The organism is Limosilactobacillus sp. WILCCON 0051 (assembly GCF_039955095.1).
In the GTDB taxonomy this organism is placed as follows: Bacteria; Bacillota; Bacilli; order Lactobacillales; family Lactobacillaceae; genus Limosilactobacillus; species Limosilactobacillus allomucosae.
Genome location: NZ_CP154878.1, coordinates 576715 through 632184, shown reverse-complemented (window position 1 = coordinate 632184; position 55470 = coordinate 576715). Strand labels below are relative to the sequence as shown.

The following is a 55470-nucleotide window of genomic DNA, read 5'->3' as shown; positions in this document are numbered from 1 at the left end:
AATTACTATGGTGGCCGTTTGGCTGATGCTGATCGCAATGCTGGGCTCCCTAATTTTAGGGGCCGTCGCTTCACTCGGCTTCTAGCTGATCGGTATAAATATAAAGAGGTTTTGGCCAAACAGCCAAAGCCTCTTTTTTGCTGGATTAAATTTTAAGCAGCTTAGCCCTATTGCGCCGGCAAGTCTGGTTTCTTATAGACTTCACGCGGTTTGGACCCATTAGCTGGACCGATATAGCCACGCTGCTCCATATCATCAATGATCCGCGCTGCTCGATTATAGCCAATGCGGAAACGACGCTGAATCAGTGAGGTTGAGGCCTTTTGCTCTTGGGCAACAAACTGCAGCGCTTCGCCGAACAGCTCATCTTCATCTTCTTTTTGTTCTTCTTGCTGAATCTCGGCATCGCTAACCATCATCTGATCATCATACTCTGCTGGCCGCTCATTTTTGATGAAATCAACGACTGCCTCAACGTCATGATCAGAAATAAAGGCGCCTTGAATTCGAATCGGCTTGTTTTGATCGATTGGCTCAAACAGCATGTCGCCACGGCCAAGCAGCTTTTCAGCTCCATTGGTGTCAATAATCGTTCGCGAATCGACCCCACTGGAGACCGCAAATGCAATTCGTGAAGGAACGTTGGCCTTGATCAAACCGGTAATGACATCAACGCTGGGCCGCTGGGTTGCCAAAATCATGTGAATGCCGGCGGCCCGCCCCATTTGCGCAATTCGCACGATGGCATCCTCAACGTCTTTAGAAACGGTCATCATCAAATCAGCCAATTCATCAACGATTACCAGAATCAATGGCATTGTCGGCTGCTGTTCATTCGGATCGTCATGACTTTGATTTTCTTTTTCAACCATTCGATTATAGCCATCCAGGTTGCGTACGCCTAAAGCAGCAAACAATTCATAGCGCCGTTCCATTTCACCGACTACCTTGCCCAATGCCCGGGCCGCTTTTTTCGGTTCGGAAACCACTGGGCTGAGCAGATGCGGAATCCCATTATACACGCTTAGCTCTACTTTCTTGGGATCGATCATCAGCATTTTGACCTGACTGGGCTTAGCCTTTAACAGGATGCTGGTGATGATCACGTTAATGGCAACCGACTTGCCGCTCCCGGTTGCACCGGCAATCAACAGGTGCGGCATCTTAGTCAGATCAGCCGTCATTACCTGACCAGTAACCGTGCGACCAAGCGGCACGTCGAGCGGTCGATCATCATGGGGAGCAGCTTCGATCATATCACGAAAGCCTACCGTGGCAATCTGTTGATTAGGCACCTCAATCCCGATCAATGACTTGCCAGGAATCGGTGCTTCAATCCGAATATCTTTGGCAGCCAATGCCAAGGCCAGATCATCAGCTAGATTCGTAATCCGACTGACCTTAACCCCTACTGCTGGACGCAGCTCATATTTAGTTACGGAAGGGCCAAGGTTCACGTTTTCAACCGTGGCATCGACACCAAACGATTTTAACGTATCCTGCAGTTTTTGCGTATTGGACTTAATCGAATCGAGATCAGCGCTTTGATCCGTTGGCTTCACTTTGGTCAAAAGATCCAGCGGCGGGAATTGATAGTCCTGATCCTCTTTGGCTTCAACCCGATTCAAGGACAGTTCAACATCGGCCTGATCCTTGGCATTCAATGATGCTGGCCGCTCATTCTCACTGGCTACGGTAATGCGGGGCTCACGGCTTTGCTGATCAGGTGCAGCGGTTTTACCAGACAGTGATTGACCGATTTCAAACTCTGGCAGCTCTTTTGATTGCTGCTCACGTTTCCGTTCAGCATGCGGCGTTGGCAGATCCTTTTCAGCACTCGGCACTGCCATTGACTCTTTTGGCTGACGTTGCCGACGCTCTGCTTGCCGAGCCCGCCGCTCAGCATTTAATTGATGGAAGCGTTCTTTAAGCTGCTTTAGCATTTGTGCAATCGCCAAACGCAGCTTTTGCACTGGCAGATCAAAAAAGACCACCACGCCGATAATCATCAGTAAAACAGCCGCTGCCTTGGTTCCAGTACTGCCAAGCAGATAACCGCTGCCAGAATATAACGCTGCCCCAAGCATGCCGCCGCCAATCGGCATACTGGAATCATCATTTAAGACTGCCGCAGTTACGCTGCTCCAGGTCTGATTCCAAAAATCGCTGTGGCGGCCTAATTGATCAAACATCCGTGCATGCAGCATCAATAAGAGTCCCAGATAAAAAATCAGCATTCCCCAGACCCAGCGTTTTCTAAAGCGCGGCCATTGAGCATAGATCGTCAGTCCCAGACTGTACAGGATTACGATTGCCATTAACAATGGATAGCTTTGACCAACCAAAACCTTAAAAATATCCTGCACGCCGGCACCTAAGATTCCCAGTTTAAACAGACCGGTCAGCGTTAAAAGAATGATGGCCAGGCCGCTTAAGCTGCGAATAGCTCGCTCGTCACGCGCTGGTTTTCTTGATCGCCGCTTGGCAGCCGTTTTATTGGAACGGCGTCGGGTCGTAGTTTTTTTTCGGGCCATGCAATTCCTCCTTTACCTTACCGATTATTTCAGCTTATCGTCTGAATAGCGATGCACACGGGCTAATTTAGGAAATCCTTGTTGACGAAGCGCTTCATAAATAACAATCGCCGCGCTGTTGGAAAGATTAAGCGCGCGAATGTTGTTGTCGTCTTGCGGAATCCGAATACAGCTTTGCGGATAGCGCCGCATAAACGGTTCCGGCAAGCCAGTCGTTTCCTTGCCAAACAAAAAGTAGTGATCGCCAGGCAAACGGTAGTCAACTTCAGTATAGTCGCGTTCGGCAAACTTTGAAACCAGATACAGCTGATCAAGATTAGGAACCGTTGCCATAAAATCAAGCAGATCCTCATGATAGACAACCTTAACCTTGTCCCAATAATCCAGACCGGCACGCTTCATATGCTTGTCATCCGTGGAAAAACCAAGGGGCTTGATCAAATGCAAAACAGTGTCGGTTCCGGCGCAGGTTCTGGCAATATTGCCGGTATTAGCCGGAAACAAGGGTTCAAACAGCACAATATGATTAGTCATAGTCAGTCTTCTCTCTCCTAAAAAAGGCAATAAAAAAAGCAGGGTCTCGGTGTGGGCACGGCGAAACGCTGCTTTAATGAAGTACTCTTTGACCAATGCCAACGATTAAATCGATGTCCTCAGTCAAACGATTTCTATAAGATAATATACTACCATCACTTAAAAAAAACAATTAATTAATCAAATTTTTTTACCGATTAACAAGCTGACGTCAACGGTAACTTGTTTTAATGATGATAAATCGCTTTCATCAAGCTGTTTCGCATTGCGGCCCCAATGCAGCGGCGACATCTCTACCAAATCTTTAGCCAGCCCCAGCGGAATCTCAAACTGATATTGAAGCGGTACGATCCTGGCCTGCTGGTAATGCTGCATAAAGCGCTCAACTACTGGTGTATTGTCGTAGGCTGCATGCTGATCGTTCTGATCGTATAAAAGGTGACGCAATTCGATTAGATAGTTGGCGTTGGGAATGATTTTTAAAAGCTGACCGCCTGGCTTGAGGATCCGATCAAATTCTTGATAATCAGATGGTGAAAAAAGCTCCATCACCTGATCAAACGACGCGTCCGCAAACGGCAGCCGGCGCAGATCTGCTACGCAAAAAAACAGCTTGCCTGGCAGCTGAGTAGCTAACTGCACGCCGGCCTTTGAAATGTCAAAACCAATAGCAGCATCTTTTTGATTCCGCAAATTCTCTAATTGAAAAAGCGGCGTTCCCTCACCCGTACCAACGTCCAGGATCGTCTGTGGCTGGTCTGGCATCGCGGCATTGATCTGCTTAAGCATTGGCAGGAACAGTCCTGCGCTCAGCATGCGGCGTCTGGCTTCAAACATCGTCCGATCATAGTCGGTACCATTGCCATTATTCAAAAAATAAAGATAGCCATGCTTGTTAAAATCAATGGCATGCCCTTGCTTACAGACCAGACTGTTTTCAAAAACGCCCTTGATTGGTGCCTGACAGACTGAACAGCGAAATAGCTGCCGATGCTCATTGACCCATTGTTTCTTAATTGCGATTTTTTTCATTGATGATCCTTTCAATTTGCTCATAATTTCTCAATTCTAAGCGAACAGTTTCTGCTATTATATAGGTGTACATTTTTAAAGGAGGGCTTCGTTTTGACTGAAGACTTTTTAATTGGAACCTACACCAGTAAATCCAGCCGTGGCATTTACGGCGTAACCTTAGACACTGAAAAAGAAGAATTAACCAACGTTCGCCTGGTAGCTGCTTCCGGCAAGCCAGCCTACCTGCAGTACGGTGAACAAAAGCGGCTGTATGCCTTGAAACAGGATGGCGAGCGTGGCGGCGTAGCTTCATACGATCTATCCGGCGACAAGGCCGAACTGATCGATGCCAAATTGGAAAAGGGACCTACTCCTGCCTACATTGGCGTTGATGACCAGCGTCACTTGTTGTTCTCTGCCAATTACCATACCGGTGAGCTGAAGGTCTTTAAGATTGCAGCTGATGGTAAGCTGACCCAAACTGATTCCGTCGTTCATCAAGGAGCAACCGGTCCCCAACCAGAACAGGATGCGCCACACGTTCACTATATCGATTTAACGCCGGACAATCGTCTTATCGTCTGCGACCTGGGAATGGATCTGGTCGTGGTCTATAACGTATCCGATGAAGGCAAGCTTACGGCTGCATCCCGCTACCAGTTCGAACCCGGCTTTGGTACGCGTCACCTGGTCTTCCATCCAAATGGCAAGATCGTCTATGTGCTGGGCGAACTAAGCAGCAAGCTGGCCGTAATGCGCTACAACGCTGCTGACGCCTCCTTGACTCACCTGCAGACCATCAAGACCATTCCGGCTGACTGGACCGCTCATAACGGCGCCGCAGCCATTCATATTTCTGCTGATGGCCGCTTTGTCTACACTTCCAACCGTGGTGAAAATACCATTGCAGTTTTTGCCGTACAGCCAGACTTTACGGTTGCCCACGTTCAATCAATCAGTACGGAAGGTGATTTTCCACGCGACTTTGAATTGAGCCATGACGACGCCTACCTGGTAGGTTCAAATCAAAACAGCGATAACCTGACGCTTTACAAACGGGATGCGCAATCCGGCCGGCTGACGCTGCTGCAAAAAGACGTGGCCTGTCCAGAACCAGTCTGTGTCAAGCGCTGGCCTAAATAGCTGCTGACAATTCAATAAATAAACGGGGTGCTTAATCAGCGTCCCGTTTTTTATTGCGTCACTTTTTCAATTACGGCAATCATGTCGCTTGGAATTGGTGCTTTTAGCTCAATCTGCCGGTTTAAAAATGGGCTGTAGAAACTCAGCCACTGACAGTGCAGTGCCTGCCGTGACATTACGTCTGGTCCGCCATACATGGCATCACCCAACAATGGATGGCCAAGATAGCTGAAGTGAACGCGAATCTGGTGTGTCCGCCCGGTATGCAGCCGAATCTTGACGATTGAGGCATTCACCCCCGCATATTTCAGCCAATACTCGGTAACGGCCGCTTTACCATCCGGACCGACTTGACGCTGAACAAATGATTCTGGATCACGCTGGATAGGTGCATCGATATAGCCGTGCCCGGTCGCTACCTGACCACTGACCAAGGCAACGTATTCCTTTTTTACCAAATGCCGCTTGAGCTGATTATCCAAGACGGCATGAGCAAAACGGTGCTTAGGAAAGATCACCAGGCCGCTGGTATCTTTATCCAGGCGCGTGGCGACATGAGTTACCTGATTTTCATAGCCTTGTTTTTGATAATAGTATTTAACGCGATTGACCAGGCTGTCTTGTTCGGCAACGTTATGCGCCGGTACTGTTGCCACGCCGGCAGCTTTGTTGATCACCAAAAAATCCCGATCTTCATAAACGATATCAAATGGTTTGGAACAGATCGGAACATGATCATTAGGTACTTCTGGCGGCAGCTCAATGGCAAAGCAGTCCCCCGGCTCAACCAGATCGACAGCCCATTTTACCTCATGATTGATCGTCATCTGACCACCATGAAAGATTGCTGCTTTGATCAATGAACTGGTAACGCCCCGCTGTTTGAGTGCAGAACGCAGCTTGATCGGCTTTTCTCCGGTATAGACCCAGGAAAATTCCATTATTGGATGCCTCCAATAAACGAATCCTTAACGCGGTCCCAGAAGTTGGTATGCCGGTACTTGGCAAAACGAATCACCTTGTCGGATACGCGATAGGACACGTCGACCAACCGATGCGACTGCGAGTCCATCATAATCTGATCGCGATCGCAGCTTAGCACCGTACCGGAATCATCAGGCAGCCGCAGCGTCAATTTGGTATCTGAGCCAAAAACGACCGGCGAGCCCAGCGTTCGAAAAACCCGATTGTTTAACGAGGCCATCTCGCCCAGCTGGAAGCCGATAATGCGCGGATCCAAAATTGCACCGCCAACTGATTTATTATAGGCCGTTGATCCAGTCGGTGTTGAAATGACCAGCCCATCGCCGCGAAAACGCTCAAACAGCTGATTATTGATGTATACGTCGCAAACCATGGTCTTGACGATATTGCGCAGCGTTGATTCATTCAGTGCCACGCGTCGTTCAATCTCACCGTCATCATAAGTAGCACTCATTTCCAGCAATGGGTAGCTGACGGATTGACCACTGTCGTTTTGCAGACTTTCGACCAGATCCTCAACTTCAAAATTGCGCCAATCGGTATAAAAGCCCAGGTGTCCAGTATGAATACCAACAAAACGAATCGTCGACAAGCGATCCTCATAGTGATGAAATGCCGAAATCAGCGTGCCATCGCCACCAATCGTGATAACGACATCTGGCTGCTGCTCATCATAGGTAATTGCGGTTTCCTCTTCCAGACGATTCAGCAGCAGTTTTCGTACTCGCAATGACTCCGGCGATTCATAGTTAAAAATGGCTACCCGCATTGATTAATCCGCTCCTTTTTTATCTTCCAGCGATGAGTTCAGCAGTTCATCAGGTGCTTGCTTACGACCAAACAGCGTCTGTGCCTCTTGAATTTCTTCTCTGATCTCAGACATTTCCTCATCCAGCTTAAAAGCAGCCTCTGCCGCCCGCTGCAGACGATCAGAAAGTTCTTTAGGAAACGCGCCTTGATATTTGTAGTTTAATGAATGCTCAATCGTCGCCCAGAAATTCATCGCCAGCGTTCGCACCTGGATCTCGGCCAAAACCTTTTTTTCGCCAGTAACCAGCTGAACGGGATACTCGATCACGATATGATAAGATCGATAACCGCTTGGCTTAACGTTGGTTACATAATCGCGCTCTTCTAGAATCGTCATATCATTGCGCTGACGCAGCAGATCAACGACTTGATAGATATCCTCGACAAACTGACACATGATTCGCAAACCAGCAATATCTTGCATGTCTTGCTCCAGGCGTTCTTCTAGGACATGCCGCCGCACCATTTTTTCTTTAATACTGTCGACCGGCTTAACACGGCCAGTAACGAATTCAATCGGTGAATGCTGATCTTGATCTTGGAATTGTTTACGCATCCCCCGCAGCTTGACTTTTAATTCATTGACTGCTTGTTGATAAGGTAATAAAAAATGCTGCCAATCTTCAATCATTGCAATCCCACTTCCTTGACAATCTCTGTTTATTTTATCATAGTTTCGCAATGACTTAACTAAAGACTGCCTGGTTCAATTGGAAAACAAGCCCAGGATTTTCATAGATATCATAACTGATCTGCTAAATGATTGCTTCAAATTATTTTATGTAAATTCAACCAAAACAGATCGCTTTACATCGTGCCTATTCTTTGTAAAAATAGCATTGTTCAATAACCGATTATTCTGCAACGAACAGGAGGAGCGGCTGTGCTCGAAATTCATCTTTTTGTTAATCCATTAGGCATGCGCTGTTTTCGCTGCGAACAGGATGTTTTGCGCATTGACCAGCAATTGCGCACCAAAGTCAACTATCAATTTATTCCGCTGTTTAACATGGACACGATTCAGCAGACCATGAAACTTTATCATCTCAACGATCATGACCTCAATGTTCGGCAGCAGACTTCCGCTACGCTTTACCAGATTATCTTGGATTATAAAGCAGCACTGTTTCAAGGACGCAAGCGTGGCCGACACTATCTGCTGCGGCTGCAATCGGCACTGATCAATGAGGGAGCCGATTATTCAGAAACCCTTGCCAAAAAGATTGCTCAACAGGCGCAGCTCGATTTGGACATGTTCTGGGAAGATCGTAAATCAGAACTGGCAATCAAAGCATTCAAAAAGGATCAGTACATGGCTGATGAAATGGGCGTTACCCAAACCGCCACTGCAGTCGTTTTTGATTCCGAACAGCCTGTCTATGGATATATGATCAACAACTTTGACTATGAGTCGCTGATCGAATCATACCGTAATCATCAGTTTTGCCTGCAGCAGACTCCCGAAGAATTTGCGCAAAGCTTTAATGATAAGCATCATCAATCAACACTGCGGATTCTTTAGCTGGCTGCTAGTTTCTCCAGATAGGCCAGCTTGCGTTCATAGCTGCTGAACCATCGCGGCGGCTGAATCAATTCAACGACCTGCTGATGGTAGCGGATCACGCCAGCCAGATTCAGCTCTTGGGTATAGCAGGCCAAGATTCGATGACGAACCTGCGTGACTTGAACATCACTCAGACATGGCAAGGGGAGCCAATTAGCAGTTTGATTTAAAAAGTCATACCAGGCTGGCCAATTCCAACATTGATGCGCAGCACACTGCTCAAGTCTTAAGATAACTGATATGCGCCATTCCAATGGTGTCTCATTCATCAAGCTCCATTGAAAATGCGTGTCATGAGCAACCAAGGGACAGGTACTGATTGCCCCGTGGCCCATTAAATAGGTCTGATTGGCTAATTCGCAAAGCCGCGGCGTTGCCAAGCGAATTTGCCGCTGCAGCTGCTGAGTCTGCCAAATTAAAACCTGCCAGACATCTTGACGACTTTTTCCCGATTTTGGGCCAAAAAGCCGTCTTTTTTGATAGTCAGGCTGCTGTCGTTTTAAATTCCAAAATGGTAAGATCAGCTGCTGATGATGCCATTGTAAAAACTGAGCTGCTTTTCCCGGCTGCAGCCGATGTGCATAGGTTGGGCCCAAAAACCAGCGATAGGCAATTCCCAGCCGCTCATATCCTTGATTGCGTTCAATCAGCCGCGTCAAGCCAAGCGGACTGCACTGAAACTCAATGGCTGCCCACTGATCATTAATCTTGGTCAATATGTCTGGTCGCTGCTTGATTGTCGGCAAATAAACCTCAGAATAGCTCGGCCAGCCTTGCTGATTCAGCCACCTGCCAATCTGCTGCTTGCCTAACTGATGAATGGCAGTTTCATTGGCATCACATCTGCTTTTGGCATAATGTGCAAAATAGGGACGATGATCGGTTCCCTGACATAAATGAACTTTTTGACCACAGTCCGGACACCAATATGTTCGCTGCGCTTTTTTGGCTTCAGTTTGGGCCCAGACCAGTTGACCATTCCACAAAGCGGTCTGCATAATTACACCTCCACTTTGCTATATGCCAAAAACAGGCAATTGTCATTAAAAAAACTGAGTCATTGGACATTTCAATGACTCAGCTTTTCAATTAATCAATCAAAATACGTTCGCACCAGTTCTAGGGCAGCCTGTTTCATTAATGGCTTACCATGTTCTAAAATGACATCGGGCGTCAGATTGGTTTTTTGACCATACTCATATGCCAAAGCCAGCTGATCCTTCAACTGACTCGATGACAGCGAGCCATCGTCGATAAACGTCAAGAGCAGGTAGTCATTATTCTGATAACGATAAAGATCGGATACCGCATTGATGTTGTCGCGTGCTGATTTGGCCAGGGCTACCAGATCCTCAAAATCATCAATTCTTAAGACACAAACGTTTTTTTCAATGTCTGGATTATCGATGGCAGCTTCTGGCTCATCGCCTGCGGACACATTGTTTTCTTGATCATGATCTGGATGCGATTCCTGACGATCTCTGCCAACCAGCTCTTTTTTTATCAGGTTGGTAATCTGGTCTTGATCCAATGGCGGCTGACCAGCGGGAGTGCCCTTTTTTAGGCTGGCAGGATCCGTTTTGGTAATGTAAAGCTCTAAACCATCTTGTTGGGGACGAACTTGGAACGTAACCAGATCATTATCCTGAAATTGATGATCAGCATCGACTTCTTCTAAAATACTGTAAAAAAAGTCTTCAATCTGTTGATTATGATTCAGCAAATCAAGTACGGTAATACCGCGCTCATTTAGATCCTCATTATTGAGCAGCACGCGAATCGTATTTTCGTTAATGCGTTTCATTTCCATATGCATCGCGCCCCCTTTGATTCGCTAATTTTTCATACGGTCGCTCCGGCTTCGATTTAAGCTTAAAAAGCCGAACGATATTAAACGTCTAGTTTTCATTATAGCATTCTTTTTCCGATAACAGTTCGATAAAAAAATAAAGGCGACGAAAAATCGCCACCCCTTTAGTTCAAGTTTGCTTTTCGACGCGCTTCAGCCAGCTCCAATGCCCGGACTTCACGTGGCAGGAACCGACGAATCTCATCTTCGTTATATCCAATCTGCAATCTTTTGTCATCCATAATGATTGGTCGTCTTAACAGGCCTGGATTTTTACGAATCAAATCATAAAGCTCGGTCATTGACATCTCATCAAGATTAATGTTTAAACTTTGATAAGCTTTCGAACGTTTTGAAATGATGTCTTCAGTACCGTTTTCAGTCATTCGTAAAATATTTTTTACCTCATCCATACTCAGAGGTTCAGAAAAAATGTTGCGCTCGGTGAAAGGAATACCACGCTCCTTCAACCAGGCCCGCGCCTTACGGCAAGATGTGCAACTTGGAGACGTATATAGTGTAACCATTTGTTGGGCCTCCTTTAAATCAAAAACATGTTTAACCTTGATCACTCCATAAATAATTATAACTTATTTTAGAATGATTTTGAACCACTGTCAGTAATTTTCTTGACTTTTTGTAAGTGAATTAAAAATAACTCCCGATTCGCTTGCCAACAATTATCAAACTACCATCGTGAACGATACATTTATTGATATAATGGGCATCATTGATTAATTAGTTGCGCTTTCCAACTCGTTATTCCCAATTAATGTTAATGAGCGGTATAATTAAGACAATTAAGATAAGGAGGAGACAATCATGCTATCACAAATTAGTTTTACTTTTGGCTCAATGCCAGTTCTGCTTGAAATCGTTAAAAAGCACCCAGACCGTGACTTCCGGCTGCTGCAGGCAACTGGTGACAACAGCAAGCTGGCTTTATTTGACCTATCAGGTAAGCCAACCATCTTTAACAGTCCAATTACCTTAGAGACTTTATACAGTGTTGGAAATGATAAGTTCAAAGGAATTCTTCATTTTGAATCATTTGAGCTTGGTACTGAAGATAAGAACCTGCTGCGCAAACAGGCGAAAATAGCTCTTGATAGTGCCGATCATTCTAAGATGACGACTGGCTATATGTTCTCACGTCCTGATCAAACCAATGCAACCATTTTGATAACGACTTGGACAAATGCGGCTGCTATTGATGACTGGAACAGCAGTGCCGACTTTGCACCGCTCGCCGGATACATGGATCACAGTCCGCGCAGCGTTTATTACTATGAGGATTATCGTCCAGCTGAATAACAAAAGTGCAATGCATTGAACTGCATTGCACTTTTGTTTTACCTAGCCATTTTTGCCTATGAGAACACCAAAACCGCGATGGATCAAGCCTTCACTCCGCCCATTATATCGCCAACAGTGCCAAATACGACTACTCCAACGGGTCACTGGAAGGCATCAATCGAAAGATCAAAAACTTAAAACGCAGCTGTTGTGGCTTCCGTAATTTTGAAAATCTATTGCGGCGCATTGATTGTATCCGCGCCTAAAAAAATCCCCACTTCATTTTTGAAGCAGGGAATTGATCTTCACCAATACGATTTGATAAAGATCCAAAAAAACATGTTGCCGAAACAGCAACATGTTTAATCATACGGTCCGTACGAGACTCGAACTCGTGATCTCATCCGTGACAGGGATGCGTCCTAACCAAAACTAGACCAACGGACCAAAATTGCGGGGGCTGGATTTGAACCAACGACCTCCGGGTTATGAGCCCGACGAGCTACCAGGCTGCTCTACCCCGCGATAATAAATTAAGTGACCCATGCGGGATTCGAACCCACGATACCAGCGTGAAAGGCTGGTGTCTTAACCGCTTGACTAATGGGTCATGATAAGTGACCCGTGCGGGATTCGAACCCACGATACCAGCGTGAAAGGCTGGTGTCTTAACCACTTGACTAACGGGTCATAACGGAGAATGAGAGATTCGAACTCTCGCGCCGCTTTCGCGACCTACACCCTTAGCAGGGGCGCCTCTTCAGCCACTTGAGTAATTCTCCAATGGGTCTAAGTGGACTCGAACCACCGACCTCACGCTTATCAGGCGTGCGCTCTAACCAGCTGAGCTATAGACCCATATATTATTAAAGCGGGTAACGAGAATCGAACTCGCGACAACAGCTTGGAAGGCTGTGGTTTTACCACTAAACTATACCCGCATTAAGCAGAAGCTTAATTATTTTAATGGCGCGGGACGGAATCGAACCGCCGACACACGGAGCTTCAATCCGTTGCTCTACCAACTGAGCTACCGAGCCATATAAACGGTCCGTACGAGACTCGAACTCGTGATCTCATCCGTGACAGGGATGCGTCCTAACCAAAACTAGACCAACGGACCAAAATTGCGGGGGCTGGATTTGAACCAACGACCTCCGGGTTATGAGCCCGACGAGCTACCAGGCTGCTCTACCCCGCGATAATGAAAAGGAGGATAAGAGATTCGAACTCTTGCGCCGCTCTCACGACCTAGCGGTTTTCAAGACCGCCCCCTTCAGCCACTTGGGTAATCCTCCATAAATGAAAAGCTGTCGAGTGTTATGAGGCCCAATGGACCTTGTAGGACTCGAACCTACGACCGGGCGGTTATGAGCCGCTTGCTCTAACCAACTGAGCTAAAGGTCCCTAACAGCCAGTCAATCGCGGCGGGGGGGATCGAACCCTCGACCTCCCGGGTATGAACCGGACGCTCTAGCCAGCTGAGCTACACCGCGATAACAATTTTCATTGTTAATCGGGAAAACAGGATTCGAACCTGCGACCCCCTGGTCCCAAACCAGGTGCTCTACCAAGCTGAGCTATTTCCCGAAAAATGCACCCAGAAGGAGTCGAACCTTCAACCTTCTGATTCGTAGTCAGACACTCTATCCAATTGCGCTATGGGTGCAAAAGATGCCGAGGACCGGGATCGAACCGGTACGGTTATCACTAACCGCAGGATTTTAAGTCCTGTGCGTCTGCCAATTCCGCCACCCCGGCATTATGGAATTGACAAAGCGGAAGACGGGATTCGAACCCGCGACCCCCACCATGGCAAGGTGATGTTCTACCACTGAACTACTTCCGCATAATATTCAAGATGCCGACTAGAGGGCTCGAACCTCCGACCCCCTGTTTACAAGACAGGTGCTCTGCCAACTGAGCTAAGTCGGCGCAAAATTACGGTATTCCGCATCTCAAAGCCTCTCTATGGCAATGAGCCGTGACGGGTTCGAACCGTCGACCCTCTGATTAAAAGTCAGATGCTCTACCGACTGAGCTAACGGCTCATGAGCATAATGCTCAATGGAGGATACAGGGCTCGAACCTGTGACCCTCTGCTTGTAAGGCAGATGCTCTCCCAACTGAGCTAATCCTCCATAATGCATGGCAATGCCCTATCCTCGCAGGGAGCGATCCCCCAACTACTTTCGGCGCGTTGAAGCTTAACTTCTGTGTTCGGCATGGGAACAGGTGTATCCTTCAAGCCATCATCACCACACTAATCCTTTTCAGGACTGAGAGCTTGCACTCTCAAAACTAAACAATATCTATTCTTCTCACGTTCAATCGAAACACCCTAAACTTGGTTAAGTCCTCGACCGATTAGTAATGGTCCGCTCCATGCCTCGCGGCACTTCCACTTCCATCCTATCTACCTCATCATCTCTGAGGGGTCTTACTTCCATAAGGAATGGGAAATCTCATCTTGAGGCGAGTTTCACGCTTAGATGCTTTCAGCGTTTATCTCATCCATACATAGCTACCCAGCGATGCTCCTGGCGGAACAACTGGTACACCAGCGGTATGTCCATCCCGGTCCTCTCGTACTAAGGACAGGTCCTCTCAAATTTCCTACGCCCGCGACGGATAGGGACCGAACTGTCTCACGACGTTCTGAACCCAGCTCGCGTACCGCTTTAATGGGCGAACAGCCCAACCCTTGGGACCGACTACAGCCCCAGGATGCGATGAGCCGACATCGAGGTGCCAAACCTCCCCGTCGATGTGGACTCTTGGGGGAGATAAGCCTGTTATCCCCAGGGTAGCTTTTATCCGTTGAGCGATGGCCCTTCCATGCGGAACCACCGGATCACTAAGCCCGACTTTCGTCCCTGCTCGACCTGTCTGTCTCGCAGTCAAGCTCGCTTGTGCCTTTACACTCTGCGAATGATTTCCAACCATTCTGAGCGAACCTTTGGGCGCCTCCGTTATCTTTTGGGAGGCGACCGCCCCAGTCAAACTGCCCACCTGACACTGTCTCCCACCACGATCAGTGGTGCGGGTTAGAGTGATCATAATGCAAGGGTAGTATCCCACCAGCGCCTCTGCCAAAACTAGCGTCCTGGCTTCTATGGCTCCTACCTATCCTGTACAAGCAGTACAAGCACTCAATATCAAGCTACAGTAAAGCTCCATGGGGTCTTTCCGTCCTGTCGCGGGTAGCCTGCATCTTCACAGGCAATTCAATTTCACCGAGTCTCTCGTTGAGACAGTGCCCAGATCGTTACGCCTTTCGTGCGGGTCGGAACTTACCCGACAAGGAATTTCGCTACCTTAGGACCGTTATAGTTACGGCCGCCGTTTACTGGGGCTTCAATTCAGGGCTTCGCCGAAGCTAACTCTTCCTTTTAACCTTCCAGCACCGGGCAGGCGTCAGCCCCTATACTTCATCTTACGATTTTGCAGAAACCTGTGTTTTTGATAAACAGTCGCCTGGGCCTTTTCACTGCGGCTGATCTTGCGATCAGCACCCCTTCTCCCGAAGTTACGGGGTCATTTTGCCGAGTTCCTTAACGAGAGTTCGCTCGCTCACCTTAGGATACTCTCCTCGACTACCTGTGTCGGTTTGCGGTACGGGCAGTTGATTATTCGCTAGAAGCTTTTCTCGGCAGCGTGACATCAACGACTTCGCTACTATAATTTCGCTCCCCGTCACAGCTTGTCAACCTGCTGATAAGCATTTGACTCATCAACTGACTTGCTGCTTGGCCGGACACTTCCAATCGTCCGGATCGCTTAGCCTTCTGCGTCACTCCATCACTCAAGCACAATCAACTGGTACAGGAATATCAACCTGTTGTCCATCGTCTACGCCTCTCGGCCTCGACTTAGGTCCCGACTAACCCTGGGAGGACGAGCCTTCCCCAGGAAACCTTAGTCATTCGGTGGACAGGATTCTCACCTGTCTTTCGCTACTCATACCGGCATTCTCACTTCCAAGCGCTCCACCAGTCCTTACGGTCTGACTTCATCGCCCTTGGAACGCTCTCCTACCACGCATCCTGATGGATGCATCCATAGCTTCGGTAATATGCTTAGCCCCGGTACATTTTCGGCGCAGAGTCACTCGACTAGTGAGCTATTACGCACTCTTTAAATGATGGCTGCTTCTGAGCCAACATCCTAGTTGTCTGTGCAATTCCACATCCTTTTCCACTTAGCATATATTTAGGGACCTTAGCTGATGATCTGGGCTGTTCCCCTTTCCACGATGGATCTTATCACTCACCGTGTGACTCCCGAGTAAAAATCAATGGCATTCGGAGTTTATCTGAAGTCAGTAACCCATGACGGGCCCCTAGTCCAAACAGTGCTCTACCTCCATGATTCTAAACCTCGAGGCTCCCCCTAAAGAGATTTCGGAGAGAACCAGCTATCTCCAAGTTCGTTTGGAATTTCACCGCTACCCACACCTCATCCCAACCATTTTCAACTGATACGGGTTCGGTCCTCCAGTGCGTTTTACCGCACCTTCAACCTGGACATGGGTAGGTCACCTGGTTTCGGGTACATAACTGCGTACTTCGTACGCCCATTTCAGACTCGCTTTCGCTGCGGCTCCGGTTTTTCCACCTTAACCTTGCACGCAATCATGACTCGCCGGTTCATTCTGCAAGAGGCACGCCGTCACACGTAAATGTGCTCCGACAGCTTGTAGGCACATGGTTTCAGGAACTGTTTCACTCCCCTCCCGGGGTGCTTTTCACCTTTCCCTCACGGTACTGGTTCACTATCGGTCACTAGGGAGTATTTAGCCTTGCGAGATGGTCCTCGCGGATTCCGACGGGGTTTCACGTGTCCCGCCGTACTCAGGATCCTGAACTGAGAGTGTGACGTTTCGTTTACTGGGCTATCACCATCTTTGGCGTCGCTTCCCAACGACTTCAACTACGTCGCACTTTGGTAACTCAAATGTTCAGTCCTACAACCCCAACAAGCAAGCTCGTTGGTTTGGGCTCTTCCCGTTTCGCTCGCCGCTACTCAGGGAATCGAATTTTCTTTCTCTTCCTGCAGCTACTTAGATGTTTCAGTTCACTGCGTCTACCGCCTGACAGCTATGTATTCACTGCTCAGGCAATCATCGACTAAGATGATTGGGTTTCCCCATTCGGAAATCTCCGGATCAAAGCGTACTTACCGCTCCCCGAAGCATATCGGTGTTAGTCCCGTCCTTCATCGGCTCCTAGTACCAAGGCATTCACCATGCGCCCTTCATAACTTAACCTTGATGATCTTACGATCACCTCAGTTATTGAGTATGCGATTAATTTCGTTAATAAAACTCAAATAACGCGGTGTTCTCGGTTTAATTGTGAATAAAGAAATAAATATTATTTAGTTTTCAAAGTACAAGCACCAGTCAAACGACTGGCAATGGAGAATAACGGGATCGAACCGATGACCTCCTGCTTGCAAAGCAGGTGCTCTCCCAGCTGAGCTAATTCCCCATATATGGGTCTAAGTGGACTCGAACCACCGACCTCACGCTTATCAGGCGTGCGCTCTAACCAACTGAGCTATAGACCCAACAAGCGAACGATTATTGAGATGAGGTGGTAAACCCCTCAAAACTGAACGCAGTTTCAACGAATGTGCAGGTTTCCGATTAATTCCTTAGAAAGGAGGTGATCCAGCCGCAGGTTCTCCTACGGCTACCTTGTTACGACTTCACCCTAATCATCTGCCCCACCTTAGGCGGCTAGCTCCCCGAAGGGTTACCCCACCGACTTTGGGTGTTGCAAACTCTCATGGTGTGACGGGCGGTGTGTACAAGGCCCGGGAACGTATTCACCGCGGCATGCTGATCCGCGATTACTAGCGATTCCGACTTCGTGCAGGCGAGTTGCAGCCTGCAGTCCGAACTGAGAACGGTTTTAAGAGATTAGCTTGCCCTCGCGAGTTCGCGACTCGTTGTACCGTCCATTGTAGCACGTGTGTAGCCCAGGTCATAAGGGGCATGATGATCTGACGTCGTCCCCACCTTCCTCCGGTTTGTCACCGGCAGTCTCACTAGAGTGCCCAACTGAATGCTGGCAACTAGTAACAAGGGTTGCGCTCGTTGCGGGACTTAACCCAACATCTCACGACACGAGCTGACGACGACCATGCACCACCTGTCATTGCGTTCCCGAAGGAAACGCCCTATCTCTAGGGTTGGCGCAAGATGTCAAGACCTGGTAAGGTTCTTCGCGTAGCTTCGAATTAAACCACATGCTCCACCGCTTGTGCGGGCCCCCGTCAATTCCTTTGAGTTTCAACCTTGCGGTCGTACTCCCCAGGCGGAGTGCTTAATGCGTTAGCTGCGGCACTGAAGGGCGGAAACCCTCCAACACCTAGCACTCATCGTTTACGGCATGGACTACCAGGGTATCTAATCCTGTTCGCTACCCATGCTTTCGAGCCTCAGCGTCAGTTGCAGACCAGACAGCCGCCTTCGCCACTGGTGTTCTTCCATATATCTACGCATTCCACCGCTACACATGGAGTTCCACTGTCCTCTTCTGCACTCAAGTCTGACAGTTTCCGATGCACTTCTTTGGTTAAGCCAAAGGCTTTCACATCAGACTTATCAAACCGCCTGCGCTCGCTTTACGCCCAATAAATCCGGATAACGCTTGCCACCTACGTATTACCGCGGCTGCTGGCACGTAGTTAGCCGTGACTTTCTGGTTAGATACCGTCACTGCGTGAACAGTTGCTCTCACGCACGTTCTTCTCTAACAACAGAGCTTTACGAGCCGAAACCCTTCTTCACTCACGCGGTGTTGCTCCATCAGGCTTGCGCCCATTGTGGAAGATTCCCTACTGCTGCCTCCCGTAGGAGTATGGACCGTGTCTCAGTTCCATTGTGGCCGATCAGTCTCTCAACTCGGCTACGCATCACAGCCTTGGTAGGCCGTTACCCTACCAACAAGCTAATGCGCCGCAGGTCCATCCCAAAGTGATAGCCGAAACCATCTTTTAAGTTTGAATCATGCGATTCAAACTGTTATGCGGTATTAGCATCTGTTTCCAAATGTTATCCCCCGCTTTGGGGCAGGTTACCTACGTGTTACTCACCCGTCCGCCACTCGCTGGTAAACCAACGTCAAGTCCGTGCAAGCACGTTCAATCAGTTGGGCCAACGCGTTCGACTTGCATGTATTAGGCACACCGCCGGCGTTCATCCTGAGCCAGGATCAAACTCTCATATAAAATATAAGAACTTGAAAAGCTCAAATTTAAATTAAGCGAATTGACTTCGCAAATGTTTTGCATCAATCGTAATAATTGATGACCCCGCACATTTGTGTTCGTCGAAACTGTATTCAGTTTTCAAAGGTCTACCATGTAACCGATTCAATTGATCAGTTACAACATTTATTATTTTAACACTTGTTAATCATTTGTCAAGAACTTTTTTAATTCTTTTTTTCAAACGTTTTAAACAAGCGACTAGAATAATATATCATGAAGTCGCGCAGCTGTCAACAACATTTTTTTAAATCGTTAATAACTGCTAGAAGCAAATCTGACTGTCATCAGCGTCTGCCTCATCGACAACGATAACTACTATACCGATATTCTGAGTTTTCGTCAATGCTATTTCTATATTTTTTAAACGTTTTTTCAAAACACAAACTTTAAAACTCCACAACTATAAAACGGCCCTCAAATCACGATCAATATAATTCGAAGTCAGCATTATTGTCTATGTTATAAAAAGTGAATTTACTGAATGATTTAAAATAGTTTACGTTTTTGTTTAATTTAATGATTATTCTTCAAAAAAAACCTAATTGCTGTTAAAATCTTAGCGATAATTGAATATAAGAAAAATAAAAGGAGTTTTATATGTCGACTTTAATCGATTTTATCCTTCACATTGACACCCATCTGATTCAGATCGTTAATCAGTTTGGCGATGCCAGCTACCTAATCCTGTTTCTGATCATTTTTATCGAAACCGGCGCGGTAATTTTACCATTCCTGCCTGGTGACTCACTGCTATTTGCAGCCAGTGCACTAGCTGCAAATGCAAGCTACCACTTAAATATCTGGATTTTTGCATTTGGATTCTTAATGTCATGTCTTTTAGGTGATTCAATTAACTTCCTGATCGGTCAAAGAATCGGTAAGAGCCTGTCAAATCACTCATGGTTCGGAAAACTGATCGATAAACAGAGCCTTGAAAAAGCAGAGGCATTCTTTGAAAAACATGGTGCTCCTGCGATCATCCTGGCTCGGTATATGCCAATCATTCGTACTTTTGCTCCTTTTGCTGCAGCTGGATCCGGTTTCCCATATCGGCGCTTTATCCGCTACAGCATCGTCGGATGTGTAAGCTGGGTTGCAATCTGTTGTTCGTGCGGCTATTTCTTTGGCAATCTTCCTTTTGTCCAGGCTCACTTCTCGGCAATCATTCTGGCAATCATTGTGGTTACCCTGATGCCTGCCGTAATCAGCTTTATTAAATCAAAGCTCTCAAATAAGTCTGCTCAAGTAACGGTTGATTCGCCATTGAATCAAACTCAAGAGCAGGATGGTGAATAGCCACCAGATTCCAAACAGCATCGCGAAAAAATCATCGGGAAACAAATTAATAATTGGATTGCTGGTCGGTGAAAACACCCAATTCATATTGGAAAAAGCAAGATAATGGAATTTGATAAAAAAGTCATCAAAATCTATGATAATCATCATCCCGACGACTATCAACAATGCTAATAGATTCTTCAATAGACCTGACAGTTTCCAAAGCTGCCAGGTCTTTTTTTCATACTGCATGATTCCACATGCGCCAAATAATGCCAATCCAGTTATAGCTAATGCCGTTATGATCAAATGTCTGACATCGCTAAAATGCTCAACGGCACTTTCAGTCATTGGAATCCCAGCTAGATGCAAAGGCGGCTGTGGCCAAGGCTGAACAAGATACATTAATAAATGACGATAATCTTTTAAAACCACTGCATTTGAAAGATTCAAAAAGTGCGACGGAATCCTTAAAAGCAACGGCGAGATCAGCAAGGTTAAAAAAAGGGCAAGCCCAGCCGCTGCGATAGTTATCAGCAGCAACGCAAGGATTGTCCCGATGGCTTCAACTATTTGTTTTCTAAACGTTCCATTCATCAAGCGTCTTCACCGTATAAGTTGGTTTAGTCTCCACATGTTCAATATCAGCTGGCTTTGAAAGACCGGTATAGACAAGAAGCGTATCAACTCCAGTATTAATACCTGCTTTTACATCGGTCTGATAGTTATCGCCGACCATCAATACCTCTGATTTTTTCAGTCCGCTAGCCTTTAAAGCCATTTCAACAATGGTTTTTTGTGGCTTGCCGATCATGATTGGTTCTTGCTGTGTGGCATAGCGAACCAGTTCAACCAAAGCACCAGCACTCGGAATCATCCCTTCTTCGCTTGGCAGATTGGTATCCCCATTCGTACCGATAAAAACAGCACCAGCTCGAATACAAAGCGTTGCAATCTTAAACTGCTCATAAGTCACGTTACGATCCAAGCCAACAACGACATAGTCAGGATCTTGATCAGTCAATTGCATTCCCTTATTTAACAAAGCATCTTTTAGTCCTCGTTCCCCGATTACGTATACTCGGCGCTTTTGGCCAGCATGCTGTACCAAATAATCAGCGGTTGCCATTGCTGAGGTATATACATTAGCCGCCGTCACGTTAATATCATGATTTGCTCTTAGATTGGCAGCAACTTCTTTGGGACTGCGGGTACTATTGTTGGTAACAAACAGAATCTCTCGCTGATGCTCCTGCAAGCGCTTGATAAAACGTGCAGCGGCTGGGATTCTTTCCTTACCGCGATAGACCGTACCATCTAAATCGATAAAATAGCCTTGATATTGTTTCATGCTTTCTCTCGCTTATTATTCTTATTTTTCACTATCAGTTTTTGACGATGCTTACCGGTTTTTACGCGACGTACTTCTTGGTTTTTACGTTCTTTTAAAGGCGGCTGCTTGAGTGATTGTCGAACCTCTTTGACAGCTGCGCCCGACTGATGTTTTTTACTGTTCCCAGAAGCTTTGTGCCGATTTGAAAAACGTCTGCCAGACCGCCGATTCTTTCTTGGCAGCTGCACCTCTTGATTATGGATGATGAAATAGGCACAGCCAAAGTTGCAGTCTTCATACAGATAGTCTTGAATCGTCTGCATCCCCTGTTCAGGATTATACTGTGGATTATCAGGACCATAGAAGCCACGCAATCGCAGCTGTCCATATCCCCAATCACCGACTATATAGTCATATTTACCCAGAATGGAACTAAAACGATCAGCAAGTGCCTCGGAATTAAAAGCGTTTTTGTAGTCAGCAACCAGCGTGTAAGGATGATTGTTGATCAAAAAATGCTGCTGATCTTGCTGTAGAACCCGAAAAACGCCTTGCCGCTGCATCTGGCGACGTTCAATGTATTCTTCAACTTTACTGCGATTGATATCAGCCACTCCTTTCTCGTTTTAATAAATATCCAAACTATTATACTCACTGCTATGATCTAATGTCGAGTCAGCTTTTCTGCCTTGATCCGGGCAATCGTCTCAACCTCTGCCAGTGTCAAGGGCTCGCCAAATGCCGGCCGTTTTTTCAGATATTCCAGTTCCGGGGAATCAATCCCGACATTAACGTTTTCTTTTACTGGAACGGCATAGTGATGAATATGACCATGCAGATTTATAATCCGTGGCGCAATCCCCAGCATCATTGGATAATGCGTTAGATAGCACTGACAATGATTATACTTGATTAAAGCCCCAACATCATGAAAGCTGAATTTAGGCTGACCATTTAAGTCATAATTATGAGCAGCCAGATATTTAAACAGTTCTCTTCGATCATGATTGCCTTTGATCAGTACCAGGTGACCATGCAGCGCATTTAAAATCTCAAAAATCGCCTCATCGGCTCGCTTGGCTGGCTTAGCAAAATATACGGCAATATCGCCCAAATGATATACAATGTCATTTTCGGCAACCTTAGCATTCCAGTGTTCAATAATCTGCTCATCCATCTGTTTGGTATCAGCAAAAGGCCGTGGCGCAAAATCGTCAACTCCTAACAGATGCTGATCCAAAAAGTGGGTATCAGAAGTCACAAAACGCATCATTATCACTCCTAAACACAAAAATGGGACGCTCACCAGCGTCCCATTTTGATTTTAACAGCAACTACTTGCTGGCTTTTTTAAGTCGTTCGATATCATGAACGATCATTAATTCTTCGTTAGTTGGAATCAGCAGCGTCTTGATCTTAGCATCATCAGTCGACAGATCACGCTCTACGCCACGAATGTTGTTCTTTTCTGGATCAATCGCAATACCAAAGTAGCCCAGCTTGTCAGCTACGGCCTGACGAACGGTGATACTGTTCTCACCAACACCCGCAGTAAAGACAATGGCATCTGCTCCACCCAGTTCAGCAATGTAGGCGCCAATGTAGCGAACGATCCGGTTGACATAGATGTCCCAAGCCAACTGTGCACGCTCGTTGCCTTCGTTTTTGGCCTTTTCAACATCGCGCATGTCGCTGGAAACGCCAGAAATCCCCAACAGACCGGATTTGTGGTTAAGCATGTCAACCATTTCATCGCTAGAAACGCCCAGCTTCTTTTGGACGAAAGCAACCAATGATGGATCAACATCCCCAGAACGAGTAGCCATCGTAACCCCGGCTAATGGTGAAAAGCCCATTGAAGTGTCAAAGGACTTGCCACCTTTAATAGCAGTAATTGAAGCCCCAGCACCAATGTGGCAGGTAATCAGCTTCAATTCTTCCAATGGTCGGCCAAGCATTTCAGCTGCCCGAGCCGCTACGTAACGGTGACTGGTACCGTGAGCACCATACTTACGGGCACCATACTTCTCGTACCATTCATAAGGAACGCTATAGAGGGCATTCATTTTTGGCATATTAGCATGGAAAGCAGTGTCAAAAACGGCAACTGCAAATGCATCCGGCAAGACTTCCTTAAAGGCCTTGATACCTTGTAATTCAGCTGGGTCATGCAATGGTGCATATTCAGCCAGCGCATCGATCTTGTTCATAACGTCTTCATCGATGACAACTGAATCCTTAAAGTATTCACCACCAGCAACAATCCGGTGACCAACAGCCGTAATTTCATCATAGCTGGCAACAATCTTCAAATCCAGCAGCTGCTTGAGCAGATATTGAACTGCAGCTTCATGGTCAGCGAATGGCTTATCTTCTTTCAACTTTTGACCGTCACCATACTTGATTTCGGCATGGCCAACTTCCAGACCGATACGTTCAATCTGGCCTTCTGCTACTACTTCTTCGCTTGGCATGTCAAACAGCTTGAACTTGACGGTCGAACTGCCGGCATTAACAGCAATCGTTTTTGACATTGGCGTAATCTCTCCTTTTACTAACTCTCAACTTTTAAGATTTGCAGCTACCCATGCATCAATCTGATTCATAAAGGCTACAAATTCAGCACGCTTCTTGACTGACGGAAAACTGCCCAACAAAACCTGCTTGGCTTGATGACTGCCACCACCTTGACGCTGCAAAAGAAGAATCGATTTTTGAGCAGCTTGATTCTTAAAAAGATCAGCTGGCAGATTGATCAATCCTTGGAAATGCGCTACCGAGTGGATCCACTTAACAAAGCCCATCGTCTCTTCAGTTTGGAAGAGATTCGATGGTACCAAAAATACGCCAAAGCCGCCTGGTTTAAGATAATTCATTGATTGTTCGATCAACAGATGATGAACGTATGAATGTCCTTTTTCAGCACGCGTCTGATAATTTTTCGTATTTTCATCAAGCGGATAGTATCCAACTGGCAGATCTGAAACCGCCAAATCACTTTGCGGAATCGTCAAAGGCTCAATGGCATCTTGGTGAAACAGCTCAACCGGCTCTCTTTGTAATGAGACGCTGACGCTGGCAACTGCCAGCAGCTCATCATCATTATCGATTCCGTATCCCTGTACTGGCTGATCAATGGCTTCTTGCAGGTGGTTCATGACCGTTGTTAGTAGATTAGCCGTTCCTACTGCCGGATCAAAAATCGTATATGGATGATTGCGATCAATGATTTTTTCAATCAAGTAGGCCATCATGATCCCCAAAGTATCGGGCGTCATTTGATGATTGGCTTGAATCGCATCCTTACGAATCACTTTTAACAGATCCAGCTGCAAAAGACGGCGTACTGTCTCGCGGTCGGTATGCAACAGATCCAGCTGCTGATATAGCTTGTTTAACTCAGCAACCGTCTCTGGCTTAGGCAAACCATCCTCGACACGAACCTTGCCATTATCAACCAGATTCTCAGCATTTTCGAGAAATGCATCAAGATAAGAGCTGTTCAAATCTGCTTGTAACAGTTCCGTTGCGCGATCAAATGGTACAAATAGTTGTTCTGGTGTTGCCAGTTTTGGTCACTCCCATCCTCATTCGTCGTACGAAAATAGTTTACCTATTTTTACCGACAAATTCAAGGAAGCGCCTCGTCTTCTTGAAACTTAAAGGATGATCCGTCATTGAGACAGACGATTGTCAACCTGTCTTCATGCTTGACGATTCCTCTATTAAAGTCCGCATTATCTTTGCTGCCAGTCAAATTTAACATTGCCTGTGCAATAAATTGATCACTAAGACGATGAATCAGTTTTGCTTGACCAGCCTGATAGCGATACTGAGCCAAAACAGTGGCTGTCGCAATGCTCAGCACGATCATCGCCGCCAGCAGCGTACTGCTCTTGCGACGGCGCCAGACAGATAACCGCTGTTTGCCGATATCCATTGCTTCTTTTCACCTCAATTTCTAACCGTTGCCTGTCAAGCCGTTTAAAAGTTGCTGCTTGAACCTGATAAAGCATCGGCAAATAACCACCACCATGCTGCAGCCGTAAGAATATTCGACCATTTTCAGCCGTCAGCTCATAATACTTCTTGGTGGCAGCTCCATACAGCACCGTATGCTGTTCATCCTGACATCGATAAAGACTGAAGTGCCGATCCGATAATTCCAGCTCGGTCACGAATAAATACCAATCCGTTGGCATATCCAAAGCACGCTGATTGACTTGATCAACAATCTTGACAGTCTGCCCCAATGCCAAAACTGTCACCATGCTGATCAGTAGTGCCATTATGCTTTCTGCCAGCGTAAATGCTGATCGTCTCAAACCATTACCGCCTTTCCAGTTTTAGAATACACTTTCCTGATCGTTCAACGACTACCCTATTGCGATCAGCAGTTGCCATTAGTGGAGCTCGAACGATCCTGACGCGGTCTTGGTGATTTTTGAGAGCATCACTGGCCTCTTTAGCCAGTCGACTTGCTGCCAGCTGCTCATCAGCCAGTTTTCTTTGATGATTCAATTCATTTAGGCCAGTCATTAAAAAAACGATACTGAACGCGACAATCGCCAATGCCGTCACACTCTCACCCAGCATGACTGCCCGATGCCTTTTTTTGTGTTGCCTGTACATGATAGCTCCCCCATGCCAATTGAATTCTGATTTGATAATCCGTATTATCCAATGTTGAAACAAACTCCTCTGTCTGCGGACTGACATAGCCCGTTGTTTTCATCTCAATATCATTGAACCGTTTGACCGACAGCGTACCCGGAACATTTATATACTCAGCACCACTTGCCCAGGAAAAGACAACCTGACTGTGGCTTTTTAGATAAAAAACGCGGGTTGACTCGTTGCTGGTCTTTGATCGTACCTGAGCTGCCTGCCATGCTTGACGAAAGACCTGCCAAAACTGACGCTCTTCATTTTTCTGAATGGTTCGCTGCATTGATGGCCAGCCAATCAGCATCGTCAACGCGGCAATTCCCAAGACAATTATCATTTCCAACAGAGTAAAGGCTGGCCGGCAAATTTTCATTTTCGCTCAGCCTTTCCATTGACAACTTTAATGTGCTCACTGGCTGCTTTTTGTGCCTGTGCTGAGGTCAGATATTGATTTTCAACCAGCTGATCTATGCTTTGGGCTTTTTGTCCAGTATCATTCTCATACAGATCAAGCTGGGTCTGGACGACATTGGTCATGGCATTTTCATGAATCTTGGTTGCATGCTCGCGCTGTGTGCTGAGATTTGGCAAAATAATCAGTACCAACAGACTGATAATAAATAAGACGATAGCCATCTCTAATAGTGTAAACGCGCGCCGTTTCTGCTTCTTTAACATCTTAGTAAACCTCCTGCAGTGAGTGATAGATTGGCAAAAGAATACTGAGATACATTAAAAAAATCCCAGCAGCAATCAAAATAAAAAGCGCTGGCTGTACCAATACCAGAATATGCATCGTTGACTGCCGAAACTTTTTAAACTTGAGCTTGGAAAATAAAGTCAGTTCCTGGCCTAATTGTTCATTGGTCAAGCCACGATTGATAAAAATGGCCAGTTCATCCGGTAAGAAAGGTGCTTTTAAGATTAAGTCAGTCAACTGTCTTCCCTGCGAGCTAAGCTCAAATGCTGCCCGGCCAACCTGATGCAGCAACGAGTCATCATCAAAGCTATTCGTCAGCTGGCATATTTCACGCAAAGAGAAACCATGCTGCAGCAAAATGGCCAGATTGGACGTTAGATAATAACCATAGTATTCACGAAAGATTTTGCCAAACAGCGGCCAGCGACACTGATGCCGCACCTTTTTTAGCGTTGACATATGCCGCCAGTGAATCGCTGCTAATCCTCCATAGCTTAAAAAAACACTGCCGGTAATTATCAGTGTTTCGCCAATCGGCCATCGTTCGCCGATTGACAGCTGATTCTGCTGCTGCCAGCTTTGCAGCTCGGGAAAAACGAAAATCAGCAAGGCCGCCAAAATCGTCCCCAGCATCACCAATAAAATCAGCGGATATTCCAAAAGCGTCTTTAGCTGACGATGCTGCTGCTTTTGGACCTGTAAATACTGACCAATCTCTTTTAGCGTTATTGAAAGACTGCCATGCTGCTCAGCCAGTAAAAGCTGATAATAAAGCTCAACTCTTAAATAAGGCTTTAACGCATCTGCCAGCAGACGACCGGTCCTGAGCTGCTGATCAATTTTTGAAAAAAAAGCAGCCTGCCGCGGATAGGCCCGCTGTGAGAATTGAACTGCATGCTGCAACGAGAAGCCAACCGCCAGCAGATCATGCATCAGTAAAAACCAGTCGGCCTGTTGACTGACTTTAAATTTAACCGGCTTGGTACGACTGGGCCACGCTTTTTTCCAAACAGCCCTTGGCCACGCAATTTTTAAGCTGCTGCTCCCAAGCATCGGTCATCCCCACCTTTCGCTTTGTAAAGCTTTCCTGCAATGCATCATCAGCCAATAGATCAAACAGCACCGCCAATTGTTTTTTTACTGTCGGCAAGAGTCGTTGATAGCAGACACAGCTGATCGCCTGCTGCAGATAAAAGTCATCGACGTTCAGCTGTTCCAGACGAGTCAACGCTCCATAGACATTTCTGGCATGCACGGTTGCCATGACCAGATGACCGCTTAAGGCTGCTTGAACTGCCATCTGTGCCGTTTGCGGATCACGAATCTCGCCAATGATAAAGATCTGTGGTCGATGCCGCAAGCCAACCTTAAGCAGCTGCTGATAGCCCATCTCAGCCAATTCGTTAACCTGCAGCTGAATAAACATCGGCTCGGTAATCTCAACCGGATCCTCTATCGTCATAACGACACACTGGCCAACGAACTGACGCGCCAGATGGTACATCGTCGTTGTCTTCCCTGATCCCATCGGTCCGGCAAACAGCATCAACCCCCGCTTTTTAGCAGTCTGCTGCAATTTTTGCCATTGAGGCGGTACCAGCATCCGATAATCATTGCATAAACGATAGATGAAACGTACCACCAGTGATTCCTGTCCGCGACAGTCGCCAACCGATGACAATCTTAAGTCCACCTTTCCCCTAGGCGCGTGCCAGCAAAGCGATCCTGACTGCGGGCGACGATGCTCACTGACTGACATATCAGCACGATACTTTAAATATGCAATCAAGCGCTTGCCAAGTGGTAATGGCCATTGCTGATAAAGCTGCAGCTGCCCCTCATGCATGATTAAAAGTCGATAGTAGCTGCGATATGGCAGAACATAGAGATCTGACACCCGATAGCGAATTAAAACCGCAATATCTCTTGAGAACTCGCTTTTCAAAATTATCCCTCCTCTAACAATGCTATATGCCAAAAGAAGCCAGATGATATTTTTTTAATACTGGTTATTTGCTTGCAAAAGTTTTTTAAATAAAAAAATCACGCCACTCTCGACTGTAAGCGTCGCTGTTGGCGTGATCTTCTAAATAATAGCAGCCCCTCAAAAATAAGGACTGCTCTTAAAATGCCGTAATGTATTACCTGATATTGGTAAATATTGATGTTGAATGCTTTGAGAAAAAAAGGTAAGCACACCATATTGAACCGTGTTGCCTACTAAGCGGTGACCAATTTCAAAAATTAAAGAACAAAAAAGCAGCGGTCGACCGGCGCATTTCTGCGTGGTCGACCGCTGTTCATTTATCAATTAGGCTTTGCAGCTTTCTTGAATTTCACGAGCCCATGGCAAATAAGCCTCTATTTCTGGCGTTTCGCGTTTTGTAAAGGCGCTAAGCAGGGTCTCTAAATATTTAAAGACATCCAAATGATTTAGTTTTGCGGTTTGCACGATGCTATACCAGATCGCATTGGCTTTGGCCCCAGCCGTGGACTTCGCAAACAGACTGTTCTTTCTGACCAGCGTGGTGGGACGAATCAGTTGCTCATTGTGATTATTATGCAATGGCAGCTCTCCATGCCTGAACATCTGGTAAACCCGCTTCTTCAATTTGAGGGCATTTTTGATTGCATTGCGTAGCGGTTTGAGTGGCGATTTCGTCAAGGCTTCTTCAATCAGCTGATAGAAATCATCAATCATCGCTTTTAAATGCTGACGCCTTTGGGCTGCCTTCTCACTTGCTGATGAATATTTCAACCGTTTTTCGATGTGAAATACTTTGGCAAGGATCCGCACGGCGTCACTCGCAATACTTTGCCCTTGAAAGCGGGTAATCTTTGGATCAAGCAGTCGCTTAAATTGGCGATTGATATGAACCAGACAGGTCCCCCAATACGCTTCTGGTAAGCGATTATCAGAATATCCACTAAACCCATCACACATAATACCGCCAGAAAAGTCATCACCTAAGATTTCTGTAATAACCTTTCCTGATCGTGAAGGGGCATAGTGGAAATACGATACTTGATGTGGACTGAATTCTGCCGTAGAACAGGCTGACCAGAAGTAGCCATGTGATTGATCAAGATCCAGAACTTGAAATGGCGTCTCATCAAGCTGCACCACAGGTGCTGCCTTGATTTCTTGACGCAGACGTTCATAAATCTTTTGCCCAAACCTTTCGCCAGCTTCAATTACCCCACGAGCCATATGTTTGCTGGTGATGGGAAGTCCGAGGCGCTCCCAATACTGCGTCTGGCGGGTAAACGGTACTGCCAGACCAAACTTTTCAAAAAGTACTTCGGCGATTACCGAGCTTGAAAGGTAACTGTGTGGAAACAAGGGCTGTGGCGTCTTTGCCTGAACGAGTACATCATTGTCGGTTTCCGGATCTTGACAGTGTTCGCATCTAGCCGTTTCAGTACATACGATTTTGCAGCACAAGTGGGCAGGAATCAGTTTAACTTCACGATATTGTTCATGTTTGCCGATAACCGTCATCATTTGACCGCATTGATCACAAGTCAGTTCTTGCTCGCTTAGCTGATGAAGTTCTTCAACTTGTTCTAGGCAATCAAGCAATTGTTTACGTGATTCCTTTGATTTGCATTTTCTCTGGTGACTGGTAACGGTAGTGGTCAACTTTTCTACTGTTGAATCATTCGTTGGCACGGTTTCCTGTTCGTTGTCATCAAACAGATCCAACTGGCCAGCACTTAATTTTTCAGTTTTTTTTCCAAAAAGTTGCTTTTGCAGATAGTTTACCATCTCGGTCAGTTCCGCAATCTTAGCCTTTAGTTCTTTGTTTTCACGCAAGGCTTCTTCTAAAGTGATCTTCTCAGCCATTACCAATCACCTCCTTTATTATCTGATGACCATTAGGTTATCAGATAATGGAGGCAAATAAAAGAGGAACTTGTTAATACCCTGGTCCCTTAATAGCCGGCCTGATTCGTTTCTGAGGCAGTGGCGAGATGCCTTCTAACAATGCCTTAATCTGACTCTTGGTTAATGCCACTGCGTCTTCTCGATGTCGCGGCCATCGCAGTCCACCATTTTCAAAGCGTTTATAAAGCAGGATGAATCCTTCGCCGTCCCAGTACAAGCCTTTGAAGCGGTCATTACGATTGCCACAAAATAGGAATAACGAATCATTATCTAATTCCAAGCCATAATTCTCTGCGATCACCATGGCCAAACCATCAATCCCCTTCCGCAGATCGGTCTTGCCACAAACTATGTAGACGTGCTGAGGGGCACTCCAGTTAACCAGCATAAGCGGCTACTGCTTTAATGATCTCACTAACCAGAGCGGGATCTGCTTCTTGGTAGACATTAATTTTTACTTGGTGCAGTGAAACGGTCGCAGTCAAGCGTGAGCGCTTAGTAACCGGCTTCTTTGTTCGTGGTATATCAACTTCGACAAAATCTTGCTTCATAAAAAGTCCTCCTCCTTGAATATGTCTTCAAGTATAGGAGAACTTGGGATTTAATCATATGCGGTTGGTTATAGTGTGCTTACAAAAAAAGACGCAGGCATTATTGCCCGCGTCTAAAAACGAAACTATTCAGCATCGTCATCGTCTTCGATAACCCCAGCTTCATAAATGTCAGCAACATCGTCGTTGTCAGTCAGTTCGTCAATCAAGTGCTTGTATTGACTAACCTTGTCGCTAGGAACAACTGTCGTGTTTTGAGGGATCATCGTTACTTCAGCCGTGTCCAGTTCGTAGCCTTGTTCTTGCAAAGCATCACGAACGCTGGTCATGTCGCTTGGTGCCGTAAAGATCTGGAACTTGTCGTCAGTAGCCTTCATGTCTTCAGCACCAGCATCCAGAGCATCCATCAGCATGTCGTCTTCGCTCTTGTCGAGACCGTCACGCAGAATTTCAATCAAGCCCTTGCGATCAAACATGTAGGAAACAGATCCACTGGCACCCAGCGAACCGCCGGAATGAGTAAATGCAGAACGTACTGCAGCAGCCGTCCGGTTCTTGTTGTCAGTCAAGGCAAATACCATCACTGCAACCCCACCTGGGCCATAGCCTTCGTAAGTAACTTCTTCAAACTTGGCACCGCCAGCACCAGTAGCCTTTTCAATTGCCCGTTGAATGTTCTTCTTAGGCATGTTGGCTGCATGGGCCTTGTCGATTACCAGACGCAGTTGAGGGTTGTTTGCTGGATCAGGATCACCTGTTTTAGCGGCTTGGTACAAGTCACGAGAAATCTTTTGGAAAATCTTGCCACGCTTGGCATCCTGAGCGTTTTTACGCCCTTGAATGTTATGCCATTTTGAATGTCCTGACATTACTAACTCCTCTTTTCTTATATAGATTTAGATAACAAACATTGAAATTTTACCAAATTAAGCTGGTAAATTCAAGACTTTATCAATGACGACGAACAATTCGCAGCCCACCGCGCAAGAGCCAGCCAACCAGGGCCAACGCCAACAGCAGCCAGGCAATTCTCCATCCCCTGGTTAAAACGTCATTACCAATGGTTGCAATCGTTGAAGCATAATCTGGTTCTTCTTGAGCAGCCTGATTGATTCCCAGCTTGACCAGCCAAACAAAGCCAAAGTACAGTCCCGCTGACCAGGCAGTCGACCAGCTGAAAACTGCCAAAAAACAGCGTTTAAATAAGCTCCAGACGATTAAGACTGCCAGTGCTACTCCACTGATTGCCAACAGAACGTTAACGACTGTTTTAACGGTCGTAATCGTTTTAGCAGCCGTCTGTACTTCATCAGTGTTCAGTTTTTGGTTAACCTGGTTCGTCAGCTGCTGATTGAACCCACTGGTTGCCGAAGATGGGAGCAGTGATGTTGACAGACCATATGATCCCAGCTCATCATCAACCTTTGACTGCAGTCTTTTTTCAACATTGGTAAGATCAAGCTTAATGCTCTTGCCAGCATAGACTTGTTTAACTGCCTGCCTTACTAAGCGGTGCGTTTCCTTGGTTGTTAGCAGTGAGCCAGAAACGCCATATTCGCTTAAACTGCCATTGACTTCTTCTTGAAGCTGCGTACTGATCGGTGAATCGGCCAGCTCATCAGCCGCAAAATCGGCATTCAAGACCGTTGCATTTAGTAAAACAGCAATTGCCATCACCATCGTCAGCAAGATCCCCAAAAAGGACGCCCAAAAATGATGAGAACGTGGCTGCTTAGCCGAAGCATTGGCCTGTCGTTTTTGACGATGCATCTCTTCTCGAGACATCAAAGATCAATCACCTTCTAGCGCGTTGACTGACGCTTTTCAAAACCATGTTCCAAAATAACGTCTTTGGATTCACCATCTTCTTTGTCTTCATCCTTACTGTTCATCAGCTTGGTCAACAGACGCATTGATACGGCCCCTAAGTCATAAAGCGGCTGCGTGATCGTAGTCAGCTTAGGACGTGTAATCTCAGTGGTCTTTGTATTGTTTGAGGCAATAATCTGGAACTCATCAGGAACCTTAACGCCATGATCAGTCAAACCGTTCAGCAAGCCTGCCGCTACGCCATCATCGCTGACAAAGGCTGCCTTAGCGCCACTGTCAGCAATGGCTTGTGATTGCTTGTAGCCTTCAGCATAAGAATCATGCGTCTCAAAGATCAGCTTTTCGTCAAAATCCTTGCCAGCTTCCTGCAGAGCCTGCTTGTAGCCTTCAATGCGGTAACGCTTGTTGATGGTACTATCCTTTGAGCCTACTACCAATGCCACAGGACCATCAACACGTTCAATCAGGTACTTAATGGCTTGTTTGGTAGCTTCTTGATAATCAATCCGGACCGTTGGCAGCTCATCATCGTTGGTAACGGAACCAGCCACAACGACCGGTACATTGGATGAGCTGAATTCCTGCCGCAGTTCTTCTGGAATATCATGTCCCATAAAGATAATGCCATCAACCTGCTTGGCCATCAGCCCGCGAACGACTTGCAGCGCCTTTCGATCATCAGCATCTGAGTTGGTCAGAATCATGTTGTATTTGTACATTGAAGCAATATCGTCAATCCCCAATGCCAATTCTGCAAAATATGCATTCGTAACATCTGGGATCACAACGCCAACCGTAGTCGTTTTTTTGCTGGCCAGTCCACGAGCAACGGCATTCGGGCGGTAGTTTAACTGCTTGATAACGTCGAGCACTTTTTTGCGCGTTTCTGGTTTAACGTTGGGATTACCGTTAACCACACGCGAAACGGTCGCCATGGAAACGCGTGCTTCACGTGCCACGGTGTAAATGGTAACTGATTGTTTTTCCATAATTTATAAGCCCTTTCTTTGTTGATTTTAGTTGCTTTCATCGGTTTTTCATAACCGCAATCAATATAACAAAATTAACGGTTTTGCGCAAACGTAATGATAAACAAATATGCTATAATATTAACAATTGCTTAAAAAAATCTCATCTTATGCATAAGGAGCAAGACAAATGAACAAATTAACACAATTACGTCAAGCTGTCAATGAAGCTCAGCTCGATGTTGCCTATCTCAGTGATCCAATGACCATTAAATATCTGACCGGCTTTGGCAGCGATCCAATTGAACGGGTTTTAGCGCTGCTGGTCTTTCCTGATCACGATCCTTTCCTGTTTGCCCCAGCACTTGAAGTAGAAGCCATCAAGGATACTGGCTGGCCCTATGACGTTTACGGCTACCTCGATCATGAGCAGCCTTATGCGATGATTGCCGAACAAGTTAAAAAACGCGTTGCTGCTCCAAGCAGATTCGGGATTGAACAAGGCTTTTTGACCGTTGCTCGACTGCGGGCCTTACAAGAGCAATTTCCTAAAGCCAGCTTTGACTATGATATGACGCCAACGATTCAGCATATGCGTTTGATCAAGTCGCCAGACGAGATTGCTATTCTGGAAGAAAATGGCAAGTGGGCTGATTTCGCCTTTAAGGTTGGTTTTGATGCCGTCAAGATTGGCGCAACCGAAAACCAGATCGCCGCTGAAATCCACTATGCTCTGCAAAAACACGGCGTTATGCACATGAGCTTTGATACCTTGATTCAAGCCGGTGCCCATGCAGCTGAACCACATGGCGCTACCAATGACACCAAGATTCAAGACAACGAGCTGGTATTGTTTGATCTGGGAACCAACGTTGACGGCTACACCAGCGATGCTTCTCGAACAGTAGCAGTTGGAACGCTTAACGACAAACAAAAAGACATCTATCAAGTCTGCCTTGAGGCTCAGCTGGCCGCCCAAGAAGCTGCCAAACCCGGCATGACCGCCGCAGAACTGGATAAGATTGCCCGTGACATTATCGACAAGGCCGGCTATGGTGAATACTTCATTCATCGTCTGGGCCACGGAATGGGCATGACCGATCACGAGTTTCCTTCAATCATGGAAGGCAACGACATGCTGCTTGAGCCTGGCATGTGCTTCTCAATTGAACCAGGAATCTACATCCCAGGCTTTGCCGGCGTCCGAATCGAAGACTGCATCCATATTACAAAAGATGGCAATGAGCCGTTTACTCATACGACAAAAGAACTGCTATACGTTGGCAGATAAATTGCAAATCAAAAGCACTTCACCAGCAAAAGTGAAGTGCTTTTTTATTGATTCACAATTTTAATCTTGGTCGCTTGATGATGAATGATCATCCTGGCTAGCATCAGCATCATTATTTTCTTCAGACGCATCCGTAGTTTTATCGATCACGATATCATCTTGACTTGAGTTATCGGACTGAGCTTTGGCAAGTTCTTCGCGAATCTGGGCGGTCTGTTCGTCAAAATCATCGTTGGTAAAATGATTGACTGCTTGATCAGCACTTTTTTTAACCGTATCAGCGCCTTTTTTTACCGAGTCGGCCAAGTCGCTAAATTTATCGCCAAACTTGTCAACGGCCTGTTCCTTAACATCCTGCACCATTCCATCGGCAAGATCCAAGGCATTGATTGCGTAATCGGTTGCATAGTCAACGGCATCATGCGTTTTATCAGCCACGGCCTGCTTGATCTGCTTTTTCTTATCGGCACTCAGCGCTTGCCAGGCTCCAAATGCGGCCGCGCCACCAACCAAAAAACCAGCTAAAACTTTTTTCGTCATGTGCTTATCCTCCAATCAAACTAATTTTCCTTGGAACGATGCAGCTTGCTAAACAGGTTTAGTGCTGCTTTTTTACCGGCATTTGCCAACAGCTGGCGTCCCTGCTTGGCACTTTCATGCTGCGCGTTTAACTTGTCAGTAAACTGGCGTGCCGCTGCGTTAACGTCACTGGCACTCTGACCAAGATCCGCAATGGCTTTTACCGCCGGATCCAGTTCTGATGACTTTTTGTTCAAGTCTTCCAATAGTTCGTTAGTATTTCCTAAGACGTTTTCTAATTCATGAGTAAGCGCATCAACATCTTTGCTTAATCCATCAATACTTTTAGTCGTTTCTTCCAGTGTCTTGCCCAAGCGAGACAAAAACATTCCAATAAAACAAACCAGCACTACAAACGCGATCGCCGCGATCAGGCCGGCAATTTGTCCAGCAGTCATTTAAAAGCTCCTCCTTTGTAGTTACACCAAGTTTAACATATCGCATAATTTTTTGTTAATTATTATTAGCAGTTGACTTATGATATAGTTGTCTGGAATCTATATAAGGAGCGATTTTTAATGAACAAACAGATCCAACAGCTGACTAAATCTTTTGCCAACGTCGATCTGGATCAGATTGCCCAAAATATCGTCAATCGTCTATTCTCGATTTTACTGACGATCGTTATTTTTTTCATTATCCTTTGGGCAGGCAAACTCATCATCAACTACGCCTTTAGTCATACCAAACGCTTTAACATGCTCGGCGCGCACCGCATGGCAACGTTTCACACGCTGACGCTCAATATTTATCGATATACCTGCTTTTTCTTTCTGCTGTATGCCTTGCTTTCTTTGATTGGCGTACCGGTGGGAACCCTCGTCGCCAGTGCCGGAATTTTCAGTATTGCTTTGGGACTTGGTGCACAGGGATTTGTCAGCGACATGGTCAACGGTTTTTTTATTTTGCTGGAAAAGCAGCTTGACGTTGGCGATGTCGTGGTAATTGGTACGATTAAGGGTACGGTTTCTGGCATCGGACTACGAACTACTCGCGTCACCAGCGCAGATGGCACGCTTAATTACATTCCCAATCGCAATATTACTACCGTCAGCAATCTTTCCCGCTCAACCTGGCATGCCAGCGTCGACATTCCAATTGGTCCCAATGCGCCATTGGATGAGATCAAAAAAGTCATTGCGGCAGTCAATCAAAAACTAGTCGCACAGGGTAAATTCGGCAAGCATCCCGCTCCCAAAATCGTTGGTCCCGTTACGATTCCAGCAACCGCTTCTGCCAAGGCCTCATTGGTTTATCGCGTGGCTTTGACAACAACTTATGATGCCGAGTATCAATTGACCAGCGATTGCCTGGCAGCCTATCTCACGGCTTTAAACAATGCCCATGTTTCACTTGACTAACTCCACCAAGAAAGGTTTATGACTATGTCTATTCGTTTAATTGCTACTGATATGGATGGCACTTTTTTAAATAATGAGCACGACTACGACCATCGCCGCTTTAAAAAAGTCTTTGACAAACTGACCAAAAATGGCGTTCAGCTGGTGGCAGCCAGCGGTTCCTCATACCCTCGTCTGCGTCGCGAATTTGCTGCAGTTGCCGACCAGATGATTTTTATCTCGCAAAATGGTTCAGTAATCCATTATGGCGATGAGCTGATTGACTGCTTTCCGCTGCATCATGATGACTTAAGGGCCGTTTTGGTCGCGTTGACCAGGCTGTATGGTGATGACGATATCAATCAGCTGGTTATTTCAGGACCAACGACTTCATTTGTTGATCAATCCATGGATGAGAAAAATTTTGCCGTCGTCAAGCTTTTTTATGAAAACGTTAAACGCGTCCCCAACCTGCAAGACATTTTTAAATATCCGCTTGATGAGCCGCTCACTAAGATTTCGGTAAATTTTGCCGATCATATTGATATTACCGATGTTACCAGTGAGTTGGACGACCTTTTGCCAGCCAATCTGATCATGGAAAACTCGGGCTTCAATACTGAGTTGATTGGTGATGCTCATGCCACTAAGCGCAATGCTTTAATGGCGATTGCCAATCAATTCAATCTGCGCCAAAACGAAATCATGACCTTTGGCGATAATGAAAACGATCTGGGCATGCTTACTCTGACTTCTCACAGTTATGCCATGAAAAATGCCGCTTTACCAATTCGCTTGGCTGCATCCAACGTAACGCGTCTGACTAATCAAGAGAGTGGCGTTTTGGATACGATTGAACATTATTTTGATTTTTCTCGATAGAAAAGAGCAGCCTAAGTCAGGCTGCTCTTTTTTTAGACATTTTCAGTTTCTGGCAGATCAAGCACCTCAAAATGCCGATCAAACGTGTGAGCCGCATAGTTAACGGCCTTCAACAATTCGCGACGCGTAACGATGCCGGTAAATTCACCATGTTCAGACACGACCGTCAAAAATGACTGATCAATCAGCAAATGCAGATTTTCTTCCACGTCATAAGGATCAGTAATCACTGGAGCGTCAGTCTGCATAACGTCTCTGACCTTCATCGTCTGCAGCTTATCCAGATTGATTCGATCAGTTTCTAACAGTTCATCGGTAATCATTGAAAGCGACAGTAATCCGCGATAGTGGCTTTCATTATCGACGACGACGATCTTGGCATAATGATCCTTAGTCAGTACCAAGAATGCATGATACAGTGAATTGTCTTCATTGACCGTAGCAACCAGGCTGGCTGGAATCATGAATTTTTCACGGCGATCCATCATTAATTGGCGAATCTGTTGGTTAATCATTCTTAAATCATCCCTTCATCAACCTGCTTTTATTGTAATGCTTATAGACGTCAAATGCGACTGTTATTCCAAACCAAGATAATCGTCTATTGACGCAAAAAGACAAAGTGCAGATCATCAACTGGCCGCATCATGCGATCATAGTACTGAACGTCAAGCTTACTTGAGTCAGCCGTTACGATCGCCAAGGTTCCGCCAATATTTTGATACTGTCCACGCGGCTGACTGATGCTGCCCGGATTTAAATAAAGCGTTCCTTGATTAAACTCAACGGCTAATTGATGAGTATGACCATAAGCTGCAATCGTCGCTCTTTGCTCTTTAGCCAGCAGCATTAATGGCGTCAAGGTAAAATTGACTTGATAAAGATGACCATGCACGACCAAAATTCGTTCTTGATCCGCGACTGCCAACTGAGACTGCGGATAGTCCAATCCCCAATCGGTATTGCCAATCACGGTCCTAAATGGCTGCATGACCGGATCGCTTGGCTCAAGGTTTGAATCACCGCAATGCAGCATTATGTCGACTTCATTGCCAAAACGATCGGTTATTTTTTGTAAAATCGCACGATCGCCGTGATTGTCACTGACAAATAATGCTTTCATTAAATCAACTCCCCTAAACTGTCATCGTCGATCAGGCTATGCCTGCCACCACTCGTTAAAATGCTTCATAAAATCTGCTAAGGCGCGGCCCCGGTGACTGATGGCGTTTTTTTGCTCGCTGTTCAGCTCTGCCATGGCACAATGCAGCTCATCGACATAAAAAAGCGGATCGTAGCCAAAGCCATTGCTGCCGGTTAATTCATGCAAAATATGTCCATCGACGCGCCCATCAGCCGTCAGTTGGGCCCCATTAGGCTTTAAACCCACGATGGTCGTATGGAAGTGCGCCGTTCTTTTTTCATCAGCTACCCCAGCCATTTTTTCCAATAGCTTGGCATTATTGGCAGCATCGTCATGATCTTTGGCATAGCGGGCAGAATGAACTCCCGGCTCGCCGTTTAAAGCGTCAACCACCAATCCTGAATCATCCGCCAAAACCGGTAAGTTCAGTTTTTCAACGGCGGTCTGGGCCTTGATCAGCGCATTTTCTTCAAATGTCTGACCGTCCTCATCAATTGCAAAAGCGGGAAAATCTGCCAGCGTCTTGACCTCGATTCCTTTTGGCGCCAGCATTTCAGCATATTCACGCGCCTTACCTGGGTTTTTGGTAGCAACTACAATGGTTTCCATAACTGCTTTCCTTTCTTAAAGTTCCAAATGTGCACACGTATAGTTTGAATTGCTCAGCCACTGATTGGCCCCTGATTCTAAGACCTTGACGTCGCCGGTTGAGTAAAGCTGACTCTGTGGAAGCAGCGCAGCGTCATTGCAGGCATCATGACTAATCAGCCATTTTTCGGCACTGTTGACTGCTTCTTTAGCGGGATCAACCAAGGTTACCTTGTTACCGAGCTTTTGTTGAATCTCAGCTGCCAAAAAAGGAAAATGCGTACAGCCTAAAATCAAAGTCTCAACCGGCTGTTGATCAAAAACTGCCAGCTGTTCATCAACCGTCTGTTTGGCAAGACTGGTTCCGGTCTGACCATGCTCAACGATTGAAACTAATGGCTGCGCGGCTTTTTCAACTACTAAAACATCAGGATCTAGTTGATGCAGTGCTTTTTTATAAGCATGATTTTTAATTGTTGACGCCGTTCCGATCACGCCTACCGAATCATGGTGCTCCTGCTGCAGTGCTCCTTTGGCTCCGGGAGCGATCATGCCGATTACTGGAAACGGCATCTTCAGCTGTAGAGTTGGCAAGGCGGCTGCTGTTGCCGTGTTGCAGGCAATGATCATCATCTTGACGTTTTGGCGCTTGAAAAACTCACCAATGTTTAAGGCCAGTTGACAAACGTCCTGTTGCGTGCGCGTACCATATGGAAAATGTCCCTGATCGCCCACAAAAATCAATTTTTCATGGGGCAGCTGCTGGTTCATGATCCGGATGACTGATAAGCCGCCAAGGCCGGAATCCATAATCCCAATCGGCCGTTTATCCATAATTGCAACACCTTTCTTCCAAATACTTGAAACTCCATTATCTATTTATTTGTCGTTATTTTCAAGTTTTGCGGCAAACCTGATTTTAAAATCATCAATTGATGGCTTACCAATCAGCATTCAAACTTTTTTGATTGTTAAAAAACATCAGCAGCAAATTAAAATAAGTTTTTAACGATATTTAAGGAACTAATGTCTGACTTTCTATTATAATGAATTATGATTTGCGAAAAGGAAGGATCGTATTTCTGATGAGTCAAAAAACCTACGACCGTTTGATACACAGTCATCGCGGCTTGATTGCCGGCACCATGCGCGATGTGATTTTGCCAGCAATTCTCGGCAAAGAAACTGACGGCATTCTTTATTGGATTGGCAAGGACCTGGCCCGTGAGTATCCGGTAGCATCGCTTGAGGACTTGATCGTTTTAACCGAGCAGCTGGGGATGGGAAAACTCGAACTGCGTCAAAAAAACTCAATTCAGCATGTTTGGCGTTTGAGTGGCCCAATCGTTGAGGAGCGGTTGGCAGTTGATAAAGAGGAAACCTCATTTTCTCTAGAGGCCGGTTTTCTCGCCCAAGAACTTGAATTTCAGCTTAGTGCCGTTACTGAAGCCGAGGTAATCGAGCACAAACGCGGCTATGTCGAAATTCTTGCTCAAAATGATCCTCAGTCCGATGCTGAGTCGGAAAGGACAGAACTGGCTGAATTTATTGAAATCGAAAAACCAGCCGCTAAACAAGTTTCTGAAGCTGATTCTCACAAAGGCCGCCACTTTCGTCGTAAAAAGCAGGCAACCAAAAAATAAAAGCATCACTCATCAAACTGATTGAGCGATGCTTTTTATTTTACAGGTATTGATTCAAAACCTGCTTAAGCTGATCGGCAGAATGATAGCCAATCAGCTGATCGACTACCTGACCATCTTTTTTGATCATCAAGGTTGGAATACTCATAATCCGAAACTGCTGAGGCGTTGCCGGATTTTCATCAACGTCCATCTTGTAAAAGGCAACGTCAGGCATTTGTTCTGATAAGGCATCTACGACTGGCGACTGCATGCGGCAAGGCCCACACCACGTTGCCCAAAAGTCAATCAAGACAACGCCTTGCTGGGTGTCTTGTTCAAAAGTCTGATCGGTTGTAGTTTTAACTGCCATGATAAAGGCTCCCTTCATTGGTTGATGATCTTATCTTACCAAAACTGCTGATTTTCGTCACTTATTTTGCTTACTTTTTATAAGTTAGTCTCAATAAAATTATCCTACTGTAAATAGACGATCGTTGCCCCATCACCACCAGCATTAGGCGCCGCATAGGCAAACGACTTAACGCGCGGATTGCTGCGCAGATATTCCCATGTTCCTTTTCGCAGCGCGCCAGTTCCCTTACCATGAATTACGGTAACCGGCGAAAGATTATTAAGCAGCGCGTGATCGATAAACTGAGCCAATTCGCTCATCGCCTGTTCATAGCGATGACCGCGCAGATCAAGGCGGGCTGATGTATGCCGCGTTTGAACCGTACGCACCGGACGACGCTTGGGTTCGCGCTCTTTTTCAGCATTGGCGAGCTGCCGCTTGGATATTTTCTCCAGGTCGTTTTCATCAATTTCCATCCGCAAGATTCCCAGCTGCACTTCCCATTTGTGGTTGCCGCGTTTTTCCAAAAGCTCGCCTCTTTGACCATATGATTTGACTAAGACGGCATCTCCCTTATGCAGGTCGCGCTTTTGCTTAGCTTTTTTCAAGACTGAGTTATGCTTTAGGCGCGGATTTTGGTGCAGCGCATTTAAAGCCCCTTGTGCATCGATCAATTCGTTTTCCTTAACGCGGCCGCCTTGAGTAATCTCCAGTTGGCGCAAATGATGGATAATCTGATCAGCTTTTTTCTTAGCCTGCGAAACTTGATGGTTAGCCTTGGAACGAGCATCTTCATATAGCTTATCGCGCTGTTCCTCAAACCGTGTCAGCTTGTCGTTAAGCTCTTGTTCCGTTGCCTGATTTTTGGCCAAAAGCACCTCAAGCTTCTCGCTGCGCTCACGGGCCTGTTTGCGCTGCTCAACCAGTTCGCCGATCATCTTGTTTAGATCCTGGCTGTCATCACTGACCAGCGATTGGGCCTCGGCAATTACGTCCTGACCAATTCCCAGCCGCTTGGCAATAGCAATCCCATTTGACTGCCCAGGAATACCCAGCAGCAGTCGATATGTCGGCCGCAGCGTTTTTTGGTCAAACTCCATGCTGGCATTGATGGTTTCTGGTCGATCATAGGCAAAGGCTTTTAGCTCGGGATAATGAGTCGTAACCACAACGTCACTGCCCAACGCACCAATCTTGTCTAAAATCGCCATTGCCAGCGCCGCCCCTTCTTTAGGATCAGTTCCGGCTCCCAGCTCATCAAGCAGCACTAGGCTGTGAGCCGTAGTCTGGTCCAGAATTGCCTTCACGTTTTCCATATGACCAGAAAACGTACTCAGATTCTGCTCCAGTGACTGCTCATCGCCAATATCGGCAAAAAGCTCGTCATAAACTGCAATCGTGCTGCCCTCAGCTGCCGGAATAAACATTCCAGACTGTCCCATCAGCTGAATCAGCCCCAGCGTCTTTAAGGTGATGGTTTTCCCACCCGTGTTTGGACCAGTAATCACGATGGCATGATAGTCCTGTCCCAGCTTGATATCGTTGGCAACGGCTTTTTTAGGATCAATCAATGGATGCCGTGCTTTTTTCAGCATTACCTGACCGGCTTGATTGAGCAATGGCAGCGTCGCTTTGGTATCATGAGCCATTTTAGCCTTGGCATTGACAAAATCCAGGTGTCCCAGAATTTTGGCATTATTCTGAATATCCAGCCGATAAGGAGCCAGCATCGTTGAAAGAGCTGCCAGGACTCTTCTGACCTCTTGCCGTTCCTCGATTTGCGATTGACGCAGACGATTATTCAGATCAACTGTACTGGCTGGCTCAATATACAGTGTTTGACCACTGGCACTTTGATCATGAACCACCCCGCCAAAACGACTTCGCTCACGGCTCAGCACTGGCAGCACATAACGTTCATTGCGGACCGTAATAATCGGCTCGCTTAGATACTTGGCCATTTTGCCATGCGTATATTTTTCCATCTGCTGGCGAATCTCAGCCTCAGTTTTAGCGATCAGCTGCCGAATACCATGCAGCTTGCTGGAAGCCTCATCTAAAACGGCACCGGTATCCTGATCGATTGACTGTAAAAGCCGCTTGGTAATGGAAGGAATCGTCACCAATTCATCAACTTCTTTAGGCAGTACCTGCAGCATGATTTTTTCGGCATGCAGTCTTTCAAAAAAATGCTGTACGCTCATGCTGGCCCGCAATACCTTGGCAATCTGCGCCAGTTCGGCACCATTTAAGCTGGCCTTGATCTTTAATCGCTTCATCTGCGGCCGAACATCTGCCAGTTTGGGAATCGGCATACCGCCTTTTAAGCGCAGAATGTCTGCTCCATCCATCGTTTCTTTCTGCCAGGAAAGTACCGTTTCATAATCAGACTGCGGCACCAGCTCAGCAAGTTCCTGCTTGCCGGTTGCCGATGCCAGATACTTTGCCAGTTGATCTTTAATTCGCTGAAATTCTAATGTTTCTAAAATTTTTTCGTTCATTTAAAACTCCTTTCAGTCCGTATCAAGCACCTATTAAGCTTTAAAGACTGATGCCGATCTATCCCAATAGCTGCAGAGCTGCCTTGGCCATCCCCGGCGTATCCCTGATCATCAGCTGAGCAATTCCCGATTGAGCAAGCTGCTCTTGCCACCATTGGCTAGGAAACAGCTGAAAAATCATCAAAAACATAAAAATAATCAAATAGCCGACCAAGACGTCCAGTGCCCCACCAGCCCAACGATTTGCCGAGCCAAGTACAGGAAGGCGATTCAGCCAGTTGGTCCTTTTCAGCAGCCAATGTCCCAAAAAAGAAATCGTGCTGAAGATGATCATAAAGGCAAAGCCATTATAGAAAAAAGAAGTTGGATCAATACTGCTCAATAGACTGCCACTAACCGAGCCGGTAGTATTGCTGCCAATCTGGGGCAGAAATTCAGCCAATGCGCCGCCAAAAAAGCGCGCCCCCACTTTAGCGGCCAGCCAGCTGATCAAATAGGTACAAGTCGAGATCAGCATGCCTAACAGGCCGCGGTTGGTGCCATTAACCCAGCAGCCAATCAAGAGAACTAAAATTACTGTCGTTAAAATCATTTTCCGGCCTCATTAATCTACAGCATCAATTCAATCAATAATAAATAAGACCCAGCATCCGGATAAACCGCACGCCAGGTCCCGATATCTTAACCTGAGCCGGCTAAAAAAGTCTCTTTTAGCCTCTCTGGTCGGACTTAGGCATTGAAATTGCCTTCATCATCAATAAACGTATTAAGCACTTCTTGAACCATTGCCCATTCTTCGTCACTTTCAATTGGCATCAGCTGAATGTCGCCACTGTCAACGCCATCCATGTCGCTGGCTGGTTCAAATGAAAAGGCCTCAATATCAACTTCATCGGCATTTTCTTCATCCAATGGGTAAAGACAGATGTACCATTTGCCGTTTTGATCGGACTTAAAGCGCATTGCTTCTTTGTAGAGCTCTTCATTGCCCTTTTCGTCGACCAGCGTAAAAATCTCTTCGTTGCCGCGTGGTTGATTTTCGCTCATAAGTAACTCCTTTATCGCTCTTTATAGCTTTTGAACCAGCTTGCCATGCCGATCGAGATAGTTTTGCAGGATCAGCGTTGCAGCCAGCTCATCAATTACTTTCTTTTGCTTGCGTCTTGAAATATCAGCCTGTTCGACCAACATTCGATGAGCCTCAACCGTAGTCAGACGCTCATCTTGAAAATCGATTGGCAGGCCAAATTTTTCCACCAGCAGCTCACCATAATGATGTGATGCCTCAACACGTGGTCCCTCGGTATTATTCATGTTCTTCGGCAGGCCGATCACAAAACCGGCAATCTGCCGACTTTTAACCAGTTCTGCCACCCGATCAAGACCAAACTCGCCGGCTTCCTCATCAATCGGAATGATCTCTACTGCCTGTGCCGTCCAGCCTAGTGGATCGCTTTCAGCAACGCCAACGGTCTTAGAGCCGACATCCAGTCCTAAGAGTCTCATTTGGCATCTCCATTATGCTGCAGATAGAAGCGCACGAGTTCTTCAATGATTTCATCACGCTCATGTTCACGAATCAAGTTGCGGGCATCATTCAAGCGTGGAATATAGGCTGGATCGCCAGAAAGCAGATAACCAACGATTTGGTTGATTGGATTGTAGCCTTTTTCTTCTAAGGCTTGGTATACAGTATTTAAGGTTTCTTTGACGTCTTTTGGTTTTTCTTTGCCAAAGTCAAAAAACATGGTCTTGTCACTTGCCATCTTTTCACCCCCGACCTTTCTTTATCAGTACTTAATTCTACTATACCACTTAACAAATCACAATCAGCAAGCTTTTCCTTAATCAACCTTTAATCATCAAAAAAGACGCAGTGCCGTTTTGACACTCCGTCTTATAAAGAGCAGCTATTTATTCAGATATTCGGCAGCCTGCTTCAGTGCGGTTGGAATACCTTCCGGCTTTTTGCCACCGGCTTGTGCCAGGTTAGGACGGCCGCCACCGCCACCGTTGATCGCTGGGGCAATCGCCTTAATAACATCGCCAGCCTTGATGTCTTTAGTCTTGTCATCGCTAACGGCTACCAGCATGTTGGCCTTGCCTTCACTGCCAGTTGCCAAAACCAAAACATCAGACAGCTGCTTGGCTCGCCAGCTATCAGCCAGCTGCCGCAATTGTCCCATACCGGCAACGTTGACCTGCGCTGCAATCAGTGTTCCCTGCTTGGTATCTTGAACATTGTCAAAGACCGCGTTGGCTTGTTGAGCAGCCAGTTTGGCCTCCAAAGCCTCATTTTGCTTTTGAGCTTCTTTCAGCTGACTTTGCAGTTCTTCAACTCGATGCGGTACTTCTTTAAGCTGAGCAACCTTCAATTCACCAGCCGTTTGCGTCAGCAGATCGTCATGTTCCTGCATGAACTTGAAGGCATCGCTTGAGGTCACGGCTTCGATCCGCCGTACGCCGGCACCAACCCCACCTTCAGAAACAATCTTAAACAGTCCGATCTCATTAGTGTTCTTAACGTGATCGCCGCCACAGAATTCAGTGTTGTAATCACCGATCTTAACGACCCGTACCTTGTCACCGTACTTGTCAGAGAACAGGGCAATGGCATCCATCTTTTTGGCAGCTTCCAGATCGGTTTCAACCGTCGTTACCGGGATTTCTTTCCAGATCTGTTCGTTGACCATATCTTCAACGGCTTTCAGATCTTGGTCCGTTACCTGGCCAAAATGGTTGAAGTCAAAGCGTAAGTAGTGCTGTTCAACCAGAGAACCAGCCTGCTGCGTGTGTCCGCCTAAGACGTTGCGCAGAGCCTGATCAAGCAGGTGCGTAGCGGTGTGGTTCTTTTCGATCTTCAAATGACGCAGCCGATCAACCTTCAGTGCATAGCGAGCACCCTTTTTCAATGGCGACTGCAATTCTACCCGATGCAGGTTTTGCTGGTTTGGCGCGTGCTGAACGTCGACAACGCGGCCAACCAGATTACCGAAGTTGTCGATAATGTCCCCTGTGTCGGCAACTTGGCCACCCATCTCAGCATAAAATGGCGTGACGTCAAAAATAACCTCGACATCCTTGTCGCCTGGCAATGCCTCTTCAACATGCTGACCAGCTTGAGCCAAGCCGATTACCTTGGCATTTTGAACTTCCAGATCGGTATAGCCGACATACTTGCTTGGCTCCTTGAATTCGGTCCAAACATCCGTCTGAACGCCCATTCCGTTGTCAATGTCACGAGCTTTGCGGGCCCGATTCTGCTGTTCGGTCATGGCGGCTTCAAAACCAGCTTCATCAACGCTAAGGCCCTCATCAGCCGCATATTCCTTGGTCAGTTCAATTGGGAAGCCATAGGTATCGTACAGCTTAAAGGCCGTCTTGCCATCGATCTTATTGCTGCCATCTGCCTTGGCCTTTTCAATCACGTCGTTTAACAGACTCAAGCCGCCGTTTAACGTCGTGTTGAAGCGTTCTTCTTCAGACTTGATGACTGAGGCAATGTAGTCGGCATTTTTTAAGACGTCTGGATAGTATGATTCCATAATCTTGCCAACCGTTGGCACCAGCTTGTACAAGAATGGCTTGTCAATGCCCAGCTTCTTGCCGGCAACGACCGCACGCCGCAGCAGGCGACGAATTACATAGCCACGCCCAACGTTGGATGGCAGAGCACCATCACTGATTGCAAACGTGATCGTACGGATATGATCGGCAATGATCTTAAAGAAGACGTCTTCATCCTTGTCAGCACCATACTTTTTAACACCGCTGAATTCTTCAGTCTGCTTGATCAGCGGCATAAAGAGGTCGGTTTCAAAGTTGGTTGGCGCATTTTCAAAAATGGAGACAACCCGTTCCAGCCCCATCCCAGTATCGATATTCTTATGTGGCAGCGGCTCATAGGTATCCTCTGGCGTATGATTGAATTGGGAGAAGACGATGTTCCAGATTTCCAGATAGCGTTCGTTTTCACCACCAGGGTAGTTTTCTGGATCATCTTCAGGTACATTGTTCATTTCCTGACCACGGTCATAAAAGATTTCCGTATCGGGACCAGATGGACCTTGGCCAATGTCCCAGAAGTTGTCTTGGTTGGCCAGCAGGTGATCTTCGGCAACCCCGGCTTCCAGCCAGCAGCGATGAGCGTCGTTGTCCTTTGGGTAATAGGTAACGTACAGCTTTTCAGGATCAAAGCCGAACCATTCGTCACTGGTCAGCAGCTCCCAAGCCCAAGGAATGACTTCTTTTTTAAAGTAGTCGCCGACCGAAAAATTACCCAGCATTTCAAACATCGTATGATGACGCGCCGTTTTACCAACGTTTTCAATATCGTTGGTCCGAATACTCTTTTGCGAGCTGGTCATCCGCGGGTTCTTAGGTACGACCTCCCCATCAAAGTACTTTTTCATCGTAGCAACCCCAGAGTTGATCCAGAGCAGCGTTGGGTCATCAACCGGCACCAAAGAGGCACTTGGCATTTCGGTATGACCGTGTTGAATAAAGAAATCCAGGTACATGCGGCGTACTTGGGCACTGTTGAGGTGCTTTAATTCCTTGCTCATGTTATCTTCCTTTCCTGGTAAAAACAAAAAACCATCCTTGCGAATCAGAGACGCCTTTTGACGCGGTACCACTCTGCTTGCAACGATGGATTTCGTTTACCTCTTTAAATTTCCGAATTTCGGAAGCTGATTGTTGAATTGTGAATCTGGGGAGCACCTAATGATGATCGTCGTTTTTCACAGCAGCCAAAACGTTTCTGAAAGCTCACATCAAAAAGCATATCCCAAACAGTCCATATTATAAGCGAGCTGATCTTAAAAATCAACGACCATTATTTTCCCGCTCCCGCCGATGCTGACGCTGACGCTGACGTTTTGCCTTACGCATTTCATGACGCTTGGCGAGCTTGCGTTTTTCCTGCTCATCTTCTTTGATTGCTCGCTGGATCCGTTTCTTGTAGCCGGGCTTGACCTTCTTTTTAGTCTTTTTGACGAAGCCACGCAGCGTCGTATCCAGACTTTCCTTGCGACGATGATAGTTTTTCCGCCGATTGCGGTCATAAGTCGTTACAATCTGCCCATTCTTAAACGTCTTTGGAGTAAATTTAATGCCGCGCTCTTCCAATTTGGCAATCATTTCGTCTTCTGCCGGAGCATACAGCGTAATCGCCGTCCCCTTCATATTGGCACGCCCCGTCCGACCAACGCGGTGAACAAAGTATTCCAGATCACTTGGAATATCGTCATTGATTACCAGCGATACGCCATCAATATCGATTCCCCGTGCAGCCAGATCAGTCGCAACGACATATTGATAGTCAAGGTTATGAATCTGGCGCATGATCCGTTTCCGTGCTCTTGGCTCAAGGCCGCCATGAATCAGAGCAACCTTTAGTCCTTGCTGCTGCAGGTAGTCGGTAATCTCTTCGGCTCGCTGACGAGTATTGGCAAAAATCAAGGCCAGATATGGATCGCCCAGCGTCAAAAGCTGATAGATCATCTCATTTTTATCACGGCCCTTAGTCGACATCAGCCAGTTGTCAACGTTGGGATTGATTACCGTTTCGGTAGGAATCTCTTCAACAACGGGGTTTTCCATATACTTCTTCAAAAATGGCCGCAGCCCTTGAGGAATCGTTGCCGAAAAGACCATCATCTGCAAGTCTTCTGGAAAATGGCTGGCAATGCCGTCAACCTGTTCCAAAAAGCCCATATCAAGCGTCATATCAGCTTCATCAACGACAAAGCGATGAGCAGTATGAATATCTAAAGCCTGCGAGTTGATCAGATCCAGAATGCGCCCCGGCGTACCGATTACCAGCTGAGGCTGTTTTCGCTGCAGCTGATCAATCTGATGCTGCTTGTCGGTCCCCCCAACGTAATTGTGAATCGTAAATTTTTGCGGTGCAAACCGATTCAGCTGCTTGGCTGCGTTATAGATCTGGTAAGCAAGTTCACGACTGGGCGTGGTAATTACGACCTGCACGTTTTGATCTTCAGCGTCCAGCTGTTCAAAAATCGGCAGCAAAAAAGCATGCGTCTTACCGCTCCCGGTCTGGGACTGACCAACCACGCTCTTGTTAGCAAGCACGATTGGAATCACTTTTTCTTGAACCGGTGTCGGCTTAACGAAATGAAGATCTTTTAAGGCCTCCATTAAAAAAGGTTGAAAATGAAAATCAGCAAATGTTTCAGTCATTGAGGTTGGATTTCCTTTCTTGGTTAGGCATTGGCAGCCAACTCGTCCAGCTGACTGACCACTTCTTTGATTTCTTGTTCATCACGAGCCTTGGCACCACTGGCTAATGGATGACCGCCGCCTTGATGCTTTTTAGCCAGCTCATTGATAAAAGGACCTTTAGAGCGCAGACGAATCCGATAATGGCCATCTTCTTGTTCAACAAAGATCGCCCATGCCTTAACCCCCTGAACCTTGCCCAGCAAAGGCACGACAGCTGAAGTCCCAGCTTCAGTCAAGCCATAGCGCTTCAAGATTGCATCGGTCAAGACCACATAGGCTGCTCCGCTTTCCAACAGAGTCATGTTTTCATAGACGTATGCCGATAAGCGAGCCATGGGCAGCGTGATCGTATCCTCACGCTGACAGATCGTTGCCGCATCCGCACCGGCAGCCATCAGCTCACCTGCAATCCGCATCGTGTTTGGCGTAGTTGCCGGATACAAAAAACGACCCGTATCGCCAACGATCCCGGCATACAGAGCATGAGCAGCCTTTTGCGGCAGCTTCAGTTCGTTTGTGAACCGTTCATAAAACTCATAGATCATTTCCGAGCAGCTGGAAGCATCATCTCTAACCCACATCAAATCACCATAAGGCTCGTCATTAGGATGGTGGTCGATCTTAATCAGCTCATCGCCATTGTTGAACCGACGATCATCAATGCGGGGAGCGTTGGCCGTATCAGTCACGATTACCAAAGCATCGTCATAAACGTCGCTTTCGATTTCATCCATCGTACCGATCCAATCAAATCCTGGGATGTGCTTGCCAACGACATAGATCTGCTTGTAGGGAAACGAAGCCTTTAAAATCTCAGCCAAGCCAACTTGCGAGCCGATTGCATCGGGATCAGGACGCTGGTGGCGATGAATGATGATTTTGTTGTACTTTTTTATCTGTTCAAGAATTGACGTTAACTCGTCCATTTAACAAAATCCTCCTTGCATATTAAATAAATTGCTATTTTAAAACCATTCACCAGTATATCAGCAATTGACGTTTTTTGCTTGTCCCTTAAACGTAAAAATCCCGATGAGCTGCTTGCCCATCAGGATTTTTAGCGTTGAGTTACGATTACTTGTCAGCGTCAGCACTGTCGCTTTCAGCCGGCTTTTGATCATCAGCAGCTTCTGCAGATTCACTGGCTGGTGCGGCTTCACTTGCCGGAGCCTCACTAGCTTCACTGGCCTGACTGGCTGGTTCTTCGCTGGCCGCAGCCTGACTGGCAGGTTGGGCTTCAGCAGCTTGCGTCTTGCTTGGAATTACCCGTGCAATTGCGGAAAGGTCAAAAGTCAAGTAGACGCCTTCACAATCAATCGTTACCGTTTGATCGGTAGTATTGATTTCATCAATTACCCCATGCAGACGGCTGATCATTACGACCTGATCACCCTTCTTCAAGTGATTTACCATTGATTGATGCTCTTTACGTTGCTTTTGTTGTGGCCGAATCATAAAGAAATACATGAAGGCGATCATCAAAACGATAATGATGATGCTAGACATTCCAGATCCGGTACTGCTTGCAGCTAAAATTTCCACTGCCGTTCATCCTCTCTTAGTAATTTATAATTATATGCTCAATAAACAACTTTACCAAAAAAACGACTCAAATACCACTGGTTCCATCAAAAAGACTGGCAGCTGACTGCATGAAACGTTTTTTCTAAATCAGGTTCTCAAAAATCGCCGTGATGGGTTGATCATGCATAATCGCCAAACGAGCCTGACTTACCAGCTGCTGCAAATACCAAAGATTATGCTGACTAATCAAGCGCGAACCAACGGAATCATCCATATGCAGCAGATGTCTCAGATAGGCTCTTGAATATTGCTCACAGACTGGACAACGGCAGTCTTCAGCGAGTGGTTGTGGGTCAGCAGCAAAGCGCGCCTTTTTAATCGGCAGCAGTCCTTGTGCGGTTAAAGCCTTGCCATAGCGTCCCCAATGAGTCGGTAAAGAGGTTTCAATCAGATCAATGCCGTTTTTAAGCGCGCTGACCAGCTGTGCTGACGATTGAATGTCAACCACCATCCGCGCCTTATCGGCAGGCAGCAAATCGACGCTTAGCTTCAAGATGCGATCAAATTCCTTGTCATTGTCAATATCGCTTAAGCCACCGATTACATAGCCGGAAAAATCTATTTTAGATAAAGCCTCAATACTCTGTTTTCTTAACTGGGCAAACCCAGCACCTTGCATCACGCCAAACAGCGCTGGCGAATCAGCGGTCAGTTTCTGAACGGCCGCGGCTGCCCAGCTAGAATTGATTGCCACGGCTTTTTCAACATAGTCATACGGTGCATAATAAGATGGCGTCTGACTCAGCATCAGCATGATATCCGGCTGCAGTTCGGTTTGTGATTCAATTACCGTTTGCGGCGTCATCAAGCGAACCGCACCCGTCTTGACGTCATGAAAACGCACGCCGTCTTTAGTCAGGTGATTTTTCTTGACCAATGGCAGATGCCGAAAATCACTGGGCTTGGCAATCACCAAACCATCCCAAGCCATGAAACGATGCAGACCGCCTAAGTTATGGACTGTTTCGGTTCCAGGATTTTGCGAGACGATGCTTTCATCGATGCTAAGTCCCTTGATCTGGGATCGTTTGACTTCAGCCGGTGCCAGATCATGAACCGCCAGCGCCGGTGCAGGAATGATCAGACTTGGCGTCTCGAGTGTCTGACGACCAATTGCCAGCTGGGCTGTTCGGGCTGTTTCAGCATGATGCTGCAGTTTAAAATCAAGCTTCAAAACGGTTATCCTTTCATTTTCCCTAGTGTACCTAATGAGTTCTAATCACTGGGCAAAGCGACCCCTAGATGACGATAGGCGGCCGGCGTTGCAACTCGTCCTCTTGGCGTACGGGCGATAAAGCCGATCTGCAGCAGATATGGCTCATACATCTCCTCAATCGTCCCCATCTCCTCGCCAACATTGGCCGCAATCGTTTTTAAGCCTACTGGGCCGCCATGGTAGTAGTCAATCATCGTATGCAGAATGCGGCGGTCAATCTCATCTAAGCCACGCTCATCAACCTGTAGCAGCTTAAGCGCCTTGTTAACGGTGGCTGCATCAATGGCATCGCAGCCAGCAACCTGGGCAAAGTCACGCACCCGTTTCAAAAGCCGGTTGGCAATCCGCGGCGTACCTCTTGAACGCATTGCCAACTCACGGGCGCCGGTTGGTTCAATCGGCATGGCAAAAATCTTGGCCGATCGAAAAATAATCTTTTCCAATTCTGCCTGACTGTAATATGCCATATGCTCAATAATGCCAAAACGATCTCGCAAAGGCGCCGATAAGACTCCCGCTCGCGTCGTTGCGCCAATCAGAGTAAACGGCGGCAGCGGAAAATGAATCGGATGCGCAGCTGGTCCTTCACCAACGACAATATCGATAAAATAGTCTTCCATTGCTGAGTAGAGCATTTCCTCAACCGTTTTCGGCAGCCGATGGATCTCATCGATAAACAAGACATCGCCTGGATGAAGCTCATTTAGCATTGCAACCAGATCACCCGGCTTTTCAATAGCTGGTCCGCTGGTCGTCTTGATGCCAACGTTCATCTCATGAGCAATCACCATTGCCAGCGTGGTTTTCCCTAATCCCGGCGGTCCATATAACAGCACGTGGTCCAGTGCCTCTTCACGACTGCGGGCAGCTTGAATATAAACGGAAAGCTTTCTTTTGATCTGTTCCTGACCAATATAGTCAGCCAGCCATTGCGGCCGCAGACTGATTTCACCGGCACTTTCAGCTTCGTTTTCAACCTGTGCCGACATCAAGTGCTGATCATCGTCCAAAAAGGTTCCTCCTCTCTTAGCTCAGCAAGCGCAGTCCCTGCCGCAGATAATCATCAGTCGACATTGCCGGTTCCTTGCTAAGCGCTTTTTGTACTTTTTTCACCGATCGTTCCGGATAGCCTAGTGCCGTTAAAGCAGCCAAGGCATCCCTTAATTCAGTCGTCATCTCGATGTCGCTGGCTGGCACGTTGAAATCCAGCGGCTCATTGGCACGCAGCTGATCAATCTTGTCATGCAGATCCAAGACGATTTGGCCAGCCGTTTTCTTGCCAATCCCAGGAAACTTGGTCAAGTAGCCGACGTTGTCATTGGCAATCGCGTCAATCAAGCCCTGGTGATCCGGATTGGCCAGAATTGCCAAGGCGCTTTTGGGACCGATCCCCGATACGTTGATCAGCTGCATAAAAAGCTGCTTTTCTTCTGCACTGACAAAGCCATACAGAGTAATCGCATCTTCTCTAACGGCTTGATATACATAAACCTTGACCTTGTCGCTGGGATTGACCTGCCAACGAAACGGATTGGCACAGGCCAGCCGATAGCCTACGCCATTGACGTCGATTACGATGTAGGTTGGCGCTGTATCAACAATTGCCCCAGTAAGATATTCAAACAATTTTTATTCCTCACTTTTTAACTGTTGTTTTTCATTATACCACACAAATGTTCGCCACCTAGAATGAATGGGCATCAAAATCGCGCGAATAGGCTTGGTGATGATCCTGAATCCGCTTAAAAAGCTTCTCCAGATCAGTATCAGTAAAGCGAATCGTGACTGGACGGCCATGTGGACAATTAAACGGATTTTGACACTGGGCCAGCTTTTCCAACAGTGCCTTAGCCTGCTGATTATCCAAATGATGATTAGCCTTGATCGCACGCTTGC

56 protein-coding genes, 22 tRNA genes, 3 rRNA genes and 1 pseudogene (2 of these 82 cut by a window edge) are annotated in these 55470 nt (G+C 46.6%); 10 read left to right on the top strand and 72 right to left on the bottom strand.

The window, feature by feature from the left end; translation table 11 throughout:
- A protein-coding gene (locus ABC765_RS03050; RefSeq protein ID WP_006499693.1) for a DUF4044 domain-containing protein crosses the window boundary here: on the top strand, nucleotides 1–85 show its 3' portion. 32 nt of this gene lie to the left of the window's left edge; the window shows 85 of its 117 coding nt (coding positions 33–117); its start codon lies beyond the left edge, outside the window; it ends in the stop codon at nucleotides 83–85.
- An 82-nt stretch (nucleotides 86–167) separates the two neighbouring features.
- Here ABC765_RS03050 and ABC765_RS03045 read toward each other — a convergent pair whose 3' ends face one another.
- The 3 genes from ABC765_RS03045 to ABC765_RS03035 all read right to left on the bottom strand — a co-directional run bounded on the left by ABC765_RS03045 (nucleotide 168) and on the right by ABC765_RS03035 (nucleotide 4100).
- Nucleotides 168–2534 carry a DNA translocase FtsK gene (locus tag ABC765_RS03045; RefSeq protein ID WP_347980672.1) on the bottom strand — a complete coding sequence of 789 codons (2367 nt, stop codon included), beginning with the start codon at nucleotides 2532–2534 and terminating at the stop codon, nucleotides 168–170.
- 24 nt (nucleotides 2535–2558) lie between these two features.
- Nucleotides 2559–3068 carry a tRNA (cytidine(34)-2'-O)-methyltransferase gene (locus ABC765_RS03040; protein WP_347980671.1) on the bottom strand — a complete coding sequence of 170 codons (510 nt, stop codon included), beginning with the start codon at nucleotides 3066–3068 and terminating at the stop codon, nucleotides 2559–2561.
- A 180-nt stretch (nucleotides 3069–3248) separates the two neighbouring features.
- Nucleotides 3249–4100 carry a methyltransferase domain-containing protein gene (locus ABC765_RS03035; protein WP_347980670.1) on the bottom strand — a complete coding sequence of 284 codons (852 nt, stop codon included), beginning with the start codon at nucleotides 4098–4100 and terminating at the stop codon, nucleotides 3249–3251.
- Nucleotides 4101–4193: 93 nt separating this feature from the next.
- Here ABC765_RS03035 and ABC765_RS03030 point away from each other — a divergent pair, with 93 nt between their 5' ends.
- Nucleotides 4194–5225, top strand: coding sequence for a lactonase family protein (locus ABC765_RS03030; RefSeq protein WP_347952889.1), 1032 nt, complete (start codon nucleotides 4194–4196; stop codon nucleotides 5223–5225).
- Between the two features lie 50 nt (nucleotides 5226–5275).
- Here ABC765_RS03030 and ABC765_RS03025 read toward each other — a convergent pair whose 3' ends face one another.
- Genes ABC765_RS03025 through ABC765_RS03015 form a run of 3 tightly spaced genes read right to left on the bottom strand, consistent with a single transcriptional unit; the run spans nucleotide 5276 to nucleotide 7650 of the window.
- The gene (locus ABC765_RS03025) at nucleotides 5276–6166 is read right to left on the bottom strand and encodes an RluA family pseudouridine synthase (protein ID WP_347980669.1); all 891 of its coding nucleotides are present in this window, start codon (nucleotides 6164–6166) and stop codon (nucleotides 5276–5278) included.
- Complete coding sequence (locus ABC765_RS03020; protein ID WP_034539851.1) at nucleotides 6166–6978, bottom strand: NAD kinase; 813 nt, start codon at nucleotides 6976–6978, stop codon at nucleotides 6166–6168. The genes ABC765_RS03025 and ABC765_RS03020 overlap by 1 nt, the downstream gene beginning before the upstream one ends.
- A gap of 3 nt (nucleotides 6979–6981) precedes the next feature.
- A complete protein-coding gene (locus ABC765_RS03015) occupies nucleotides 6982–7650 on the bottom strand; it encodes a GTP pyrophosphokinase family protein (RefSeq protein WP_006499686.1) in 669 nt (222 codons plus the stop codon).
- 252 nt (nucleotides 7651–7902) lie between these two features.
- Here ABC765_RS03015 and ABC765_RS03010 point away from each other — a divergent pair, with 252 nt between their 5' ends.
- Nucleotides 7903–8541, top strand: a complete 639-nt coding sequence (locus ABC765_RS03010) for a DsbA family protein (RefSeq protein WP_347963374.1) — start codon at nucleotides 7903–7905, stop codon at nucleotides 8539–8541.
- Here the strand turns inward: ABC765_RS03010 and ABC765_RS03005 are convergent.
- The 3 genes from ABC765_RS03005 to spxA all read right to left on the bottom strand — a co-directional run bounded on the left by ABC765_RS03005 (nucleotide 8538) and on the right by spxA (nucleotide 10959).
- On the bottom strand, nucleotides 8538–9581 hold the full coding sequence (locus tag ABC765_RS03005) for a competence protein CoiA family protein (RefSeq protein ID WP_347952887.1): 1044 nt from the start codon (nucleotides 9579–9581) through the stop codon (nucleotides 8538–8540). The genes ABC765_RS03010 and ABC765_RS03005 overlap by 4 nt on opposite strands.
- A gap of 95 nt (nucleotides 9582–9676) precedes the next feature.
- Nucleotides 9677–10393 (bottom strand): adaptor protein MecA, encoded by a 717-nt coding sequence (locus ABC765_RS03000; protein WP_347952886.1) that lies wholly within the window; start codon nucleotides 10391–10393, stop codon nucleotides 9677–9679.
- 164 nt (nucleotides 10394–10557) lie between these two features.
- Nucleotides 10558–10959, bottom strand: coding sequence for a transcriptional regulator SpxA (gene spxA / locus ABC765_RS02995; protein ID WP_347980668.1), 402 nt, complete (start codon nucleotides 10957–10959; stop codon nucleotides 10558–10560).
- A 295-nt stretch (nucleotides 10960–11254) separates the two neighbouring features.
- On the opposite strand from spxA, the gene ABC765_RS02990 reads away from it, so the two are divergent.
- Complete coding sequence (locus tag ABC765_RS02990) at nucleotides 11255–11746, top strand: hypothetical protein (RefSeq protein WP_347963371.1); 492 nt, start codon at nucleotides 11255–11257, stop codon at nucleotides 11744–11746.
- A gap of 128 nt (nucleotides 11747–11874) precedes the next feature.
- Nucleotides 11875–11994, top strand: a pseudogene (locus ABC765_RS02985) (transposase); the annotation flags it as partial.
- A gap of 105 nt (nucleotides 11995–12099) precedes the next feature.
- On the opposite strand, the gene ABC765_RS02980 reads toward ABC765_RS02985, so the two are convergent.
- The 25 genes from ABC765_RS02980 to ABC765_RS02860 all read right to left on the bottom strand — a co-directional run bounded on the left by ABC765_RS02980 (nucleotide 12100) and on the right by ABC765_RS02860 (nucleotide 18967).
- A tRNA-Asp gene (locus ABC765_RS02980) sits at nucleotides 12100–12175 on the bottom strand.
- 4 nt (nucleotides 12176–12179) lie between these two features.
- Nucleotides 12180–12253, bottom strand: a tRNA-Met gene (locus ABC765_RS02975).
- A gap of 13 nt (nucleotides 12254–12266) precedes the next feature.
- Nucleotides 12267–12338: transfer RNA gene (locus ABC765_RS02970), tRNA-Glu, on the bottom strand.
- A gap of 8 nt (nucleotides 12339–12346) precedes the next feature.
- Nucleotides 12347–12418 (bottom strand) — tRNA-Glu (locus ABC765_RS02965).
- Nucleotides 12419–12422: 4 nt separating this feature from the next.
- Nucleotides 12423–12510 (bottom strand) — tRNA-Ser (locus ABC765_RS02960).
- Between the two features lie 2 nt (nucleotides 12511–12512).
- Nucleotides 12513–12586, bottom strand: a tRNA-Ile gene (locus ABC765_RS02955).
- 12 nt (nucleotides 12587–12598) lie between these two features.
- Nucleotides 12599–12669: transfer RNA gene (locus ABC765_RS02950), tRNA-Gly, on the bottom strand.
- Between the two features lie 26 nt (nucleotides 12670–12695).
- Nucleotides 12696–12768, bottom strand: a tRNA-Phe gene (locus ABC765_RS02945).
- A 7-nt stretch (nucleotides 12769–12775) separates the two neighbouring features.
- Nucleotides 12776–12851, bottom strand: a tRNA-Asp gene (locus ABC765_RS02940).
- A gap of 4 nt (nucleotides 12852–12855) precedes the next feature.
- A tRNA-Met gene (locus tag ABC765_RS02935) sits at nucleotides 12856–12929 on the bottom strand.
- Nucleotides 12930–12938: 9 nt separating this feature from the next.
- Nucleotides 12939–13026: transfer RNA gene (locus ABC765_RS02930), tRNA-Ser, on the bottom strand.
- A 35-nt stretch (nucleotides 13027–13061) separates the two neighbouring features.
- A tRNA-Ile gene (locus tag ABC765_RS02925) sits at nucleotides 13062–13135 on the bottom strand.
- A gap of 15 nt (nucleotides 13136–13150) precedes the next feature.
- Nucleotides 13151–13224 (bottom strand) — tRNA-Met (locus tag ABC765_RS02920).
- Between the two features lie 20 nt (nucleotides 13225–13244).
- Nucleotides 13245–13318: transfer RNA gene (locus ABC765_RS02915), tRNA-Pro, on the bottom strand.
- A gap of 5 nt (nucleotides 13319–13323) precedes the next feature.
- Nucleotides 13324–13397 (bottom strand) — tRNA-Arg (locus ABC765_RS02910).
- A gap of 6 nt (nucleotides 13398–13403) precedes the next feature.
- Nucleotides 13404–13489: transfer RNA gene (locus tag ABC765_RS02905), tRNA-Leu, on the bottom strand.
- Between the two features lie 16 nt (nucleotides 13490–13505).
- Nucleotides 13506–13577, bottom strand: a tRNA-Gly gene (locus ABC765_RS02900).
- A 13-nt stretch (nucleotides 13578–13590) separates the two neighbouring features.
- Nucleotides 13591–13663: transfer RNA gene (locus ABC765_RS02895), tRNA-Thr, on the bottom strand.
- 43 nt (nucleotides 13664–13706) lie between these two features.
- Nucleotides 13707–13779 (bottom strand) — tRNA-Lys (locus ABC765_RS02890).
- Between the two features lie 17 nt (nucleotides 13780–13796).
- Nucleotides 13797–13869: transfer RNA gene (locus ABC765_RS02885), tRNA-Val, on the bottom strand.
- A 5-nt stretch (nucleotides 13870–13874) separates the two neighbouring features.
- A 5S ribosomal RNA gene (rrf, locus tag ABC765_RS02880) occupies nucleotides 13875–13991 on the bottom strand.
- 84 nt (nucleotides 13992–14075) lie between these two features.
- Nucleotides 14076–16997, bottom strand: a 23S ribosomal RNA gene (locus tag ABC765_RS02875).
- A gap of 150 nt (nucleotides 16998–17147) precedes the next feature.
- Nucleotides 17148–17220 (bottom strand) — tRNA-Ala (locus ABC765_RS02870).
- A 5-nt stretch (nucleotides 17221–17225) separates the two neighbouring features.
- Nucleotides 17226–17299 (bottom strand) — tRNA-Ile (locus tag ABC765_RS02865).
- Between the two features lie 91 nt (nucleotides 17300–17390).
- A 16S ribosomal RNA gene (locus tag ABC765_RS02860) occupies nucleotides 17391–18967 on the bottom strand.
- The 16S, 23S and 5S rRNA genes sit together here with 22 tRNA genes alongside, the layout of an rRNA operon.
- Before the next feature lie 639 nt (nucleotides 18968–19606).
- On the opposite strand from ABC765_RS02860, the gene ABC765_RS02855 reads away from it, so the two are divergent.
- Nucleotides 19607–20305 (top strand): VTT domain-containing protein, encoded by a 699-nt coding sequence (locus tag ABC765_RS02855; protein WP_347963370.1) that lies wholly within the window; start codon nucleotides 19607–19609, stop codon nucleotides 20303–20305.
- On the opposite strand, the gene ABC765_RS02850 is transcribed toward ABC765_RS02855, so the two are convergent.
- The 18 genes from ABC765_RS02850 to ccpA all read right to left on the bottom strand — a co-directional run bounded on the left by ABC765_RS02850 (nucleotide 20237) and on the right by ccpA (nucleotide 34247).
- On the bottom strand, nucleotides 20237–20884 hold the full coding sequence (locus ABC765_RS02850) for a TIGR01906 family membrane protein (RefSeq protein WP_347963369.1): 648 nt from the start codon (nucleotides 20882–20884) through the stop codon (nucleotides 20237–20239). The genes ABC765_RS02855 and ABC765_RS02850 overlap by 69 nt on opposite strands.
- Nucleotides 20868–21638 (bottom strand): TIGR01457 family HAD-type hydrolase, encoded by a 771-nt coding sequence (locus ABC765_RS02845; RefSeq protein WP_347963368.1) that lies wholly within the window; start codon nucleotides 21636–21638, stop codon nucleotides 20868–20870. Before ABC765_RS02845 ends, ABC765_RS02850 begins: the two co-directional genes overlap by 17 nt.
- Complete coding sequence (locus ABC765_RS02840; RefSeq protein WP_347953978.1) at nucleotides 21635–22225, bottom strand: YutD family protein; 591 nt, start codon at nucleotides 22223–22225, stop codon at nucleotides 21635–21637. Before ABC765_RS02840 ends, ABC765_RS02845 begins: the two co-directional genes overlap by 4 nt.
- 59 nt (nucleotides 22226–22284) lie before the next feature.
- Nucleotides 22285–22890: a metallophosphoesterase gene (locus ABC765_RS02835; protein WP_347980667.1), complete on the bottom strand. Its 606-nt coding sequence runs from the start codon at nucleotides 22888–22890 to the stop codon at nucleotides 22285–22287.
- A gap of 64 nt (nucleotides 22891–22954) precedes the next feature.
- Entirely contained in the window at nucleotides 22955–24154 is a 1200-nt protein-coding gene (locus tag ABC765_RS02830; RefSeq protein WP_006500203.1) for an acetate/propionate family kinase, read from the bottom strand.
- Between the two features lie 27 nt (nucleotides 24155–24181).
- A complete protein-coding gene (locus ABC765_RS02825) occupies nucleotides 24182–25189 on the bottom strand; it encodes a class I SAM-dependent methyltransferase (protein WP_333486990.1) in 1008 nt (335 codons plus the stop codon).
- 219 nt (nucleotides 25190–25408) lie between these two features.
- The gene (locus tag ABC765_RS02820) at nucleotides 25409–25909 is read right to left on the bottom strand and encodes a ComGF family competence protein (RefSeq protein WP_347980666.1); all 501 of its coding nucleotides are present in this window, start codon (nucleotides 25907–25909) and stop codon (nucleotides 25409–25411) included.
- Nucleotides 25910–25949: 40 nt separating this feature from the next.
- Complete coding sequence (locus tag ABC765_RS02815) at nucleotides 25950–26216, bottom strand: hypothetical protein (RefSeq protein WP_347980665.1); 267 nt, start codon at nucleotides 26214–26216, stop codon at nucleotides 25950–25952.
- A complete protein-coding gene (locus tag ABC765_RS02810) occupies nucleotides 26206–26661 on the bottom strand; it encodes a type II secretion system protein (RefSeq protein ID WP_347980664.1) in 456 nt (151 codons plus the stop codon). The genes ABC765_RS02815 and ABC765_RS02810 overlap by 11 nt, the downstream gene beginning before the upstream one ends.
- Nucleotides 26658–26966, bottom strand: coding sequence for a competence type IV pilus major pilin ComGC (comGC, locus tag ABC765_RS02805; protein ID WP_347952878.1), 309 nt, complete (start codon nucleotides 26964–26966; stop codon nucleotides 26658–26660). The genes ABC765_RS02810 and comGC overlap by 4 nt, the downstream gene beginning before the upstream one ends.
- 1 nt (nucleotide 26967) lies before the next feature.
- Complete coding sequence (locus ABC765_RS02800; RefSeq protein ID WP_347980663.1) at nucleotides 26968–28041, bottom strand: type II secretion system F family protein; 1074 nt, start codon at nucleotides 28039–28041, stop codon at nucleotides 26968–26970.
- Nucleotides 27959–28933 (bottom strand): competence type IV pilus ATPase ComGA, encoded by a 975-nt coding sequence (gene comGA, locus ABC765_RS02795; RefSeq protein WP_347952876.1) that lies wholly within the window; start codon nucleotides 28931–28933, stop codon nucleotides 27959–27961. The genes ABC765_RS02800 and comGA overlap by 83 nt, the downstream gene beginning before the upstream one ends.
- Before the next feature lie 366 nt (nucleotides 28934–29299).
- Nucleotides 29300–30835, bottom strand: coding sequence for an IS66 family transposase (locus ABC765_RS02790; protein WP_347952914.1), 1536 nt, complete (start codon nucleotides 30833–30835; stop codon nucleotides 29300–29302).
- Between the two features lie 73 nt (nucleotides 30836–30908).
- Complete coding sequence (tnpB, locus tag ABC765_RS02785; RefSeq protein WP_013437559.1) at nucleotides 30909–31265, bottom strand: IS66 family insertion sequence element accessory protein TnpB; 357 nt, start codon at nucleotides 31263–31265, stop codon at nucleotides 30909–30911.
- A complete protein-coding gene (locus ABC765_RS02780; protein ID WP_303094221.1) occupies nucleotides 31255–31428 on the bottom strand; it encodes a hypothetical protein in 174 nt (57 codons plus the stop codon). The genes tnpB and ABC765_RS02780 overlap by 11 nt, the downstream gene beginning before the upstream one ends.
- Before the next feature lie 125 nt (nucleotides 31429–31553).
- Nucleotides 31554–32297, bottom strand: coding sequence for a YebC/PmpR family DNA-binding transcriptional regulator (locus ABC765_RS02775; RefSeq protein WP_006500211.1), 744 nt, complete (start codon nucleotides 32295–32297; stop codon nucleotides 31554–31556).
- Between the two features lie 82 nt (nucleotides 32298–32379).
- Nucleotides 32380–33216, bottom strand: a complete 837-nt coding sequence (locus ABC765_RS02770; protein WP_347980662.1) for a hypothetical protein — start codon at nucleotides 33214–33216, stop codon at nucleotides 32380–32382.
- 14 nt (nucleotides 33217–33230) lie between these two features.
- A complete protein-coding gene (ccpA, locus tag ABC765_RS02765; protein WP_347952874.1) occupies nucleotides 33231–34247 on the bottom strand; it encodes a catabolite control protein A in 1017 nt (338 codons plus the stop codon).
- A 169-nt stretch (nucleotides 34248–34416) separates the two neighbouring features.
- Here ccpA and ABC765_RS02760 point away from each other — a divergent pair, with 169 nt between their 5' ends.
- Nucleotides 34417–35517: a Xaa-Pro peptidase family protein gene (locus ABC765_RS02760; RefSeq protein ID WP_347963362.1), complete on the top strand. Its 1101-nt coding sequence runs from the start codon at nucleotides 34417–34419 to the stop codon at nucleotides 35515–35517.
- A 60-nt stretch (nucleotides 35518–35577) separates the two neighbouring features.
- Here ABC765_RS02760 and ABC765_RS02755 read toward each other — a convergent pair whose 3' ends face one another.
- Both ABC765_RS02755 and ABC765_RS02750 read right to left on the bottom strand, forming a co-directional pair.
- Nucleotides 35578–36057 (bottom strand): hypothetical protein, encoded by a 480-nt coding sequence (locus ABC765_RS02755; RefSeq protein WP_347980661.1) that lies wholly within the window; start codon nucleotides 36055–36057, stop codon nucleotides 35578–35580.
- Between the two features lie 20 nt (nucleotides 36058–36077).
- A complete protein-coding gene (locus ABC765_RS02750; RefSeq protein WP_034540080.1) occupies nucleotides 36078–36494 on the bottom strand; it encodes a DUF948 domain-containing protein in 417 nt (138 codons plus the stop codon).
- Nucleotides 36495–36614: 120 nt separating this feature from the next.
- On the opposite strand from ABC765_RS02750, the gene ABC765_RS02745 reads away from it, so the two are divergent.
- Together ABC765_RS02745 and ABC765_RS02740 are read left to right on the top strand one after the other, a co-directional pair.
- The gene (locus tag ABC765_RS02745) at nucleotides 36615–37457 is read left to right on the top strand and encodes a mechanosensitive ion channel domain-containing protein (RefSeq protein WP_347952871.1); all 843 of its coding nucleotides are present in this window, start codon (nucleotides 36615–36617) and stop codon (nucleotides 37455–37457) included.
- A 24-nt stretch (nucleotides 37458–37481) separates the two neighbouring features.
- Nucleotides 37482–38318 carry an HAD family hydrolase gene (locus tag ABC765_RS02740; RefSeq protein WP_347980660.1) on the top strand — a complete coding sequence of 279 codons (837 nt, stop codon included), beginning with the start codon at nucleotides 37482–37484 and terminating at the stop codon, nucleotides 38316–38318.
- Nucleotides 38319–38350: 32 nt separating this feature from the next.
- Here ABC765_RS02740 and cbpB read toward each other — a convergent pair whose 3' ends face one another.
- The 4 genes from cbpB to murI form a co-directional block, all read right to left on the bottom strand.
- A complete protein-coding gene (gene cbpB / locus ABC765_RS02735; protein WP_006500219.1) occupies nucleotides 38351–38833 on the bottom strand; it encodes a cyclic-di-AMP-binding protein CbpB in 483 nt (160 codons plus the stop codon).
- Nucleotides 38834–38919: 86 nt separating this feature from the next.
- On the bottom strand, nucleotides 38920–39441 hold the full coding sequence (locus ABC765_RS02730) for a metallophosphoesterase (protein ID WP_347963358.1): 522 nt from the start codon (nucleotides 39439–39441) through the stop codon (nucleotides 38920–38922).
- Nucleotides 39442–39477: 36 nt separating this feature from the next.
- A complete protein-coding gene (locus ABC765_RS02725; RefSeq protein WP_034540077.1) occupies nucleotides 39478–40071 on the bottom strand; it encodes an XTP/dITP diphosphatase in 594 nt (197 codons plus the stop codon).
- A gap of 15 nt (nucleotides 40072–40086) precedes the next feature.
- The gene (murI, locus tag ABC765_RS02720) at nucleotides 40087–40884 is read right to left on the bottom strand and encodes a glutamate racemase (protein WP_347963357.1); all 798 of its coding nucleotides are present in this window, start codon (nucleotides 40882–40884) and stop codon (nucleotides 40087–40089) included.
- Between the two features lie 251 nt (nucleotides 40885–41135).
- Here murI and ABC765_RS02715 point away from each other — a divergent pair, with 251 nt between their 5' ends.
- Entirely contained in the window at nucleotides 41136–41693 is a 558-nt protein-coding gene (locus tag ABC765_RS02715; RefSeq protein ID WP_347980659.1) for a YslB family protein, read from the top strand.
- 40 nt (nucleotides 41694–41733) lie between these two features.
- On the opposite strand, the gene trxA is transcribed toward ABC765_RS02715, so the two are convergent.
- The 14 genes from trxA to mutL all read right to left on the bottom strand — a co-directional run.
- Nucleotides 41734–42045 (bottom strand): thioredoxin, encoded by a 312-nt coding sequence (gene trxA / locus ABC765_RS02710; RefSeq protein WP_034540075.1) that lies wholly within the window; start codon nucleotides 42043–42045, stop codon nucleotides 41734–41736.
- 104 nt (nucleotides 42046–42149) lie between these two features.
- Complete coding sequence (locus ABC765_RS02705) at nucleotides 42150–44528, bottom strand: endonuclease MutS2 (RefSeq protein ID WP_347980658.1); 2379 nt, start codon at nucleotides 44526–44528, stop codon at nucleotides 42150–42152.
- A gap of 58 nt (nucleotides 44529–44586) precedes the next feature.
- On the bottom strand, nucleotides 44587–45120 hold the full coding sequence (locus ABC765_RS02700) for a CvpA family protein (RefSeq protein ID WP_347980657.1): 534 nt from the start codon (nucleotides 45118–45120) through the stop codon (nucleotides 44587–44589).
- Between the two features lie 137 nt (nucleotides 45121–45257).
- A complete protein-coding gene (locus tag ABC765_RS02695) occupies nucleotides 45258–45575 on the bottom strand; it encodes a DUF1292 domain-containing protein (protein WP_347980656.1) in 318 nt (105 codons plus the stop codon).
- A 21-nt stretch (nucleotides 45576–45596) separates the two neighbouring features.
- Nucleotides 45597–46034, bottom strand: a complete 438-nt coding sequence (ruvX, locus tag ABC765_RS02690) for a Holliday junction resolvase RuvX (protein ID WP_006500228.1) — start codon at nucleotides 46032–46034, stop codon at nucleotides 45597–45599.
- Nucleotides 46031–46294 (bottom strand): IreB family regulatory phosphoprotein, encoded by a 264-nt coding sequence (locus ABC765_RS02685; RefSeq protein WP_006500229.1) that lies wholly within the window; start codon nucleotides 46292–46294, stop codon nucleotides 46031–46033. The genes ruvX and ABC765_RS02685 overlap by 4 nt, the downstream gene beginning before the upstream one ends.
- A gap of 144 nt (nucleotides 46295–46438) precedes the next feature.
- Complete coding sequence (gene alaS, locus ABC765_RS02680; RefSeq protein WP_347980655.1) at nucleotides 46439–49093, bottom strand: alanine--tRNA ligase; 2655 nt, start codon at nucleotides 49091–49093, stop codon at nucleotides 46439–46441.
- Between the two features lie 262 nt (nucleotides 49094–49355).
- Nucleotides 49356–50732: a DEAD/DEAH box helicase gene (locus ABC765_RS02675; RefSeq protein WP_347963353.1), complete on the bottom strand. Its 1377-nt coding sequence runs from the start codon at nucleotides 50730–50732 to the stop codon at nucleotides 49356–49358.
- A 23-nt stretch (nucleotides 50733–50755) separates the two neighbouring features.
- On the bottom strand, nucleotides 50756–51700 hold the full coding sequence (locus ABC765_RS02670; RefSeq protein WP_347952861.1) for a bifunctional oligoribonuclease/PAP phosphatase NrnA: 945 nt from the start codon (nucleotides 51698–51700) through the stop codon (nucleotides 50756–50758).
- Between the two features lie 148 nt (nucleotides 51701–51848).
- Nucleotides 51849–52280 carry a preprotein translocase subunit YajC gene (gene yajC, locus ABC765_RS02665; RefSeq protein ID WP_347953977.1) on the bottom strand — a complete coding sequence of 144 codons (432 nt, stop codon included), beginning with the start codon at nucleotides 52278–52280 and terminating at the stop codon, nucleotides 51849–51851.
- Nucleotides 52281–52440: 160 nt separating this feature from the next.
- Nucleotides 52441–53532 (bottom strand): tRNA guanosine(34) transglycosylase Tgt, encoded by a 1092-nt coding sequence (locus ABC765_RS02660; RefSeq protein WP_347980654.1) that lies wholly within the window; start codon nucleotides 53530–53532, stop codon nucleotides 52441–52443.
- 41 nt (nucleotides 53533–53573) lie between these two features.
- A complete protein-coding gene (gene ruvB, locus ABC765_RS02655; protein WP_376752318.1) occupies nucleotides 53574–54563 on the bottom strand; it encodes a Holliday junction branch migration DNA helicase RuvB in 990 nt (329 codons plus the stop codon).
- A gap of 37 nt (nucleotides 54564–54600) precedes the next feature.
- Nucleotides 54601–55200 (bottom strand): Holliday junction branch migration protein RuvA, encoded by a 600-nt coding sequence (gene ruvA, locus ABC765_RS02650; protein ID WP_006500237.1) that lies wholly within the window; start codon nucleotides 55198–55200, stop codon nucleotides 54601–54603.
- A gap of 58 nt (nucleotides 55201–55258) precedes the next feature.
- Nucleotides 55259–55470, bottom strand: the final stretch of a protein-coding gene (gene mutL / locus ABC765_RS02645; protein ID WP_347980652.1) for a DNA mismatch repair endonuclease MutL. It continues 1765 nt past the right edge of the window; 212 of the gene's 1977 nt are visible here — the last part of the coding sequence; its start codon lies off the right edge, out of view; the stop codon is at nucleotides 55259–55261.

What these genes read in the sequence shown, in the direction of transcription:
- ABC765_RS02670 (WP_347952861.1), bottom strand. Translation starts at nt 51,700, where the DNA reads ATGGACGAGTTAACGTCAATTCTTGAACAGATAAAAAAGTACAACAAA.
- ABC765_RS02730 (WP_347963358.1), bottom strand. Translation starts at nt 39,441, where the DNA reads ATGAAAGCATTATTTGTCAGTGACAATCACGGCGATCGTGCGATTTTA.
- ruvB (WP_376752318.1), bottom strand. Translation starts at nt 54,563, where the DNA reads ATGTCGGCACAGGTTGAAAACGAAGCTGAAAGTGCCGGTGAAATCAGT.
- ABC765_RS02760 (WP_347963362.1), top strand. Translation starts at nt 34,417, where the DNA reads ATGAACAAATTAACACAATTACGTCAAGCTGTCAATGAAGCTCAGCTC.
- ABC765_RS02830 (WP_006500203.1), bottom strand. Translation starts at nt 24,154, where the DNA reads ATGTCAAAAACGATTGCTGTTAATGCCGGCAGTTCGACCGTCAAGTTC.
- ABC765_RS02815 (WP_347980665.1), bottom strand. Translation starts at nt 26,216, where the DNA reads ATGCTGGGTGAGAGTGTGACGGCATTGGCGATTGTCGCGTTCAGTATC.
- tnpB (WP_013437559.1), bottom strand. Translation starts at nt 31,265, where the DNA reads ATGCTGGTTAACTGGAGTGCCCCTCAGCACGTCTACATAGTTTGTGGC.
- ABC765_RS02750 (WP_034540080.1), bottom strand. Translation starts at nt 36,494, where the DNA reads ATGACTGCTGGACAAATTGCCGGCCTGATCGCGGCGATCGCGTTTGTA.
- ABC765_RS02990 (WP_347963371.1), top strand. Translation starts at nt 11,255, where the DNA reads ATGCTATCACAAATTAGTTTTACTTTTGGCTCAATGCCAGTTCTGCTT.
- ABC765_RS02740 (WP_347980660.1), top strand. Translation starts at nt 37,482, where the DNA reads ATGTCTATTCGTTTAATTGCTACTGATATGGATGGCACTTTTTTAAAT.
- ABC765_RS02850 (WP_347963369.1), bottom strand. Translation starts at nt 20,884, where the DNA reads ATGAATGGAACGTTTAGAAAACAAATAGTTGAAGCCATCGGGACAATC.
- spxA (WP_347980668.1), bottom strand. Translation starts at nt 10,959, where the DNA reads ATGGTTACACTATATACGTCTCCAAGTTGCACATCTTGCCGTAAGGCG.
- ABC765_RS02705 (WP_347980658.1), bottom strand. Translation starts at nt 44,528, where the DNA reads ATGAACGAAAAAATTTTAGAAACATTAGAATTTCAGCGAATTAAAGAT.
- ccpA (WP_347952874.1), bottom strand. Translation starts at nt 34,247, where the DNA reads ATGGAAAAACAATCAGTTACCATTTACACCGTGGCACGTGAAGCACGC.
- alaS (WP_347980655.1), bottom strand. Translation starts at nt 49,093, where the DNA reads ATGAGCAAGGAATTAAAGCACCTCAACAGTGCCCAAGTACGCCGCATG.
- ABC765_RS02810 (WP_347980664.1), bottom strand. Translation starts at nt 26,661, where the DNA reads ATGAAAATTTGCCGGCCAGCCTTTACTCTGTTGGAAATGATAATTGTC.
- ABC765_RS03020 (WP_034539851.1), bottom strand. Translation starts at nt 6,978, where the DNA reads ATGCGGGTAGCCATTTTTAACTATGAATCGCCGGAGTCATTGCGAGTA.
- ABC765_RS02780 (WP_303094221.1), bottom strand. Translation starts at nt 31,428, where the DNA reads ATGAAGCAAGATTTTGTCGAAGTTGATATACCACGAACAAAGAAGCCG.
- ABC765_RS03025 (WP_347980669.1), bottom strand. Translation starts at nt 6,166, where the DNA reads ATGGAATTTTCCTGGGTCTATACCGGAGAAAAGCCGATCAAGCTGCGT.
- ABC765_RS02800 (WP_347980663.1), bottom strand. Translation starts at nt 28,041, where the DNA reads ATGCTTGGGAGCAGCAGCTTAAAAATTGCGTGGCCAAGGGCTGTTTGG.
- ABC765_RS02700 (WP_347980657.1), bottom strand. Translation starts at nt 45,120, where the DNA reads ATGATTTTAACGACAGTAATTTTAGTTCTCTTGATTGGCTGCTGGGTT.
- ABC765_RS02835 (WP_347980667.1), bottom strand. Translation starts at nt 22,890, where the DNA reads ATGCGTTTTGTGACTTCTGATACCCACTTTTTGGATCAGCATCTGTTA.
- ABC765_RS02745 (WP_347952871.1), top strand. Translation starts at nt 36,615, where the DNA reads ATGAACAAACAGATCCAACAGCTGACTAAATCTTTTGCCAACGTCGAT.
- ABC765_RS02855 (WP_347963370.1), top strand. Translation starts at nt 19,607, where the DNA reads ATGTCGACTTTAATCGATTTTATCCTTCACATTGACACCCATCTGATT.
- ABC765_RS02820 (WP_347980666.1), bottom strand. Translation starts at nt 25,909, where the DNA reads ATGGCACTACTGATCAGCATGGTGACAGTTTTGGCATTGGGGCAGACT.
- ABC765_RS02715 (WP_347980659.1), top strand. Translation starts at nt 41,136, where the DNA reads ATGAGTCAAAAAACCTACGACCGTTTGATACACAGTCATCGCGGCTTG.
- ABC765_RS03000 (WP_347952886.1), bottom strand. Translation starts at nt 10,393, where the DNA reads ATGGAAATGAAACGCATTAACGAAAATACGATTCGCGTGCTGCTCAAT.
- ABC765_RS03015 (WP_006499686.1), bottom strand. Translation starts at nt 7,650, where the DNA reads ATGATTGAAGATTGGCAGCATTTTTTATTACCTTATCAACAAGCAGTC.
- ABC765_RS03040 (WP_347980671.1), bottom strand. Translation starts at nt 3,068, where the DNA reads ATGACTAATCATATTGTGCTGTTTGAACCCTTGTTTCCGGCTAATACC.
- ruvX (WP_006500228.1), bottom strand. Translation starts at nt 46,034, where the DNA reads ATGAGACTCTTAGGACTGGATGTCGGCTCTAAGACCGTTGGCGTTGCT.
- ABC765_RS02790 (WP_347952914.1), bottom strand. Translation starts at nt 30,835, where the DNA reads ATGGCTGAGAAGATCACTTTAGAAGAAGCCTTGCGTGAAAACAAAGAA.
- ABC765_RS02675 (WP_347963353.1), bottom strand. Translation starts at nt 50,732, where the DNA reads ATGACTGAAACATTTGCTGATTTTCATTTTCAACCTTTTTTAATGGAG.
- ABC765_RS02685 (WP_006500229.1), bottom strand. Translation starts at nt 46,294, where the DNA reads ATGGCAAGTGACAAGACCATGTTTTTTGACTTTGGCAAAGAAAAACCA.
- yajC (WP_347953977.1), bottom strand. Translation starts at nt 52,280, where the DNA reads ATGTCTAGCATCATCATTATCGTTTTGATGATCGCCTTCATGTATTTC.
- trxA (WP_034540075.1), bottom strand. Translation starts at nt 42,045, where the DNA reads ATGGCAGTTAAAACTACAACCGATCAGACTTTTGAACAAGACACCCAG.
- cbpB (WP_006500219.1), bottom strand. Translation starts at nt 38,833, where the DNA reads ATGATTAACCAACAGATTCGCCAATTAATGATGGATCGCCGTGAAAAA.
- ABC765_RS03005 (WP_347952887.1), bottom strand. Translation starts at nt 9,581, where the DNA reads ATGCAGACCGCTTTGTGGAATGGTCAACTGGTCTGGGCCCAAACTGAA.
- ABC765_RS03045 (WP_347980672.1), bottom strand. Translation starts at nt 2,534, where the DNA reads ATGGCCCGAAAAAAAACTACGACCCGACGCCGTTCCAATAAAACGGCT.
- ABC765_RS03035 (WP_347980670.1), bottom strand. Translation starts at nt 4,100, where the DNA reads ATGAAAAAAATCGCAATTAAGAAACAATGGGTCAATGAGCATCGGCAG.
- ABC765_RS02725 (WP_034540077.1), bottom strand. Translation starts at nt 40,071, where the DNA reads ATGGAAACCATTGTAGTTGCTACCAAAAACCCAGGTAAGGCGCGTGAA.
- ABC765_RS02775 (WP_006500211.1), bottom strand. Translation starts at nt 32,297, where the DNA reads ATGTCAGGACATTCAAAATGGCATAACATTCAAGGGCGTAAAAACGCT.
- comGC (WP_347952878.1), bottom strand. Translation starts at nt 26,966, where the DNA reads ATGTTAAAGAAGCAGAAACGGCGCGCGTTTACACTATTAGAGATGGCT.
- ABC765_RS02695 (WP_347980656.1), bottom strand. Translation starts at nt 45,575, where the DNA reads ATGAGCGAAAATCAACCACGCGGCAACGAAGAGATTTTTACGCTGGTC.
- ABC765_RS02845 (WP_347963368.1), bottom strand. Translation starts at nt 21,638, where the DNA reads ATGAAACAATATCAAGGCTATTTTATCGATTTAGATGGTACGGTCTAT.
- ABC765_RS02755 (WP_347980661.1), bottom strand. Translation starts at nt 36,057, where the DNA reads ATGACGAAAAAAGTTTTAGCTGGTTTTTTGGTTGGTGGCGCGGCCGCA.
- murI (WP_347963357.1), bottom strand. Translation starts at nt 40,884, where the DNA reads ATGGATAAACGGCCGATTGGGATTATGGATTCCGGCCTTGGCGGCTTA.